At 37.0% G+C, this 57,671-nt stretch carries 63 protein-coding genes and 1 tRNA gene (2 of these 64 running past the window's edge); 58 read left to right on the top strand and 6 right to left on the bottom strand.

All coding sequences use genetic code 11. The annotated features are described in order from the left end of the window. From epsC to AC4HCY_RS13835, 24 genes are all read left to right on the top strand, one after another. Positions 1-188, top strand: partial view of a serine O-acetyltransferase EpsC gene (gene epsC / locus AC4HCY_RS13950; protein ID WP_323432067.1) — the end only. It extends 463 nt beyond the left edge of the window; the window shows 188 of its 651 coding nt (coding positions 464-651); its start codon lies beyond the left edge, outside the window; the stop codon is at positions 186-188. Between the two features lie 70 nt (positions 189-258). Continuing rightward, the gene (pgeF, locus tag AC4HCY_RS13945) at positions 259-1,059 is read left to right on the top strand and encodes a peptidoglycan editing factor PgeF (protein ID WP_323432068.1); all 801 of its coding nucleotides are present in this window, start codon (positions 259-261) and stop codon (positions 1,057-1,059) included. Between the two features lie 12 nt (positions 1,060-1,071). Beyond that, positions 1,072-1,788 carry a response regulator gene (locus AC4HCY_RS13940; RefSeq protein WP_442916689.1) on the top strand — a complete coding sequence of 239 codons (717 nt, stop codon included), beginning with the start codon at positions 1,072-1,074 and terminating at the stop codon, positions 1,786-1,788. Next, positions 1,785-3,542: a HAMP domain-containing sensor histidine kinase gene (locus tag AC4HCY_RS13935; RefSeq protein ID WP_491094434.1), complete on the top strand. Its 1,758-nt coding sequence runs from the start codon at positions 1,785-1,787 to the stop codon at positions 3,540-3,542. The genes AC4HCY_RS13940 and AC4HCY_RS13935 overlap by 4 nt, the downstream gene beginning before the upstream one ends. A 138-nt stretch (positions 3,543-3,680) precedes the next feature. Next, entirely contained in the window at positions 3,681-4,559 is an 879-nt protein-coding gene (locus AC4HCY_RS13930; protein ID WP_323432071.1) for a phosphate ABC transporter substrate-binding protein, read from the top strand. Between the two features lie 248 nt (positions 4,560-4,807). Continuing rightward, positions 4,808-5,656, top strand: coding sequence for a phosphate ABC transporter permease subunit PstC (gene pstC, locus AC4HCY_RS13925; RefSeq protein WP_491094433.1), 849 nt, complete (start codon positions 4,808-4,810; stop codon positions 5,654-5,656). Positions 5,657-5,666: 10 nt separating this feature from the next. Next, on the top strand, positions 5,667-6,512 hold the full coding sequence (gene pstA / locus AC4HCY_RS13920; RefSeq protein WP_323432102.1) for a phosphate ABC transporter permease PstA: 846 nt from the start codon (positions 5,667-5,669) through the stop codon (positions 6,510-6,512). Between the two features lie 6 nt (positions 6,513-6,518). Then, positions 6,519-7,271 carry a phosphate ABC transporter ATP-binding protein PstB gene (pstB, locus tag AC4HCY_RS13915; protein ID WP_491094432.1) on the top strand — a complete coding sequence of 251 codons (753 nt, stop codon included), beginning with the start codon at positions 6,519-6,521 and terminating at the stop codon, positions 7,269-7,271. A 22-nt stretch (positions 7,272-7,293) separates the two neighbouring features. Further along, the gene (gene phoU, locus AC4HCY_RS13910; protein WP_323432074.1) at positions 7,294-7,950 is read left to right on the top strand and encodes a phosphate signaling complex protein PhoU; all 657 of its coding nucleotides are present in this window, start codon (positions 7,294-7,296) and stop codon (positions 7,948-7,950) included. Between the two features lie 126 nt (positions 7,951-8,076). After that, positions 8,077-9,396, top strand: coding sequence for a DUF512 domain-containing protein (locus AC4HCY_RS13905; RefSeq protein WP_323432075.1), 1,320 nt, complete (start codon positions 8,077-8,079; stop codon positions 9,394-9,396). Positions 9,397-9,411: 15 nt separating this feature from the next. Then, complete coding sequence (der, locus tag AC4HCY_RS13900) at positions 9,412-10,731, top strand: ribosome biogenesis GTPase Der (protein WP_491094431.1); 1,320 nt, start codon at positions 9,412-9,414, stop codon at positions 10,729-10,731. 13 nt (positions 10,732-10,744) lie between these two features. Further along, complete coding sequence (plsY, locus tag AC4HCY_RS13895; protein ID WP_323432077.1) at positions 10,745-11,341, top strand: glycerol-3-phosphate 1-O-acyltransferase PlsY; 597 nt, start codon at positions 10,745-10,747, stop codon at positions 11,339-11,341. 13 nt (positions 11,342-11,354) lie between these two features. Next, complete coding sequence (locus tag AC4HCY_RS13890) at positions 11,355-12,389, top strand: NAD(P)H-dependent glycerol-3-phosphate dehydrogenase (RefSeq protein ID WP_323432078.1); 1,035 nt, start codon at positions 11,355-11,357, stop codon at positions 12,387-12,389. A 92-nt stretch (positions 12,390-12,481) separates the two neighbouring features. Next, complete coding sequence (spoIVA, locus tag AC4HCY_RS13885) at positions 12,482-13,960, top strand: stage IV sporulation protein A (protein WP_323432079.1); 1,479 nt, start codon at positions 12,482-12,484, stop codon at positions 13,958-13,960. 161 nt (positions 13,961-14,121) lie between these two features. Beyond that, positions 14,122-15,087: an NAD-dependent epimerase/dehydratase family protein gene (locus tag AC4HCY_RS13880; protein ID WP_323432080.1), complete on the top strand. Its 966-nt coding sequence runs from the start codon at positions 14,122-14,124 to the stop codon at positions 15,085-15,087. A 2-nt stretch (positions 15,088-15,089) separates the two neighbouring features. Beyond that, the gene (locus AC4HCY_RS13875) at positions 15,090-16,154 is read left to right on the top strand and encodes an NAD-dependent epimerase/dehydratase family protein (protein WP_323432081.1); all 1,065 of its coding nucleotides are present in this window, start codon (positions 15,090-15,092) and stop codon (positions 16,152-16,154) included. Positions 16,155-16,181: 27 nt separating this feature from the next. Beyond that, positions 16,182-16,586: a polysaccharide biosynthesis C-terminal domain-containing protein gene (locus AC4HCY_RS13870; protein WP_323432082.1), complete on the top strand. Its 405-nt coding sequence runs from the start codon at positions 16,182-16,184 to the stop codon at positions 16,584-16,586. Between the two features lie 207 nt (positions 16,587-16,793). Further along, complete coding sequence (locus tag AC4HCY_RS13865) at positions 16,794-17,561, top strand: sugar phosphate nucleotidyltransferase (RefSeq protein WP_442916690.1); 768 nt, start codon at positions 16,794-16,796, stop codon at positions 17,559-17,561. Positions 17,562-17,628: 67 nt separating this feature from the next. Beyond that, positions 17,629-18,987 (top strand): UDP-glucose dehydrogenase family protein, encoded by a 1,359-nt coding sequence (locus AC4HCY_RS13860; protein ID WP_323432084.1) that lies wholly within the window; start codon positions 17,629-17,631, stop codon positions 18,985-18,987. Between the two features lie 84 nt (positions 18,988-19,071). After that, positions 19,072-19,971: a hypothetical protein gene (locus AC4HCY_RS13855; RefSeq protein ID WP_323432085.1), complete on the top strand. Its 900-nt coding sequence runs from the start codon at positions 19,072-19,074 to the stop codon at positions 19,969-19,971. A 34-nt stretch (positions 19,972-20,005) separates the two neighbouring features. Beyond that, on the top strand, positions 20,006-20,971 hold the full coding sequence (locus AC4HCY_RS13850) for a putative nucleotide-diphospho-sugar transferase (RefSeq protein ID WP_491094430.1): 966 nt from the start codon (positions 20,006-20,008) through the stop codon (positions 20,969-20,971). 34 nt (positions 20,972-21,005) lie between these two features. Next, a complete protein-coding gene (locus AC4HCY_RS13845; RefSeq protein WP_255225598.1) occupies positions 21,006-21,854 on the top strand; it encodes a hypothetical protein in 849 nt (282 codons plus the stop codon). A gap of 155 nt (positions 21,855-22,009) precedes the next feature. Further along, positions 22,010-22,828 (top strand): EFR1 family ferrodoxin, encoded by an 819-nt coding sequence (locus tag AC4HCY_RS13840; protein WP_255225597.1) that lies wholly within the window; start codon positions 22,010-22,012, stop codon positions 22,826-22,828. Between the two features lie 46 nt (positions 22,829-22,874). After that, positions 22,875-23,543, top strand: a complete 669-nt coding sequence (locus AC4HCY_RS13835; RefSeq protein WP_255225596.1) for a hypothetical protein — start codon at positions 22,875-22,877, stop codon at positions 23,541-23,543. Positions 23,544-24,066: 523 nt separating this feature from the next. On the opposite strand, the gene AC4HCY_RS13830 is transcribed toward AC4HCY_RS13835, so the two are convergent. Then, positions 24,067-25,698 carry a hypothetical protein gene (locus AC4HCY_RS13830; RefSeq protein ID WP_491094428.1) on the bottom strand — a complete coding sequence of 544 codons (1,632 nt, stop codon included), beginning with the start codon at positions 25,696-25,698 and terminating at the stop codon, positions 24,067-24,069. A 305-nt stretch (positions 25,699-26,003) separates the two neighbouring features. Between AC4HCY_RS13830 and AC4HCY_RS13825 the strand changes: the two genes are divergently transcribed. The 3 genes from AC4HCY_RS13825 to AC4HCY_RS13815 are packed head-to-tail and all read left to right on the top strand — an operon-like array spanning position 26,004 to position 28,665. After that, positions 26,004-26,474 carry a DUF6431 domain-containing protein gene (locus tag AC4HCY_RS13825; protein WP_352417795.1) on the top strand — a complete coding sequence of 157 codons (471 nt, stop codon included), beginning with the start codon at positions 26,004-26,006 and terminating at the stop codon, positions 26,472-26,474. Between the two features lie 45 nt (positions 26,475-26,519). Further along, complete coding sequence (locus tag AC4HCY_RS13820) at positions 26,520-27,872, top strand: DDE-type integrase/transposase/recombinase (protein ID WP_352417796.1); 1,353 nt, start codon at positions 26,520-26,522, stop codon at positions 27,870-27,872. After that, positions 27,865-28,665, top strand: a complete 801-nt coding sequence (locus AC4HCY_RS13815; RefSeq protein ID WP_352417797.1) for an ExeA family protein — start codon at positions 27,865-27,867, stop codon at positions 28,663-28,665. The genes AC4HCY_RS13820 and AC4HCY_RS13815 overlap by 8 nt, the downstream gene beginning before the upstream one ends. A 109-nt stretch (positions 28,666-28,774) precedes the next feature. Here the strand turns inward: AC4HCY_RS13815 and AC4HCY_RS13810 are convergent, their stop codons facing one another. Then, on the bottom strand, positions 28,775-29,140 hold the full coding sequence (locus tag AC4HCY_RS13810) for a hypothetical protein (protein WP_491094427.1): 366 nt from the start codon (positions 29,138-29,140) through the stop codon (positions 28,775-28,777). A gap of 198 nt (positions 29,141-29,338) precedes the next feature. Between AC4HCY_RS13810 and AC4HCY_RS13805 the strand changes: the two genes are divergently transcribed. Together AC4HCY_RS13805 and AC4HCY_RS13800 are read left to right on the top strand one after the other, a co-directional pair. Further along, positions 29,339-30,481, top strand: coding sequence for a tyrosine-type recombinase/integrase (locus tag AC4HCY_RS13805; protein WP_491094426.1), 1,143 nt, complete (start codon positions 29,339-29,341; stop codon positions 30,479-30,481). A gap of 365 nt (positions 30,482-30,846) precedes the next feature. Continuing rightward, positions 30,847-31,899: a hypothetical protein gene (locus tag AC4HCY_RS13800; RefSeq protein ID WP_491094425.1), complete on the top strand. Its 1,053-nt coding sequence runs from the start codon at positions 30,847-30,849 to the stop codon at positions 31,897-31,899. A 79-nt stretch (positions 31,900-31,978) separates the two neighbouring features. On the opposite strand, the gene AC4HCY_RS13795 is transcribed toward AC4HCY_RS13800, so the two are convergent. After that, positions 31,979-32,227, bottom strand: coding sequence for a hypothetical protein (locus AC4HCY_RS13795; RefSeq protein WP_491094424.1), 249 nt, complete (start codon positions 32,225-32,227; stop codon positions 31,979-31,981). 160 nt (positions 32,228-32,387) lie between these two features. Here AC4HCY_RS13795 and AC4HCY_RS13790 point away from each other — a divergent pair, with 160 nt between their 5' ends. After that, complete coding sequence (locus tag AC4HCY_RS13790) at positions 32,388-32,732, top strand: helix-turn-helix domain-containing protein (protein WP_491094423.1); 345 nt, start codon at positions 32,388-32,390, stop codon at positions 32,730-32,732. A 118-nt stretch (positions 32,733-32,850) separates the two neighbouring features. On the opposite strand, the gene AC4HCY_RS13785 is transcribed toward AC4HCY_RS13790, so the two are convergent. Beyond that, a complete protein-coding gene (locus AC4HCY_RS13785) occupies positions 32,851-33,489 on the bottom strand; it encodes a JAB domain-containing protein (RefSeq protein WP_491094422.1) in 639 nt (212 codons plus the stop codon). Between the two features lie 294 nt (positions 33,490-33,783). Between AC4HCY_RS13785 and AC4HCY_RS13780 the strand changes: the two genes are divergently transcribed. The 6 genes from AC4HCY_RS13780 (at position 33,784) to AC4HCY_RS13755 (ending at position 38,762) form a co-directional block, all read left to right on the top strand. Further along, complete coding sequence (locus AC4HCY_RS13780; RefSeq protein ID WP_491094421.1) at positions 33,784-34,755, top strand: helix-turn-helix transcriptional regulator; 972 nt, start codon at positions 33,784-33,786, stop codon at positions 34,753-34,755. Between the two features lie 128 nt (positions 34,756-34,883). Beyond that, complete coding sequence (locus AC4HCY_RS13775; protein WP_491094420.1) at positions 34,884-36,275, top strand: MORN repeat-containing protein; 1,392 nt, start codon at positions 34,884-34,886, stop codon at positions 36,273-36,275. Between the two features lie 226 nt (positions 36,276-36,501). Next, a complete protein-coding gene (locus AC4HCY_RS13770; RefSeq protein WP_491094419.1) occupies positions 36,502-36,780 on the top strand; it encodes a hypothetical protein in 279 nt (92 codons plus the stop codon). Then, positions 36,777-37,895 carry a hypothetical protein gene (locus AC4HCY_RS13765; protein WP_491094418.1) on the top strand — a complete coding sequence of 373 codons (1,119 nt, stop codon included), beginning with the start codon at positions 36,777-36,779 and terminating at the stop codon, positions 37,893-37,895. The genes AC4HCY_RS13770 and AC4HCY_RS13765 overlap by 4 nt, the downstream gene beginning before the upstream one ends. Positions 37,896-37,897: 2 nt before the next feature. After that, complete coding sequence (locus AC4HCY_RS13760; RefSeq protein WP_491094417.1) at positions 37,898-38,407, top strand: hypothetical protein; 510 nt, start codon at positions 37,898-37,900, stop codon at positions 38,405-38,407. Further along, complete coding sequence (locus AC4HCY_RS13755; protein WP_491094416.1) at positions 38,397-38,762, top strand: hypothetical protein; 366 nt, start codon at positions 38,397-38,399, stop codon at positions 38,760-38,762. Before AC4HCY_RS13760 ends, AC4HCY_RS13755 begins: the two co-directional genes overlap by 11 nt. A 189-nt stretch (positions 38,763-38,951) precedes the next feature. Here the strand turns inward: AC4HCY_RS13755 and AC4HCY_RS13750 are convergent. Further along, positions 38,952-39,028 (bottom strand) — tRNA-Pro (locus AC4HCY_RS13750). A 191-nt stretch (positions 39,029-39,219) separates the two neighbouring features. Here AC4HCY_RS13750 and AC4HCY_RS13745 point away from each other — a divergent pair. From AC4HCY_RS13745 to AC4HCY_RS13660, 18 genes are all read left to right on the top strand, one after another. Continuing rightward, positions 39,220-40,470: a biotin/lipoyl attachment domain-containing protein gene (locus AC4HCY_RS13745; RefSeq protein WP_255225595.1), complete on the top strand. Its 1,251-nt coding sequence runs from the start codon at positions 39,220-39,222 to the stop codon at positions 40,468-40,470. A 15-nt stretch (positions 40,471-40,485) separates the two neighbouring features. Then, on the top strand, positions 40,486-41,184 hold the full coding sequence (locus AC4HCY_RS13740) for a YggS family pyridoxal phosphate-dependent enzyme (protein ID WP_255225594.1): 699 nt from the start codon (positions 40,486-40,488) through the stop codon (positions 41,182-41,184). A gap of 11 nt (positions 41,185-41,195) precedes the next feature. Beyond that, positions 41,196-41,639 carry a cell division protein SepF gene (locus tag AC4HCY_RS13735; RefSeq protein WP_255225593.1) on the top strand — a complete coding sequence of 148 codons (444 nt, stop codon included), beginning with the start codon at positions 41,196-41,198 and terminating at the stop codon, positions 41,637-41,639. A 20-nt stretch (positions 41,640-41,659) separates the two neighbouring features. Next, on the top strand, positions 41,660-41,935 hold the full coding sequence (locus tag AC4HCY_RS13730) for a YggT family protein (protein WP_303740614.1): 276 nt from the start codon (positions 41,660-41,662) through the stop codon (positions 41,933-41,935). A gap of 5 nt (positions 41,936-41,940) precedes the next feature. Further along, a complete protein-coding gene (locus tag AC4HCY_RS13725) occupies positions 41,941-42,702 on the top strand; it encodes a YlmH family RNA-binding protein (protein ID WP_323432087.1) in 762 nt (253 codons plus the stop codon). A 16-nt stretch (positions 42,703-42,718) separates the two neighbouring features. Continuing rightward, positions 42,719-43,168, top strand: a complete 450-nt coding sequence (locus tag AC4HCY_RS13720; protein ID WP_323432088.1) for a DivIVA domain-containing protein — start codon at positions 42,719-42,721, stop codon at positions 43,166-43,168. An 80-nt stretch (positions 43,169-43,248) separates the two neighbouring features. Beyond that, positions 43,249-44,064 carry a 3-deoxy-7-phosphoheptulonate synthase gene (gene aroF / locus AC4HCY_RS13715; RefSeq protein WP_323432089.1) on the top strand — a complete coding sequence of 272 codons (816 nt, stop codon included), beginning with the start codon at positions 43,249-43,251 and terminating at the stop codon, positions 44,062-44,064. A gap of 97 nt (positions 44,065-44,161) precedes the next feature. Beyond that, positions 44,162-44,425 carry a DUF5665 domain-containing protein gene (locus tag AC4HCY_RS13710; RefSeq protein ID WP_323432090.1) on the top strand — a complete coding sequence of 88 codons (264 nt, stop codon included), beginning with the start codon at positions 44,162-44,164 and terminating at the stop codon, positions 44,423-44,425. A gap of 11 nt (positions 44,426-44,436) precedes the next feature. Continuing rightward, the gene (locus AC4HCY_RS13705) at positions 44,437-45,045 is read left to right on the top strand and encodes a TraR/DksA C4-type zinc finger protein (RefSeq protein ID WP_491094415.1); all 609 of its coding nucleotides are present in this window, start codon (positions 44,437-44,439) and stop codon (positions 45,043-45,045) included. 58 nt (positions 45,046-45,103) lie between these two features. Then, on the top strand, positions 45,104-45,550 hold the full coding sequence (lspA, locus tag AC4HCY_RS13700) for a signal peptidase II (RefSeq protein WP_323432092.1): 447 nt from the start codon (positions 45,104-45,106) through the stop codon (positions 45,548-45,550). Positions 45,551-45,561: 11 nt separating this feature from the next. Further along, on the top strand, positions 45,562-46,479 hold the full coding sequence (locus tag AC4HCY_RS13695) for an RluA family pseudouridine synthase (RefSeq protein ID WP_323432093.1): 918 nt from the start codon (positions 45,562-45,564) through the stop codon (positions 46,477-46,479). A 171-nt stretch (positions 46,480-46,650) separates the two neighbouring features. After that, complete coding sequence (gene pyrR / locus AC4HCY_RS13690) at positions 46,651-47,190, top strand: bifunctional pyr operon transcriptional regulator/uracil phosphoribosyltransferase PyrR (protein WP_323432094.1); 540 nt, start codon at positions 46,651-46,653, stop codon at positions 47,188-47,190. Between the two features lie 42 nt (positions 47,191-47,232). Continuing rightward, positions 47,233-48,534, top strand: a complete 1,302-nt coding sequence (locus tag AC4HCY_RS13685) for a dihydroorotase (protein WP_491094414.1) — start codon at positions 47,233-47,235, stop codon at positions 48,532-48,534. Continuing rightward, positions 48,521-49,453, top strand: coding sequence for an orotidine-5'-phosphate decarboxylase (gene pyrF / locus AC4HCY_RS13680; RefSeq protein ID WP_323432096.1), 933 nt, complete (start codon positions 48,521-48,523; stop codon positions 49,451-49,453). Before AC4HCY_RS13685 ends, pyrF begins: the two co-directional genes overlap by 14 nt. Before the next feature lie 11 nt (positions 49,454-49,464). Continuing rightward, a complete protein-coding gene (locus tag AC4HCY_RS13675) occupies positions 49,465-50,232 on the top strand; it encodes a dihydroorotate dehydrogenase electron transfer subunit (RefSeq protein WP_323432097.1) in 768 nt (255 codons plus the stop codon). Beyond that, positions 50,216-51,130 carry a dihydroorotate dehydrogenase gene (locus AC4HCY_RS13670; protein ID WP_442916691.1) on the top strand — a complete coding sequence of 305 codons (915 nt, stop codon included), beginning with the start codon at positions 50,216-50,218 and terminating at the stop codon, positions 51,128-51,130. The genes AC4HCY_RS13675 and AC4HCY_RS13670 overlap by 17 nt, the downstream gene beginning before the upstream one ends. Next, on the top strand, positions 51,123-51,698 hold the full coding sequence (pyrE, locus tag AC4HCY_RS13665; protein ID WP_323432099.1) for an orotate phosphoribosyltransferase: 576 nt from the start codon (positions 51,123-51,125) through the stop codon (positions 51,696-51,698). Before AC4HCY_RS13670 ends, pyrE begins: the two co-directional genes overlap by 8 nt. A gap of 267 nt (positions 51,699-51,965) precedes the next feature. After that, a complete protein-coding gene (locus tag AC4HCY_RS13660) occupies positions 51,966-53,375 on the top strand; it encodes a sodium-dependent transporter (protein WP_323432100.1) in 1,410 nt (469 codons plus the stop codon). 46 nt (positions 53,376-53,421) lie between these two features. On the opposite strand, the gene AC4HCY_RS13655 is transcribed toward AC4HCY_RS13660, so the two are convergent. Further along, entirely contained in the window at positions 53,422-55,188 is a 1,767-nt protein-coding gene (locus AC4HCY_RS13655) for an Rqc2 family fibronectin-binding protein (protein WP_323430309.1), read from the bottom strand. A 177-nt stretch (positions 55,189-55,365) separates the two neighbouring features. Between AC4HCY_RS13655 and dapF the strand changes: the two genes are divergently transcribed. From dapF to gmk, 4 genes are all read left to right on the top strand, one after another. Beyond that, on the top strand, positions 55,366-56,202 hold the full coding sequence (dapF, locus tag AC4HCY_RS13650; RefSeq protein WP_323430308.1) for a diaminopimelate epimerase: 837 nt from the start codon (positions 55,366-55,368) through the stop codon (positions 56,200-56,202). A gap of 190 nt (positions 56,203-56,392) precedes the next feature. Then, positions 56,393-57,271, top strand: coding sequence for a YicC/YloC family endoribonuclease (locus AC4HCY_RS13645; protein WP_323430307.1), 879 nt, complete (start codon positions 56,393-56,395; stop codon positions 57,269-57,271). Between the two features lie 15 nt (positions 57,272-57,286). Continuing rightward, positions 57,287-57,571, top strand: a complete 285-nt coding sequence (gene remA / locus AC4HCY_RS13640; RefSeq protein WP_255225577.1) for an extracellular matrix/biofilm regulator RemA — start codon at positions 57,287-57,289, stop codon at positions 57,569-57,571. A gap of 23 nt (positions 57,572-57,594) precedes the next feature. Then, positions 57,595-57,671: the start of a guanylate kinase gene (gmk, locus tag AC4HCY_RS13635; RefSeq protein WP_491094413.1), read on the top strand. Its footprint extends 541 nt past the window's final position; 77 of the gene's 618 nt are visible here — the first part of the coding sequence; the start codon lies at positions 57,595-57,597; the stop codon falls past the right edge of the window.

The following is a 57,671-nucleotide window of genomic DNA, read 5'->3' as shown; positions in this document are numbered from 1 at the left end:
CCCCAAATACAACAGCGGTTGGAGTCCCTGCTCATACTACCAAAAAGGATAATGAATTGATAAGAATAGATCTAAATCACACAGATTTGCCGGATCCGGTAGAAACCAGGATCAAGGAATTGGAAGAAAGGATAAAAGGTCTGGAAGAAGCATTAAGATTTTCGGAAGATTTGAAAGAATCTTGTTGATTATTGATGAGGAAAAAGGCTAATATATTATTGAACGATAATATTTGCATGTTGGAGTGAATGATATAGTATGGCTTTTAAAGTTAACAAGATTGGAACATTGATATACCTTACTATCCCTGCCTTTACAGACACAGGGATAGTAAGGCATTGTTTTACTACGAGACAGGGCGGAGCAAGTGAAGGACTGTATGCATCCCTAAATACATCCCCATATAAGAATGAGCCTGCAGAAATAACTAATAAGAACTTGGACATTATATGCAGTGCTATTGGCATAGATTCTAAAAAGCTTGTTATGACAAAGCAAACACACGGCGCTGATGTAAGGGTCGTAAATGAAGGCTCTATACAGAATAAACCTGTCAATGGCTATGATGCCCTAATAACGAATCTGCCAAATATTCCTCTTATAACCTTCTATGCAGATTGCGTGCCTATATTTCTTCTTGACCCTGTCAATAAAGCGATAGGGCTGGTTCATTCGGGCTGGAGGGGTACAACTCTCCATATTGCGGAGAGGACTCTGGAAAAAATGAAAGCTTACTATGGAACGAAGCCGGAGAATTGTCTTGCAGCTATTGGTCCTTCTATAGAAAGAGATTGCTTTGAAATAGGCGAGGATACTGCAGAAATATTTAAGCAAAGTTTTGAAGGCTATGACAGCATTGTCTTCCCGAAGAAAAACGGCAAATACTTGGCAGATTTGTGGAGCGCAAATATGCAAATGCTCATAAAGGCAGGTATGAAGAAGGAGCTCATCACCGAAAGCAAGATGTGCACTAAATGTAATAGCGGTTTATTTTACTCTTACAGGAGAGATAATGGACAAAGCGGGAGTCTCTCAGCTATTATGGAGCTTAATTATTAAAGGAGTGAATTTATCAGCATGAAGGTATTGATTATTGAAGACGATTACAATATACAGGAGCTGCTAAGATATAATCTGGAAAACAGCGGGTATGAGGTTATTGTTGCAGAGGATGGCAACGAGGGTTTTCAAAAGGTGTTGGATAATACGCCGGATGTCATTTTGCTTGATATAATGATACCTGGTGCTGACGGTTTGGAAGTTTGCAAGATGATAAGGGCTAATGAAAAAGTAAAGAAGATACCAATACTTATGGTCACTGCTAAAAGCGAGGAATTGGATAAAATTTTAGGTTTAGAGCTGGGGGCCGATGATTATATAACTAAGCCCTTCAGCATCAAGGAAATTATTGCCCGAATAAGAGCTATTATGAGAAGGCTTAATGAAAGCAAGGATTCTTTGGAAGAAAAAGCGGAGAAAGGCAAAATTAGATTTGGAGACCTGGAAATTGACGAAGAAAAATATGAGGTAAAAAATAACGGTAAAAAGGTAACGCTTACATTAAAAGAATTTGAATTGTTGAAAATGCTGGCAGAAAACCCCGGAAGGGTGATGACAAGAGATTATCTGCTTGATGCCGTATGGGGTTATGAATATGGCGGAGAGACGAGAACGGTAGATGTTCATATAAGGCATCTGAGGCGAAAGCTTTGGGGAGATGAAGGGGAAGGAATGATAAAGACTATAAGAGGCGTAGGATATAAATTTGATGAGCCGGGTGATCTATGATGCAAAAAAAAATTTTTCTCAATCTGTATTATGTGCTCTTGATCGGTATTGTCATCAGCGGCTTATTATCATATACTACCATTGAATCTACATACAATAAAGGTGTTGAAGACAAACTCATATCCAATGCCTATTTGACTGCCGAGATCATTACCCAGAGGATAAACGAACATGGCTATGACAATATTAATGATTATATAAAAAAAATAAAGACCTCTGATGAAATAAGGATCACATTGATTGATACAGATGGCACCGTATTGGCAGACACATATGAGGATCCGTCTAAGATGGAAAATCATAGAGAACGTTCTGAAGTCAAAAAAGCGATAAATGGGATAAGCGCTCTTGAAAAAAGATACAGTGCTACCATAAAGGCTAGCTACTTATATTATGCTTTACCGGTGAAAGTGAATATGGGAAACAGCTATATCGTTAGATTGTCAATGCCGTTGAGAGATATTGAAGCGATCAAAAAGAGGTACTTGGCAAATCTGCTGGTAGCTTTTGGGTTTGGCCTGGCAATAGCTTTGATCATCGGATATAATACGTCAAAGAGAATAACCAGGCCTTTATCCCAGATCACACAAATGTCTGAGGAAATATCTAAAGGGAAATTTGATTTGAAGCTGGCAGTTGAAGGAAAAGACGAGATAACAAAGCTGGCAGGCTCAATAAACAATATGTCAGAGCAGCTTCAATACTATATTAATGGGTTAAACAGAAGAAATGAGGAAATGGAAGCCATACTTAGCAGCGTAATAAATGGAATAATAGCCATAGATAATCATCAAAAAATACTCTTTATAAATAAATATGCAAAAAAATTGTTGGATATTGAGGAAGAGGACTTGAAAGGCCAGCATATCATCTATGTATTGCGGAATCATCAGATCAATCAATATTTAAAAAACTCCATTGAGAATAAGAAGTTTGAAGAGATCGAAGTGATATTAAACTATCCACAAGAAAAAAACATAAAGCTGTATACTAACCCTATCATGGAACATGAAGGGACGGGTACCATCGGCATAATAATAACCTTGCAGGATGTGACTCAGATAAGAAAGCTGGAAAGAATAAAGAGTGAATTTGTTGCAAATGTATCACATGAGCTGAAGACTCCGCTGACTTCTATAAAGGGTTTTATTGAAACCCTTAAGGAAGGCGCTGTAAAGGATGAGAATACGGCTCTTAAATTTTTAAACATTATAGACTACGAAGCAGAGAGGCTTACCAATTTAATTACCGATATACTTGTGCTTTCCGAACTGGAAAACAAAAAAGAAAGAACCGCTCAAGAGAAATTTAGTATTGAAACGTCAATAGGTGAGGCTATTATGATCTTTAAGTCTCAAGCAGAAAAAAAGAATATAAAAATTGAGAAAAACATAGAGGAAGACATAGGCTTTTTATTCGGGTCCAGAGATAAATTTAAACAGATGATAATAAATCTTATCGATAATGCAATAAAGTATTCCGGTGAAAACAGCAAAGTAATGATCGAGGCGCTGGTTGAAGATGATAGGAAAGTTATCTCGATAAAGGATTTTGGAATAGGGATTCCCGAGGAAAGCATACCAAGGATTTTTGAACGCTTCTATAGGGTAGATAAAGCCAGATCAAAGGCAATATATGGAGGCACAGGATTAGGACTTTCGATCGTAAAACATATTGCCATCAGTTTTGGAGCAGAAATTGCAGTAGAAAGCCAGCCTGGAAAAGGCACTAAATTTAAAATAAAATTTCCATAGGTAAAAAAAGAGTCTTGATGACGAGCATCAAGGCTCTTTTTTAATAAATATATTTAACATGGATTTAACAATACCTTTATAGCGGCTTAACATAGCTCTATTATCATTTAATTGTAATAAAGAAGAGGAGGAATAAACTTGAAAAAATCAAATATTAAAGGAATTTTAAGCTTAGTACTTACAGCGGGATTAATATTGGCCGGATGTTCTGGACAACCTGCTCAAAATGAACCAACTCCAGAACAGCCTAAGGAACCGGAAAAACAAAGCATCGTAATAAACGGCTCTACCTCAGTACAGCCTTTGGCTGAAGAACTGTCAAATGCATTTAAATCTAAAAACCCCAATGCAACTATCGATATACAAGGAGGAGGCTCGGGTGTAGGGATCAAATCGGCTGGGGACGGCGTGGTTGATATCGGAATGTCATCCAGAGATTTAAAGCCTGAAGAAAAATCATTGAAAGAATTTAAAATTGCCATCGACGGCATCGCGGTTATAGTACACCCTGAAAATGGCGTAAAGGATTTGACCGTTGATCAGTTGAGAAAAATATACACAGGAGAAATAACAAACTGGAAGGAAGTCGGAGGAAAAGACGCTAAAATCACAGTTGTGACCAGAGAAGAAGGCTCAGGAACCAGAGGAGCATTTATAGAATTGGTAAAGTTGGAAGTGACTGAAGGAGATAAGAAGGTAGACAAAACTTTAGCCTCAGCAATAACCCAAGGTTCTACAGGTGCTGTTATGACTACTGTAGCAGGTGATGCCAATGCGATAGGCTTCGCTTCCTTCGGAAGCGCTAAAGACAAAACTGATATAAAGCTTATAAGTATCGATGGATCTGAATGCAATGAAGAAAACATATCCGCAGGATCTTATAAGATATCAAGACCTTTCTTGATGCTGACCAAGGATGAGCCGGCAGGACTTGCAAAAGCTTTCCTTGACTTCATATTGAGCGCTGAAGGGCAGGGAATTGTTGCTGAAAATAATTATTTGAAAGCTGTTAAATAGTTGATATATTATCAAGATACTTAGCGTAGCTAAGACTCCTGCTTAATTTTAGGCAGGAGTCTTAGTCGTGATTGTTTATCACTGAACTAACCCGCTCTAAGGCCCCCGCCTCTATAGGCGGCGGGTATCAAGAGCAGCTAAGTCCAGTATGGACTCGACTAACATTCAGTGGGGGTTGAACCCCCCTCTGAATGAAGTCTAGTTCAACAAGGAAGCGACTCATATTTTTAAAGAAGGGAAAGAGCCTGATGAGAACTAGTGAGAGAATTATAGAAAAACTACTCCTTATCTGTGCCGGTATAGCAATATTGGGAGTAGCTCTTATAGCCGCATTTATTTTTGCGGAGGGCTGGCCTGTTATCAATAAAACCGGAATTATGAACTTCCTTTGGGGCAGGGCATGGGCGCCCACAAGAGGAGTATATGGTATTTTCCCAATGATACTCGGCTCCATCTATGTTACATTAGGTGCTTTAATCATTGGAGTGCCCATCGGAATAGGCTGCGCTGTTTATTTGGCTGAAATAGCATCACCCAAGCTTTCAGAAATCATAAAACCAGGTATTGAACTTCTGGCGGGAATACCTTCTGTCATATATGGCCTGTACGGGATGACCGTTATAGTGCCTATGATAAGGAAAGTCTTTAATAATCAGGGCTTCAGCATTTTAGCGGGGAGCATAATCCTGGCCATAATGATTCTGCCTACAATAATCAATATATCCAAGGACTCCATAGAAGCAGTGCCCGAGGAATACAAGGAAGGTTCTCTGGCCTTGGGGTCATCACATTGGCAGGCCATTATAAGAGTGATACTTCCGTCAGCGCGATCAGGCATACTATCCGCAGTGATATTGGGTATGGGCAGAGCCATAGGAGAGACCATGGCGGTGATCATGATAACAGGTAACAGCACATTTATCCCTGAGAGCATTTTATCAACCGCAAGGACTTTGACGGGAAATATCGGGATAGAAATGGGTTATGCCAACGGAGAGCATCAGAAGGCATTATTTGCAACAGGCATAGTTCTATTTGTATTTATTATGATTTTAAATCTTATGGCCAATCTCATACCTAAGAAGGTGGGTGAATAATTTGGATGCGATGAATAATATAAATAGTTCCAGAAATAAAGAAAAAATTGCTTTTGCACTGCTGTGGGGATTTTCTGTGATGACGATAATCATTCTGGTGCTTATTTTAGCTAATATAATAATAAATGGAATTTCCCATATCAGCTTGGACTTCTTGCTGGAGGAGCCTAGAAAAATGGGCAAGGCTGGGGGCATATTCTCAGTAATTGTTTCTACCTTTTACATTGTTGCTTTATCTATAGTTTTTGCTGCTCCTCTGGGTGTCGGTGCTTCTGTGTATTTGACCGAATATGCTAAGGAAGGGATTATGCTGAAGATCATCAGATTCGGGACCGAATCTTTGGCAGGAATTCCGTCGATTATATATGGTTTATTTGGCTATTCATTCTTTGTAGTTTATCTGAATCTGAAATATTCAATATTATCAGGTGCCTTGACGCTTACCTTGATGATACTGCCCACAATAGTAAGGACTTCGGAAGAGGCAATAAAAGCAGTGCCTAAATCCTATAGAGAAGGAAGCCTGGCGTTAGGGGCTACAAAGCTTCAAACAATAAGAAAAATAATAATTCCAACGGCCATGCCGGGCATATTGACAGGCTTGATACTGGGTGTGGGAAGGGTTATAGGCGAAAGCGCCGCTGTAATATATACGGCAGGGAGTTCATTGGGTATTCCGGATTCTATTTTTAGGCCAGGAAGGACCCTGTCGGTTCACCTGTATACTTTGGCCTCTGAGGGTTTATCCAGGGAAAACACCTATGCAACAGCGGTAGTGCTTATAATCTTGGTGTTTATAATAAATTTTGTTGCGAACAGATTGATAAAAAATATTTTCATAGCTAAAAGGAGATAAGATTTTATGTCGACTATAAAAATAAAGGTAGAGGACACTAATTTATATTATGGAGATCATCAAGCTTTGAAGGATATAAATATAGATATTTATGAAAAAGCCGTTACGGCTTTGATCGGTCCCTCAGGCTGCGGTAAATCGACTTTTCTTAGATGCCTCAACAGGATGAATGATCTTATCCCAAATGTGAGGAGGGATGGGAAAATAGAGATAGCCGGAACAAATGTGGATAAGTATGATGTTATCCTGCTCAGAAAAAAGGTTGGCATGGTGTTTCAAAAGCCCAATCCATTTCCCATTTCCATATATGAAAATGTAGCCTATGGCCCAAGAATACATGGAGTTAAAAGCAAGCCTGTTTTGGATGATATAGTGGAGAAAAGCTTGAAGGAAGCAGCTCTATGGGATGAAGTAAAGGACAGGCTTAAGAATAATGCAGTCGGCTTATCAGGAGGGCAGCAGCAAAGACTGTGCATAGCAAGAACAATGGCTGTAGAGCCGGAGGTTTTGTTGATGGATGAACCTACCTCGGCCTTGGATCCGGCATCAACCATGAAAATAGAAGACTTGATGGAAAATTTGAAAAAGCAATATACGGTCATTATAGTCACCCATAATATGCAGCAGGCAGGAAGGATATCGGATTATACAGCTTTTTTCCTAAATGGAGAAATTATTGAATATGATAAAACAGAGAATATATTTTACAAACCCAGAGATAAGAGAACAGAGGACTATATAACAGGAAGATTCGGATAAAATTGAACAGGAGGGTATGATAATGACAAGGAATTATTTTGATAATGAATTGCAGGAACTTAAGCTGGACCTTATAAGGATGAGCAGTATAGTTGAAGATGCGCTATCAAACTCCATCAATGCCTTAAAAAAGCAGGACACGGATTTGGCAGAGCAAGTTATTGAGTCAGATGATATTGTAGATAAAATGGAGATAGACATTGAAGACAAATGCTTGAAGCTAATCGCATTACAGCAGCCCATTGCAAAGGATCTGAGAATAATAGCCACTGCGCTCAAGATAATAACTGATTTAGAAAGAATCGCGGATCATGCGGTAGATATAGCCAAAATAACAAAACGGCTGTCAAAGGAAAAATATATAAAGGAGCTCATTGATATACCCAGGATGGCTTATATAGTTACAGGCATGGTAAAGGACAGCATAGATGCCTATGTTAAGCAGGATATAGAAAAGGCCAAAGAGGTATCAAAAAGAGATGACGAGGTGGATGGACTCCATGCTCAGATATTCAGAGAGCTGCTTCTGCTTATGATGGAAGATCCGAGGAAAATAAATCAAAGCACCTATTTTTTATTTATAAGCCAGTATATAGAGCGAATTGCAGACCATGTCACAAATATATGCGAGTGGACCATATACGGAGTCACAGGCGAGCATATCGATTTAAATGAATAAGAAACCTATAAAGGCAGGTTTGTTATATAGAACAAGCCTGTTTTTTATTGGCTAAAATTATGTTGTGCTTAATCTTGCCAATGGTTATAATATATAAATAGTATGGAAAGGCAGGAGGATAAATTTATGTCATGCTGCAAAGTAATCATCCAAGAGGTTTTAGAAGGAAGTATTGCAGATGAGCTTGAAATAGAAAAGGACGACAAGATATTGAGCATAAATGGAGAAGCAGTGGGGGATATTTTGGAGTATAAATATCTCATAAGCGATGAATTTTTGATTCTGGAGATAGAAAAGCCTGACGGAGAGATATGGGAGCTTGAGATAGAAAAGGAATATGATGAGGATCTGGGCTTGTTGTTTGGAGGAATTATAGATGAGCCTAAATCCTGTCACAATAAGTGCATTTTTTGTTTTATCGACCAGCTTCCAAAGGGTATGAGAAAAACTTTATATTTCAAGGATGATGATACGAGATTGTCTTTTCTACAGGGCAACTTCTTAAGCTTGACTAATATAAAGGATAAGGATATCGAAAAGATAATTAAGTTCAGAATAAGCCCCATAAATATTTCGGTTCATACAACAGATATGGAACTCAGAAAGAGGATGCTGAATAATAAAAATGCAGATAAGCTTTTAGAATATATGAGAAGACTAAAAGAAGGCCATATAGAGATGAAGGGCCAGGTGGTCCTATGTCCGGAGATAAACGATGCCCGCCAATTGGAGAAAACCATAGCAGATTTATATGGATTTTATCCGGAATTAAACTGTGTTGCTGTTGTGCCTGTGGGCTTAACACGATATAGAGATGGACTTTTTCCGCTAAAGGAATATAATGAGCATACAGCCCAGGAGGTAATAGATCAAGTAGAGAACCTTCAAGGGAAGTATATGGATAAAATAGGCACCAGATTTGTTTTTCTTTCCGATGAATTCTATATAATAGCAGGCAGGAAAACTCAGCCCTATGAGAATTATGAAGGATTCTCTCAACTCGAGAATGGTGTAGGAATAATAGCCATGTTCAATCATGAGGTTGCGAGCTCTCTGGATAAAATAGAAAACAATGCAGCCATGTCGGCAAGGGGAACCATACTCACCGGAGAATATGCCATGCCGGTGCTGGAGGAAGCTTGCAATAAGATAATGTATAAGCTTCCGGGACTTAAGCTTGATGTCATTGCCATAAGGAATGAGTTTTTCGGACCGTCTGTAAGAGTGTCAGGACTCATAACCGGAGGAGATATAATATCTCAGCTTGAAGGTAAAAATATTTCCGGAAGTGTTTTTATACCTGATAATATGCTGCGAAGCGGAGAAACAGTTTTTTTAGATGATATAACAGTAAAAGATATTGAAGAAAGATTAGGTATTAAAATCATAATATGCAAGCAAGACGGAAGAGATTTAGTTTCTAATATAGTAGAACACTGCAAATGAAATGGAGGTTTTTTTATGTCAAAACCGGTTGTGGCTATTGTAGGCAGGCCTAATGTTGGTAAATCAACGCTTTTTAATAAAATTTCCGGAAAACGTATATCGATAGTTGAAGATATACCCGGTGTTACAAGAGATAGGATATATGCAGAGGCAGAATGGACCGGCAGAACATTTTCACTCATAGATACCGGAGGGATCGAGCCTTTTTCCCAGGATATAATAATGCTTCAGATGAAGAGGCAAGCAGAGGTAGCCATAGAAACTGCGAATGTCATAGTTTTTGTTGTAGATGGACAGGAAGGGATTACTTCCACTGATCAAGAGGTTGCAAATATGCTGAGAAAAACCAGCAAGAAGGTTGTCTTAGCCTGCAACAAGATCGATTCACCAAAATACATGAACAATGTCTATGAATTTTATAATTTGGGATTGGGGGAGCCGATAGGTATATCCGCAGGTCAGGCATTGGGACTGGGAGATTTGCTCGATGAAGTAGTCAGCGGTTTTCCAAAAGCAGATGAGGAGGAGTATGATGATCTTACGATCAAGGTAGCCTTAGTAGGCAGGCCCAATGTAGGAAAATCCTCCATCATTAATAGAATACTTGGGGAGGATAGAGTCATAGTAAGCAATATCCCAGGTACTACAAGAGATGCAATTGACACACCTTTCGAAGCAGGGGGTCAGAAATATGTGCTGATAGACACTGCGGGAATGAGAAAAAAAGGGAAAATAAACGAAGCGATAGAAAGATACAGCGTAATAAGATCATTAACAGCCATAGAGCGATCGGATGTTTCCATATTGGTGATTGATGGAGATACAGGCGTCACAGAGCAAGACAGCAAAATAGCAGGATATATGCATGAGCAAGGAAGAGGAGCAATAATTGTAGTAAACAAATGGGATATAGTAGAAAAAGATGACAAAACCATGAATAAATATAAAGATGATATCATGAAAGCACTTCCTTTCATGAGCTATGCTCCCATAATGTTTGTATCCGCACTGACCGGCCAGAGGGTTACTAAGATACTTGAAATGGTAGATATGGTTTCAAACCAGCATGCTTTGAGAATTCAAACAGGCTTGCTCAATGATGTGATAAGCGAAGCGGTGCTGATGAATCAGCCTAACCTATCCGGCGGAAGGAGACTGAATGTTCTTTATGGCACTCAAGTTTCAGTGAAGCCTCCTACCTTTGCCATATTCGTTAATGATCCCGAGCTTATGCATTTTTCCTATGAAAGGTATCTTGAAAATCAAATACGGAAATCCTTTGGATTCCAAGGGACTCCCCTTAGGTTTTTGATAAGAGGCAAAGATAAAGAATAGGGGGTATGAGAAAATGTCTATAATGATCATAAGCATAATATCCTATTTTCTCGGCAATATTTCTGCATCTTATCTGATTGCAAAGTATAAAGGCGGCATTGATATTAGAAAGCATGGAAGTGGAAATGCAGGCGCCACAAATGTACTTCGTACCTTAGGCGCTAAAGCCGGTTTACTGGCATTTGCAGGTGATGCATTGAAAGGTATATTAGCAGTAATATTAGGAAAGTTGATAGGAGGAGAAGACGGACAGATTGCCGCCGGTATATTTGTTGTAATAGGACATAACTGGCCAATTCTTCTGGGCTTTAAGGGCGGAAAGGGAATTGCTACGACAATAGGTGTAATGATCGCTATAAATCCTTATATTGTTGCAGCCATTGTTCCCATAGGATTAATAATAATATTTATTACAAAGTATGTATCATTGGCTTCAATTTTAGGAATGGCCATTTTTCCAATAACCATGCTCATGACTAAGCAGCCGGTGAAGCTGGTATTATTCAGTTTTTTGCTTTCTGCCATGGCTATATACAGGCATAAGTCCAATATAAAGAAGTTAATTGGCGGTACAGAAGCAAAAATTGGAGATAAAGTTAAGAAATATTAGGAGGCGATGGAGGTTGATTAAAGTTTCCGTTATAGGATCCGGCAGCTGGGGGACGGCTAATGCCATTTCCTTAGCAGGTAAAGGTCTTAGCGTAAAGCTATGGGTGAGGAATAAGGAGCTGTTGGAGACCATAAATGAAAAAAGAGAAAACATTACATACTTGCCTGACGTTCTGCTCCCCGATAGGATCCAAATATCGAACGATTTAGAGTATTGCTGCAGGGAATCAGATATAATCGTTTTAGGCACACCTTCTCATGCGGTGAGAGAGATGGTTCATAATATTCGCAGCTATTTAAATAAAGAGCAAGTAATAGTGAATCTTGCCAAGGGAATAGAAAATGATACCCTTTGCAGAATGTCGGAAGTTATAGAGGAATACCTGCCTGACAACCCGGTTGCCGTTTTATCGGGGCCCAATCATGCAGAAGAAGTTGCAAGGAATATACCTTCTGCAACAGTAGTATCCTCAAAATATAAAAGAGTTGCAGAATTCATCCAGGAAACTTTTATGACCCCAAGATTTAGGGTTTATACTAACCCCGATATTGTCGGCGTCGAATTAGGAGGAGCCTTAAAAAATGTAATAGCTTTAGGCGCGGGCATTTCAGATGGGCTGGGATTTGGGGACAATACCAAAACTGCTCTTATGACAAGAGGCATAGTTGAAATTGCAAGGTTGGGGGTTGCTATGGGGGCACGGCAAAATACATTTAACGGCCTGTCAGGCGCAGGTGATCTGATAGTTACTTGTACAAGCATGCACAGCAGGAATAGGAGAGCCGGAATAGCCATTGGCCAAGGTAAAACCTTGGAAGAGGTATTGAGCTCGACAAAGATGGTAATCGAAGGGGTGAGGACTACAAAATCAGCTTACCAATTATCAAAAAAGATCGGCATTGAGATGCCGATAACCGAAGAAATATATGGAGTCCTGTTCGATGACTATGAAGTAAGAAATTCTGTTATTAATTTAATGACAAGAAATAAAACTCATGAGATGGAAGACTTGCCGGAAATAGAAGCCGTTAATTGGAAAGATGCTTAATAAGCATCTTTTTTTGTAATATTATTATGTACCTGACATATATATATAATGCAATATTTGAAGGTTATAATCCTTTGAGAGGGGGTAAAATCATGGAAGAATTTGATTTATATCGAAATATCGCCGAAAGAACTGAAGGAAGCATATACATAGGCGTGGTCGGCCCGGTGCGTACGGGCAAATCAACTTTTATCAAGAGATTCATGGATTTGCTTGTAATACCGAACATTGAAAATGAATATAAGAGAGATCGGGCTAAGGATGAATTGCCGCAAAGTGCAAACGGAAGGACTATAATGACTACAGAACCTAAATTTGTGCCCAATGAAGCTATTGAATTGACTCTTGAAGGAAATGCAAAATTTAAGGTAAGGCTTGTAGATTGTGTAGGCTATCTGGTAGAAGGTGCTATGGGGCATCTGGAGGAAGGAAACCCTAGGATGGTAAACACTCCATGGTTCGATAATATGATTCCATTTGAAGATGCAGCGGAAATCGGCACAAAAAAGGTGATAAACGAGCACTCAACCATTGGTCTGGTGATCACAACTGATGGGACCATTACAGATCTTCCGAGAAGAAATTATATACAGGCTGAGGAAAGGGTAATAAATGAACTAAAGGAGATAAACAAACCTTTCGTAATCATATTAAACTCTGCAAGGGCAGATAGTCAAGAAGCAGAGGAATTGCGCCAATCATTGGAAGCAAAATATGAAACGCCTGTAATTTTGGTAGATTGCCTTAACATGGAAATCAATGATTTGAACAGTATTCTATCAAAGGTATTATTTGAGTTTCCGGTTAGAGAACTTAATTATCATATGCCGAGATGGATCGATTCTCTCGAAAATGATCATTGGCTGAAAAAGGAAATCATAAGCGGTATAGTAGATAATACTAAAGATATATTCAGGCTGAGGGAAGTAGCTGCGGCAACAGATGCATTGTCAGGATTGGAAAATCTTGAAAATGCCGGCATAAGAGATATGAATCCGGCAAAAGGAACTGTGGACGTGGAGTTTAACCTTAAAGAGGGGCTATTCTATAAAGTCCTGGAAGAAATTTCAGGTTACGGCATAGAGGGAGATTACCAGCTGATTTCTTTGATGCGTGAACTTTCACATTCCAAAAAAGAATATGATAAGGTACGGGATGCAATAAAGGATGTAAAGGAAATAGGTTATGGAGTTGTGGCTCCGTCTGTGGATGAAATCAAGCTGGAAGAGCCTGAAATAGTCAAGCATGGCGGGCGATTCGGAGTCAGGCTTCGTGCCAGCGCACCGTCGCTGCATATAATAAGAACAAATGTTGAAACTGAGGTATCGCCTATAGTGGGGACAGAAAAGCAAAGCGAAGAGTTTGTCAGGTATTTTATGGATGAATTTGAAAGCAATCCGGAAAAAATATGGGAAACCAATGTGTTTGGCAAACCCCTCTATGACATGGTGAAAGACGAACTCCAAAGCAAGCTGTATAAAATGCCTGATGATATACAAGGGAAAATGCAGCTGACCTTAGAGAAGATAGTAAATGACACCAAGGGAAGCATCATTTGCATAATAATATAGGATCAATATTTTTAAAAGCTCGGTTTCGAGCTTTTTTATTATGCATGGGAAGTATGATTTTTATGCTTTTGTGTGAGTAAAGCAGGAACTTTTTATTATAATGATCATACTTTGAATTAAGGCATCAAATGGGCTATGTATATTATTTGGAGGAGTTTCATTTGACAAGATATTTTGATGGAAAAAGAGTATTGATTACAGGAGCAAACGGCTTTCTGGGCTCCCATATTGTAGAAAGAATGATAAGCCAGAATGCGGATTTATCCGTAATTGTCCGTGAGAGCTCCGATCTATGGAGGATTGAAGAGCATATAAAGGGCATAAGGATATTTAATGCTGATATGCAAGATTTTACCGCTATATATGAATGTGTAAAAACAATAAGGCCGGATGTCATCTTTCACATGGCAGCTTATGGTGTCGATTCCAGACAGAAAGATGTCTTTACTGCGATATATTCCAATTTGCTTGGTACCGTAAATATACTGGTTTCAGCAGGCAAGGCTGGCTGCCCAAGGCTTATCAATAGCGGAACAAGCATGCAATATGGCAATAAAGAAGGAAAAGTTGATGAAGATGCAAGTTATAACCCAAACAATATATACGGAAGCACAAAGGCTGCCTCAACAATTATGGCACATCAGCTGGCTGCTGATTTAGGGATAGGCATTGTTACGATAATACCCTTTGGGGTTTTTGGAGAGAAAGAAGGAAGCTATAAATTTTTTCCCCATGTTATCTTGTCGGCACTGAACAATAGGGAGATAAATCTCACTTCCTGCGAGCAATATAGAGATTACTGCTATGTTGAAAACATTATAGATGGGTTTTTAATAGCTGCACAGGCTCAACAAATAAAAAGTGAAATCTTTAATATCGGTAATGGGTTTACTCAGCCATTAAAATATTATGTTGATTTAATCATTAAAGAAGTTAATAGTGCAGCAAAGATAAACTACGGCGTATTAGAACAAAGGAAAAATGACTTATGGAATCCTCTGCCAAATGTAGGGAAGATAAACAGTACCCTTGGATGGAAACCTAAAATATCGATAGAGGATGGTATAAGGAGTACTGTTAGATGGTATAAGGAGAATTACCGTTATTATGAAAAGCGGGGTAGATAAAAGTGGGCATAAATAAAATAATTCTTGAAGACATCATTGCAATAAGTGAAGATGTTAAGGCGGTATCCAAGCTGCTTGAAGGCCAAAAAATGCTTATAACAGGAGGTGGAGGCTTTATAGGAGCATACCTTCTCGACTTTATAGATTATTGCAATAAAAATGTTTTTGATAAACCTGCAAGTGTAATCTGTATAGAAAATTACAAGACCGGGTCACCGGTCAGGATTAAACACCTGGAAGGCAATGAGAACTTCTCATTCTTAGCTGTGGATGTTTCAAAGCCTTTTGAGATTGCCGGGAATATAGATTATGTGATTCATACTGCAAGCATAGCTTCTCCCACTTACTATAGGAAGTATCCTATTGAAACGATAGAAACAAATGTCTGGGGCTTGAAAAATTTACTGGATTTATCCGGAACTAAAAAGGTAAAAAGCATACTTTTCTTTTCAAGCAGTGAAATTTATGGAGATCCTTCACCGGATAATATACCTACAAAAGAAACCTATAACGGTAATGTGTCCTGCATAGGCCCCAGAGCATGTTATGATGAATCCAAGAGGTTGGGCGAAACTCTGTGCATAAATTATTATAAGCAGTATGGATTGCCTGTAAAAATTGTAAGACCCTTTAACATATATGGGCCGGGCTTAAGGCTGGGTGATAAAAGGGTAATACCTGACTTTTTTAATGATGCGATAAATCAGGGCAGGATTGAAGTGTTGAGTGACGGAACTCCAACGAGGAGCTTCTGCTATATAAGTGACGCTGTAAGCGGGTTTATAAAGGTATTGATGTCGGATCATAACGGAGAAGCATTTAATATAGGAAATGATGAAGACGAGATATCAATCTATGAGCTTGCACAAAAAATTGCCGGTATAGTGGGCAATATTACTATCTATCATATTAAGAGCAAAGAGCATGACTACTTGACCGATAATCCTCAAAGACGCTGTCCGGATTTAAGCAAATCGAGGAGTCTTATTGATTACAACCCTCGCATATCGATTGATGAAGGATTGAGCAGGCTTAAGAGGTGGTATATGAACAACTGCAAGATTTGATGAGTAATTTGTAAAGGAAGATTATTTGTGGAAGGCTTCGATTTGATAAGAATAACGCCCTTTGAGGATGAGAGGGGTTATCTAAAAAAGGTTTATAAAAAAGACCTTGCTGAAGAACACAGCCAATTGGAAGAGGCCTATATATTATATAGCTGTAAAGATTCAGTAAGGGGAAATCATTATCATAAGCTGAATATCGAGTACTTCTTTGTGGTTCACGGCACTGTTAAAGTTGCAGTTAAAAATATTAATACGGGCTTTTACGATGAGATTGAAGTAGATGAGAAGGATAACCTTTTAATTGCAGTGCATCCGTTTATAGCTCATGCATTCAAAAATGAGAAGGAAAAAGAGCTTATAATATTAGTTGTTGCTACTAAACAGTATGATCCGGCGGACAATGACACATACAGGTTGGAAATTCTTGAATGATAGCTGGTTAAAGCTTGATAGCTCCAGGCCGCTTATCCCGGTTCTGAAAGAATAGGATGAGCGGCTTTGAATTTCCACACTGAATGAAGTTTCGTTCAATAATGGACATGAGCAATTTGTGTAAAGGACAAGATCAATAACAGTAGCAAAAAAAGTTGGAAAAGCATATTCTGAAGTAGAAGATAGAAGCAGCCGGAGGTGAGTATTATAAAGGTAGTAATACTTTGCGGGGGCAAGGGTACCAGGATAAGGGAGATGACAGAGGATATGCCCAAATCCTTAATAAGCATAGGAGGTTATCCCATTGTCTGGCATATAATGAAGATTTACTACAGTTTTGGGTTCAATGACTTCATTCTTCCAATCGGATATAAAGGGCATCAAATAAAGGAATACTTTTTTCATGACAAATGGAAAAATAGCGATTGCATATTTGATAATACAGGAAGCAAATTTAGTATAAAGCTCCTAAGAGAGCCGGAAAAGTGGAGAATAACATTTATAGATACAGGAGAAGACACCATGACCGGCAGCAGAATAGAAAGAATCCAGCCATACATTGAAGAAGATGAATTCATGCTGACCTATGGCGATGGTATAGCAAACGTTGATATTAATGCCCTGCTGAAATATCATCGAAGCAAGAACAAGATAGCGACTATGACGGGCGTGATATCAAGGAGCCCATACGGTATGCTTCAAGTAAATGACGGAATTGCATATGAGTTTGCCGAAAAGCCTGAAACAGGCCAGATTCAAAATGGCGGATTTTTTGTTATGAATAAAGAAATTTTTAATTATATAAATGATGATGAAGGTAAATGCGTATTCGAAGAAGAACCGCTGGTAAAGCTTGTTAAGGATAGACAGCTGGCAGTATATTTGCATAAAGGCATCTGGGCTTCTATAGACACCTATAAGGATTATGTGAGCATCTGCCAAAATTGGAAAGAGATAAGAAATAAACTGTATTAGCATATAATAAATGATATCTATAATGCAGAGCTATATACTATTAATATTTGCGGGTGATTAATTATATATGAACATATCAATAATTGGTACAGGATATGTGGGGCTGGTAACAGGTGTTTGCTTGGCCTACAAAGGCCATAAGGTGTTCTGCGCAGATAAGCAGCAGCATATAATAGACAGCATAAGCCGGGGCGTATCTCCCATCTACGAGCAACAGCTTGATAGCATGCTGGCACATGTTATAAAAAATAATGATTTAAAAGCTACCACAGATTTAAATCAAGCCGTTATGGAATCTGAAATAACTATAATAGCTGTTGGAACCCCTTATATAGGAGACCAAATAGCTTTGACATATATAAAAGAAGCTGCGCATGAAGTGGGAGCCATTCTGAAAAATAAGAAGGACTATCATGTTGTATGTGTAAAAAGCACAGTAGTACCAACAACCACAGATACTATAGTGTTGCCTATATTAAAGCAGGCTTCGGGCAAAGAACTGGGAGATTTCGGCCTTGTAATGAATCCAGAATTTTTAAAGGAAGGTGAAGCGGTACAGGACTTTTTGAATCCTGATAGGATAATCATAGGCGCTATTGATGAGAAGAGCTATGAAGTTTTTAAAAATATATATCAATATCATTTTGATGCGCCAATAATAAAAGTAAATCCCAGAACGGCAGAAATGATAAAGTATGCCTCGAATTCTCTGCTTGCAACTTTGATATCCTTTTCAAATGAAATTGCTGCGATTTCTGAGGAAGCAGGCGGCATTGATGCTTTAAAGGTTATGGAAAGCGTAGGACTGGATAAACGTTTTACCCCTAAAGTGAGAGGTCAGCTTATCAAACCCGATGCAACGAAGTATTTAAAGCCGGGCCGCGGTTTTGGGGGTAGCTGTTTCCCAAAAGATATAAAGTCATTGATATCCTTTTCCGTCCAAAGAGGTTATGATCCTAAGATACTCAAGTCTGTAATAGCTGTGAATGAATTGCAGATTAAAAGAATATTATGCACCCTAAAGAAGGAACTGTCAGGAATCCAAGATAAGACAATAGCTATCCTTGGGCTGGCTTTCAAGGCAAACACCGATGATGTGAGAGAATCACAGTCCATCAAGCTGATAAGGGAGCTGAAGGAAGCAGGAACAAAGCTTAAATGCTATGATCCGGCAGCAGTGGAAAAGGCAAAGACGGAATTATTGGGCTGTGACGGGGTGGAATTTTTCAATGACTATAGGGAAGCCCTTGAAGGAACTGATGCAGCAATATTGATGACGGATTGGGAGTTCATAACCAGTATACCCTTTAGTGAATACGTAAAATTTATGAAAGCCCCCGCTGTTTTTGATTGCTGCAGGGCATTAGATCATGCTAAGGCTAAGTTTTACGGAGTTAAGTATATAGGTATAGGATTTAGAGAATGAACGAACTAATCATAATAGGCCATAACTCACAAAAGCTGTTTTTCATACCTTATATTAGACTAGAGCAGAAAGGAAGTTAAAAGCATGCATTATTATTGCACAATTGTAAGCAAAGCTTATATCCATAAAGGCTTGATGCTTTACAATTCTATAAAGAAATACGATATGGACTTTAAAATGTTTTTTATATGCATGCAGGATGAGGTTAAAGACTTGCTGGAAAAAATCCTGCAGGAAAAGGCTGTATTAATTTCTATAAAGGCTGTGGAAGCCCAAGATCGCGAGCTTGCTTCTGTAAAGGCAGGAAGAAATGAAAAAGAGTATGCATGGACTTCAAAGGCGTCAATATTTTTATACTTGTTCAATAATTATTCTGAACTGGATCATATCTTATGGCTGGATAGCGATATAATATTCTATTCAAGCCCGGAACCAATATTCAGTGAGTTGGGCTTGTGCTCGGTTTTATTGACCAGAGAGCGATTTAAAGGGAATAATATAAAGCTTAATAATGTTTATGGCATTTACAATACAGGGCTAATGGGCCTAAGAAGAGACCGTAATGCCGTTGGATTTATAAACTGGTATAGGAGGAAATGCATTGAATGGTGTTACGATAAAGTCAAGAAGGGAAAGTGGAGCGATCAGATGCATCTTAATAAAATACATGTAAACCCCGGCTGGATCGGAGTCAGCAAAAATACTGAAATGAATGTAACCCCGTGGAATATTCAAGGATGCATAGTAAAGAAGCTTGCTGATGATATATATGTAGACGGCAAAAAGCTAATATTTTATCATTATAGCGGATTTAAACCTTTGAATGCTGAAGAATTTGAATTATGCAGCTATATTGAGCTGCAAGAAGATGTGGTGAGGTTGCTGTATGTACCTTATGTAAATAGCTATAAACAGATGATCATCTATGTAAATAAATTTAAGAATGACCTTTTTAAGGGCGCAGGCCTTCAAGGATATATATAAAAAAATTATTATAAATCAAATGGAGGCTTAGTGCATGAATGAAACAATCAATAATTATTGCACCATAGTATCAAAGGAATATTTCATAAAGAGCCTGGCGCTTTATGATTCCATATGCAAACATAGCCGTAATGGCTTTCATCTATGGATATGCGCGATGGATAATGCATCTTATGACGTAATGCGAAAAATAAACCTCGCTAATACAACGATTATTGATATAGCGTCTGTAGAAAACAATTTTCTTTTGAATGCGAAAAATAACAGGAGCATAACTGAATATTGCTGGACAGTGAAAGCCAGCTTTATAAAGTTTATAATCAAACACAATAGGGGCATTGATTCAATAATCTATACGGATGCAGATACTTATCTATTTTCAGAACCATCAATGCTTTTTCAGCAATTGGTAAAGAATGATGCTTTGCTCACCTGTCATAACTTTTCGGATAAATTTTTACATCTGAATAAGCAAAAAGGAAAATATAATGCAGGAATAATTGGCTTTAAAAACAGTATCAGGGCTTTGAACATTTTGAATTGGTGGGAGGCAAAATGTGTTGAATGGTGCTATGACCAAGTGATTCCAAATAGATTTGCAGATCAGAAATACTTAGAGGTGATCCCCAGAAAGCATGCTAGGATTTTTATAGCAAAACCCTTGGTCGCAAATGCAGCAATGTGGAATATTGAAAACCGCAAACTTGAGCTCAAAGAGGAAAAAGTTTATCTTGATGAAGATATCCTTATCTTTTTTCATTTCAGCAGTTTTTTTATTATCAGTGAAAGCGAATTAGATTTATGGAAATGGGATTATCCGAAGTTGAATGAAGAAATTAGAGAAATAATTTATAGACCGTATATTAAAAGCATTTTAAAGGGAATGAGCTTGATAAAAAGGCAAGGAGAAGAATTGTCAAAATTTCTGCCGGAAAGCTATAATGTGAATTCAGCAAGCAATTATATGAAGATCGAAGGAAGTAAATCTACACTCATCTAAAAATATATAAATAAGGATTAAAAGGATTAATGAGATGGATACGGCTATTTGTTCACTGACTTCTAAATCAAGGGTTCATCATATTTTAGCATTGTACGAATCTATGATGAAGAGCAATATAAAGGCACAGTTGTTTATTTTTTGTGTAGATAAAGACTCTTATTTTATATTAAAGAAAATGGAGCTCCATGGAACCAATATTATTGATTTCTCTGAACCGGAAGAAGCGGTATTAAAGGGTATAAAGAATGAGAGAAAACAAAACGAATATTGCTGGACGCTTAAGCCCGTTGCATTGCTCTATATTTTTGATAATTATTGCACCATTGATCAAATTATATATGCAGATGGGGATATTTATTTCTTTGCAGATCCCATGGTGTTGATTAAAAGAATAAAAAGATGGTCGGTAATACTAACCACTCATAAGATAAATGAAAAGGCAAACGGAGGATTTGTTTGCTTCAGGAGGGATAAAAACGGACTGGAGGCTCTAAACTGGTGGAAGGAACAATGCATTAGTTGGTGTTATGCATATAATGATAATGGCAATTTCGGAGATCAAGGGCATCTTGATAAGCTAAAAAGGCTTTATAAAAATGTATACTATTTGAAACATCCAGGTATGAATACTGCTCCCTGGAATCAAAAACTATATGATATAAAAGTAATGGACGGCATCATATATATAAATGATTTCAGGCTTATATTCTTTCATTTCAGCGGCTTGAGGATGCTGGACAAGGAAGCTTATACGACTTGTTGGAAGTATGATGCCAAAGGTTTTGTATATGACTATTATATAGAAGTGTTAAGAAAGAAAATCAATGAAATTGAAATGCTAAGTCCAGGCTTTTCTCAATATTTCTTTTCGGATCTGTAGATATATGTTCTAAATCTATACAATTATTTTAGCAAGGCACTATAAGGCTGTTTTTTTGATATAATGAAAAGAACAGCCTTATACAATTTTTGAATATATAAGAACATCTGTATCCTGGCGAAATTGTATTGAAATATTTTGAGGGGAGCGGTTCAATGGAATTTAAAATCAATGCAATGTATTTTAGTGCGACCGGCACAACTAGAAAGGCAGTATGTTGTTTAGCCGATAAAATATCAGAGAAATTACAAAATAGAGCAATGATTAAATATGTTGATTTTACATTACCGCAGGTCAGGAAGGAGTCTATATCTTTTAGCTATGATGAAATAGTTATTATAGGAATTCCTGTTTATGCCGGAAGAGTTCCGAATATATTGTTGAAGTACCTCAAATCAATTGAAGGCAATGGAGCATTGTCTATACCTATGGTGGTGTACGGAAATCGAAATTATGATGATGCTCTCATAGAATTAAAAGATATACTGGAGTCAAAAGGTTTTAATACCGTTGCTTCAGGAGCTTTCATAGGTGAGCATGCTTTTTCTGATATACTTGCTAAAAACAGGCCTGACAGTCAAGATTTAGAGATTATCAATGGATTTGCTGACAAAATAGCATTCAAGCTGGCGAATAAATCCCATGCTGAGAAGCATGATGTTCCAGGGCAAAGGCCCTATAGGCCATATTACATGCCCAGAGACAAAACGGGTCAACCTGTTGATATCAGAAAGGTCACTCCAAAGACAAGCAGCAATTGTACAAGCTGTAAATTGTGCGCTAAGGTTTGCCCCATGGGTTCCATCAGCTTTGATGAAGTATCAAATTTTAAGGGGATTTGTATAAAATGCTGTGCCTGTATAAAGAAGTGTCCAAATCAAGCTAAATATTTTGATGACCCGGATTATCTGCACCATAAGGAGGAATTGGAGATCAACTTTATTTTTAGGCGCGAGCCGGAAGTATTTTTGTAAGATCATTGCTCAGATGAGCATATAATTTTTCTGGGAGGGAATAAGAATGAAGAAAGGTGACTTTTTATGGGGACTTGCCCTATTGATATGGATAGTAGTTTTGGTAGTGCCGGGTACACGTGCGGCATTTATTTCTGCTAGTGATGCACATCCCTACATAGGAGGCTTTATTAAATTTGCTATATTAGCAACTATGGGAGATTTATTGGGAGCAAGAGTTCTAAAAGGAAAATGGATTATCCCGAAGGGCCTTTTTTATAGGGTTATAATATGGGGGATCATTGGACTTATGGTTACATTGGTATTTACGGTATACATGGGAGGTACTGCAGCTGCCCAGGCATCGGGAAGGCTTCCGCTTAAAGGTTCAAATTTAGCACAAGCATTTTTCGGGAGTGCCATTATGAACCTTACATTCGGTCCTATGATGATGGCATTTCACAGATTTACAGATATGTACATCGATGCTGTATACGAGAAAAGCAGGAGTAAAGTTGGACTCAGCGAGCTGGTAGAAAAAAATGACTGGCAATCTCTTGTTCAATTCAGCTGGCTCAAAACTTGCCCTTTTTTCTGGATACCTGCTCATACTGTAGTGTTTCTGCTGCCGGGCCAATATAGAGTCCTGGTTTCAGCATTTTTATCCATCGCTCTTGGCCTGCTGCTGGCAATTGCTAAAAAGGGAAAAACGGAAAAATCAACATCTGCCGCTTAATGCTTTAAAACATAATTGCTTAAATGCTTCAGGTTTTGCTTATTTTAAGTCGGAAACAAACAAGCCTGTAATCATTGCGATTACAGGCTTATAACTTTCAATAATGGTCTGGGTGACAGGAATTGAACCTGCGACCTCTTGAACCCCATTCAAGAAGAGCTAAGAATGAACTCGAAATTATCCTGATAAATCTCTTTCTAAAGTATTGGGAATCAACAGTTTTAACATTATTTGTCGATTTTCATCTCAATTATACTTGAAATCTCTTATTTACCAATCTGCTAGCAAAATGTTAGCAAAAAATAAGCCAATAAAATGCAGTAAACAATATTGCAAAAACTTGTTAAAAGAGCGTGCTAATTATTTAATTCCCACTCTTTTGCAAACTAGATTTTATAATGCTTTAGGGTGATTATTCCCATGATTCCCACACTTCCCGCTCCAATCTAATATGTCTGAAATCTATGAAAAATTTTGACTTGGTTATATAAGTTTATGAAAGTAAAACCATAACCGAAATTTTTTACTCTTTGGCATTCAAGGTTAGGAGTTCTTTCATTTTTTCAAGTCTAAATGCATTTGCATTTTTTGGCTTACCATTTTTTAATACAAGTTTTAGCGTATATCGATTTTCTTCATTATTGGTTTTGAGAATATATTTCTCATTTTTCAATTTTGCCTTAATACTGTTGTCAAACTTTATAACTGGCGTATCCTCTTTCAAATATGTTCTGATGTGTTTATCAACAGTATTAGTAGTAAAACAGATTAATTCTTCACCATCAATTACTTTATACCACCCGATTTGTCCATCCTCAAGCTCTTCCTCAATATTTGAGAATCTATTTCTTTCATTTTTGAAAAGCCCATAGACATTTTTTATAAATTGGTATGTCTTTTCTTCGGCTTCCCTTTTTTCGGCATCAATTTTTTTAATAGTGCTTTCAACGGCAGATTTATCATCTAGCTCCATTCCGAGAAGCGCTCTTTGTGCATCAATATAAAAACTAATGTATTCATCGTTAGTAATAAAATCATATGACAAGCCATATTGAAGATACAGATTATATGTAAGTAGTAACCAAGCATATATTTCAGAATCCCTTTCAGTAAAATCGGCTTTTTTATAGTATATATCTCGAACCAAATGATGGTAATTATGCTTCAATACTTCGAGGAAACTTTTTCTAGTATCATCATCATTGTCATCAATGGTTGCATAATATTCGCATTCCTTATTTTCTAATCGATCTTCTAACCATAAAATAAAATAATAGATTGATACGGTTAAACTATATTCACGTTCTCTGTATTCCAGAATTTTTTCTGCAATTTTATCTTCTGCTGAGACATTCACCTTTAAGTAGAGGTTATGGTTGAGAAGTCGATTTGAAACTAATATTGGTAATGCATTCAAATCCAAAGGCTTTCCGTTTTTATCATTTTGCTTCTTGGTTTTATTTCTGTCACAATAGTACCTTAACAAACTATCTTGAGTATTATTAAAGTCATTTCCTAAAGATTTTATCAGGTCATCAACAATAATCGTTTTATCTTTATTTGATGCCAGTTTCTCCCTTATTTTATTGATGCCCTCTGTAAGATAAATAAAATTCTCGTTTTCGTTTCTACAATTAAACTTAACCTCGAAGGGACAATCTATTTTTAATCCTTTTTCGGGATTCGTATTTGTAGAAAATAGTTCAACCAATTGCATAACATACGATTCCTTACTACCTGAATATTGGAGAATGAAATTAGGTTCGATCTTTATCTCCCGTAATATTTCATTTATTAAAGCTAAAATGCAGTATGAGAATAAAGGAACTGTCAAGTTTTTAGCTGTTATATTTGTAAATTCAATGGAATTCTTATAAAGCATTTTAAGGCTTAAGTTTATACTTGCACCAGAGGTCTTCTTTAGCATATTGCAAATATAGCAATTTTTATTCACTTTATACTTCCAAATAATCTTTTTTGCAGTACCTTTTGTTTTAGATAATACTCTCCAGCCCAAATAAGTTTTAATTTTCTTAGTGTTAAAATTATCGCTATTTACAAAGTACAAGATAATTTCTTTCAGAAATGAGTAGCTAGCAAACAATTCATATTGTTTTGGGTTAACATATTTTGAAATCCATTTGCTATCCTTCAACTCATTTTCTTTCAATATTACTTTAGTGTTTCTGCTAAGCTAAATTGGCTGCTAGTTGCTCAGTGACAATGTCCGGGAGCGGCGAGTTTTGCTCCCTTGTTTTGCCGCAGATAGTTCGTTAGAATACTAGTGAGGATAATTCCATCAACTGGTATTGAGGTGAAATAGAAAGCACCACATTGCGAACTCTCCCCAGCAAGGTAGTTGTCCGTAATGCGGTGCCCCATAAAACATGGTTATAGTAACACATTACGAAACATTTTTCAATGAGAAATTAAATATTTTTCATAAAGAGTAAAGAGCCATTGATCTGTCCTATATGCTCCGGTGAGCTAAAGGTCAGAGATACCAAGTATCGCAAGCTAATATGTACTACTGATGATATTGTTGTAAAGACATATCGATTACGACGATTGCATTGTAAAACCTGCGGCAAGCTTCATACCGAGTTGCCGGACTGCATGCAGCCGTACAAGCATTATGAAGCTGATGCTATTCAAGCTGAGATTGACAGATCTAAAGAAAATCCTAATGCCGATGAAAGTACACTGAAGCGATGGCGTGCTGAGTTTCAAAACCTTAAGGATCATATTGAGGGAACATTGCATGCCTTATGGTCCCGGCATTATGGCGTTAATTATCCTCTTTTCAAGCAGGATTCTTTACTCGATTTTATACGAAAACACGAACCCGGCTGGTTACGCTTTGTCAACAAGGCAATGATCAACAGGGAATTACCGATACACACCCAGTTTGCATTTTGTCCATGGCCATAAAGTATTATGCTCTTCATAGAAAGAAATGAAAGGAGCGGATACTTTATGAAAACACAAGATGCACAAGGTCAAGCGGCTGCCAGGATGATGATTATTATGCCGCTATTAGACGAAAATCTTGATCCCAAAAGTATTGTTGAGCTCAAGAAGAAGCTGGCGGCACAACACGAAATATCCTACCGAACCATCTCCAGATATTATGATGCATATTTAAAGGATGGTTTTGATGGACTTAAACCCAAGCAGATTGCCTCCAAGGAGCACAGCTTGCTTCCAGAGAATTTTCAAGAGATTGTCGATACTGCCATAGAGCTTAGGAGAGAATGCCCTAGCAGATCTGTCAATGATATCATCCGGATTATGGAACTTGAAAACATTGTGCCCCAAGGCAGTGTCAGCCGAAGCACACTTCAGCGGCACCTTCAAAAACGGGGCTTTGGTTCCCACCAGATGAAGATCTATACACAAAAAGGTGTATCAGCAAGACGGTTTCAAAAGTCACAGCGTTGCATGCTTTTCCAAGGAGATATCAAATATGGGCCATATCTATCCATTGGAAAGAATGGTGCAAAAAAGCAGGTGTATCTGTCCGCATTTATCGATGATGCCACCCGATTCATTGTGGCTGCAAAATTCTATGAGCATCAGCAGATTGCAATCATTGAAGATACTTTACGAACTGCCATTATGCAATATGGCAAGCCGGATGCCATCTATGTAGATAACGGCAAGCAATACCGATCAAGCTGGCTTGGGAAAGCTTGCACCCAGTTAGGGATAAAGCTTTTGTTTGCTAAGCCCTATCATCCTGAAGGAAAGGGTAAAATTGAGGCCTTTAACAGGAGAATCGATTCCTTTCTTTCAGAAGTAGCTTTAACGGATGTAAAAACACTGGATGAACTCAACAGATTATTAAAGCTCTGGATTGATGACCATTATCACAAAACACCCCATCATGGGCTTGGCGGCATAACTCCCGAGGTTGCGTTTAAGACAGATAAACGCTCTCTCAAGTTTATTGATATGCGGACTCTTACAGAAGCCTTCCTCCACAGCGAGGAACGTACTGTAGATAAAACCGGTTGCATCAGCTTTGAAGGTAAACGGTATGAAATCGGATTGCAGCTCATCGGCAGAAAAGTTGAAGCTCACTATGATCCGTCTTGGGCTAATGAAATCGAAATCCACCATCCGGATTTTGTCCCCTTCATGGCTAAGGAACAAGTGGTTGGGGAACACTGCGGTACCAGGTCAGGACTTCCTCAACGCATGACTCCGCTTAAGCCTGAGAGTTCGAGATTCCTTGACGGATTAAACAAAGCCAATATATCCGGCCGCACCCGCCAAGATGTTGCTGTTGTATTCAGAAAGAACCGTGAGGTGTCTGACCATGTATGAAGCATTTTTCGAGATGAAGCAGACACCCTTTATCAATAGTATTTCAGTGGATGGACTGTATCTGTCGCCTATGTTAGATGAAACCCTAAGCCGACTTGAGTTTGCAGCAGAAAAACGATTGTTTGCATTGGTCACAGCGGATGTTGGCTGCGGCAAATCCACCGCCATAAGGAAGTTTGCATCTATGTTGTCCAGCGATAAATACCAAGTACTCTATCTGTCTGATTCGAAATTGACACCCAGGTGGTTCTACAAAGGTTTGCTGGATCAACTGGGGGTAGAAGCAAAGTTTTACCGCGGCGATTCCAAACGCCAGCTGCACCAACAACTTGAAATCATACGAGGCGTTCAAGGGAAAAATGTCGTTACAATCGTTGATGAAGCTCATTTGCTGGACAAGGAGACTCTTGAGGAAATACGCTTCCTGATGAACTACAAAATGGACTCTCTAAATCCTATGGCGCTCATCCTTGTTGGCCAGAATGAATTATGGGATAAGCTGAAACTCCAGCGTTATGCCGCTATTCGTCAGCGCATTGATATCAAGTGCGAAATCCCTCAATACGACAGATCCCAGACAGAAGAATACATAGCCGCACATCTTAAATATGCGCAAGGTACATCGGAGATATTTACCGAAAAGGCCATTGATGAAATACATCGATATTCTGCCGGCTCAGCAAGAGCCATCAACAAGGTAGCAACCCATGCACTGATGTTTGCGGCACAGCGTGCCAAGAAGCTTATTGATGATTACATGGTTCGAACTGTTATTGCTGGAGAACTACCGTAGATCATGCCATGGCGGAAGCCATGGCATCCTTTCCGAGTTGCCGCAGCAAATTAAGAGAGCAATTTACGGCGAAAATGGGGAGCAGTTCGTGGGCAAAGGAAGAAATCAACTACACTTTAGTAACGGTTTTTACTTTGTTCTTCAGAGAGTAAAGCTTCAAAACAACATAGTTCTCTTTTTCGTAATATTTATCAACCACAATTCTATATAAAGGGTCAACAAAAAAGCTGCAAATGATCTTTTCTTTAGGTTCCTTCTCATTATTAGTTTTTTCAATTCTATTTGTAAATCCGGTTTCTTTATCGATAGAATATGCCAACCCTTTTTTTTCGTAAGAGGCATTAACCTCATCAATTTTTTTATTAGTGTCGATTAAAAATAATTCCTTTTCTTTTACCATTTTTCCATTATTTATTTGTCTTAATACTTTTTCTTTATCAATTCTATATTTTTGACTTTTCTTATCTTTAGTCATAGCGCACACCTCATTATTTTTTTAAACGCTAACCTATATTTTTATAATAGTGCATTTTCGGGAAAATGCTTAGCTGGAACGGCTTATAAGATAACTATATATTATAAATTTGAAAAAAGAAAGCCTTAGTTTACAAGGATAGATACTGTTCTATTCCTTTTTTATTTAACTGGAAATGCAAAATATGGAGGTGTTTTAATGAAAGGCAGCCTAAAAAAGCGTGGTTTATACTGGTACGCAATTGTAGACATTAAAGATGAAAATGAAAAGAGAAAGCAAAAATGGATTAATACCAAATGTGAGAAAAAGCCAGATGCGGAGAAGCAGCTTAGAGAAATTCTTTCAAAACTCGATAATAATAAATTTATACTACCAAGCAAGATTAAGTTTACGGAGTTTTTACAGGATTGGCTTGATAACGTAATAAAAAACAGTGTAGAATACACTACTTGGCAAGGTTATAAGATTTATATCGAAAAGCATATTATTCCTTTTTACCAAAAACAAGTGAGGGATATACTGTTAAAGGATTTACAATCTATACATATTCAAAAGTATTATGAGTTCAAATATAAGGGGAACAAGTTGAATAATGAAGCAGGTTTATCAGCTAACTCTTTAAGAAAGCATCATGCGAATATTAAGAAAGCACTTGATTATGCAGTGCAGATTAATCTGATTCCAGATAATCCTGCTGAAAAAGTTATTTTGCCTAAGAAGGAAAAATTTTATGGAAGCTATTACACCGCCGAACAGCTAGAGAAGCTTTTCCAAGCATGTTCAGGCACGCCGATTGAATCTGCTGTTTATATAGCTGCTAATTATGGTCTTAGACGTGGTGAAATACTCGGTTTAAAGTGGGATGCTATTGATTTTAATGAGAGGACAATGACTATAAGGGAGACACGTGTAAAAATAAGTGATGAAGTAATAACAAAGAAACCAAAAAGTGAAAGTAGTCGCCGGACTTTGCCGCTATTTAGCAAAATGGAGATTTTTCTTAAGAAACTGAAAAGCAAGCAGAATGAAAATAAGCTGAAGACAGGAAGCGGTTATTGTAAGGACGGTTTTGTTTGCTGTTGGGATGATGGAACACCTATAAGTCCAGACTATCTGAATCATAAGTTCAAAAAAGTACTGGAAGATAACGATTTACCTCATATAAGATTCCATGATCTTCGTCATAGTACGGCAAGTTTATTGCTAAAAAACGGTGTAGACTTAAAAAGCATACAAATGTGGCTAGGGCATAGCGATATAGGTACAACTGCAAATATATATAGCCATATAGACATGGAAATGAAGCAAAAAGCTGCTGAAAAAATCAATAATGTATTATAAGCAAATCCTGTTAGGTTCCTTAGCAGGTTTTTTTATGCCTAAAAATGCGAGTTCAATAATCAAGATATGCAAGATTAAATTCAGACTGTTATGAGCTTAATGCTAAATGCTATCGGTGGTAGTAAAAACGTGTATTCTGAAAGCAAATACCGATAGCATTATTTTTTATTAAGCAAAGAACAGATTTTTAAATTGAAAAGCTTTAAGCCTTTAGAATCAGGGAGGATCAAATATATGTATATGAATATATCTTAACTACTAAATAGATATTTGTGACTTAACTACAAAGTAAGCATGCTTAATAGTTAAGAAATGATAGCCCGAAAATGCGTATGGAAGAAAAGAGTTTGAGAGGAGATATTTTTATGTTTCATACTATACTAATAACTTATGAACTTACTGCAAGAGAGTACAGCAGTGTATTTAAAGCGTTTCAAGAATATTCCTCTGGCAAGAAGTTCTACAGGCTTAAAAAAACAAATACTTATATATGCGAAGCTTCAAAGGATAAAGGAGTAATTTGGTATCTTAAGTCAAACGATACGAACTCAGATTATCGATATTATGCTATAGAGGCCAAAATAAACCCTAAAATTATCATAGGTAAAAAAGATTATGTTTCTGTAGCCAGTTATGATGATGTGAAAGAAATGATGATTGAGTTTAATAAGCTATCCAAGAATATATATGAATTGCTACCGAAGTTTTCACAGTACAAGATTCAAAGAGTTGATTACTGTATAAATATTGATGTTGGTGGTTTTAAGGCTGCTCCAGATAAAATAATGGAGCTAATAAAAAGGTCAGATAAGCCATCAATACTTGACTTATGGACGGAATATGATAAGAAAAGCAAGAGGAAAAAGCCAGAGAAACATAGCTATTATCTAATCAATGATTCAATTCATATTAATTGCTATTATAAATTCAAAGAGTTGGAAGAGGAATTCCCTGAATGTCCTAATATCGAAGATTCAAAGAATATCATTCGTTTCGAAGTTCAATGCCTGTCACAAAAGCTCTCAAAGATCAAGAAGAAGTTTAAGATAAAAGAGGATGAGGATGAAAAGCTGCTACTACCGGATATATGCGAATATATTATCAGGTCATATTATAGAAAAACTATTGGATTTGGTGATTATAAAACGCTAAAGAAAGCAAAAGAACTTGTTAATAAAAGCAGTTATACCGAAATCAAAAAGAAAAAAATGATTAAAGCCCTCGAACTTATAAACAAAAAAAGAAGTATTTGGAAAGCCAGAAAGTCTTCAAAATCAAAAGGTGAAATTTCAGATTTCAACAAATCCTTGATAAAATTAATGAAACTGGATATTAATCCGGTTACAATCCCAAAAGGGTGGAATATCAGTTCAATTCCGAATTTGATAAAAGAGATTGATCTTGAATTCAATGAATAAATACTATTATTCGCAATATTACATGATTGTTTTGTAAATCCCCATTTAAACACCAAAATGGGGATTTACAGCAATTGCTTTATTCACCTGTGAAATCTTTTACACCATCTGTCATAAATCCTGCTCCAATAGCCGTTATTGCTGTTTCCGTCATAGTTATAGCAGTTGTACCGGACGAAACGACTGTAGAAGTTGAAGCAAGTCCGCTTACAACTGCTACTGCACCAACGGTAGCAGCTATTTCAGCTACAGCCGCTACAGCAATTGGTGCTGCAATAATACATCCAGTTCCGATAGCCACTTTTTTAATTCCATCCCAGAAATTCATAATGCCCTCCGTATTGATTATGATTTTTTATAAGCTTTTCCCTATAAATACTAATTGAAAAAGGAATTACGATAAACGCCTAAAGACGTCATTTCATTAATGCCTTAAGCATATTGTTTTAAGACTTCAAGAAGTCTATGTTTTTCATAGAGGTGAAATTATGAGCGATATTGGGAAGTTAGTAGGAGAGCGGATACGGATATTAAGACAAGCTAAGGGGCTGAGCCAAGAACAGCTTGCATTAAGAGCCGAACTAAATACTTCATTTCTTGGGCAGGTTGAGAGGGGCGAAAAGAATCCTACCATCATAACTTTGGAGAAAATTGTTAAAGCATTGAATATTACTTTTGAAGAATTCTTTTCCTTCAAATATGATTCATTTAAGACACTAGATATCAATGTTATTGATAAAATATCTCTACATCTAGAGGGTAGAACTATAAAAGAGCAAGAAGCAGTGCTTGAAATTTTAAGACAGGTTTTAAAACTGAAGGATGGAGAATAATTCGGCAAGCTATATGGGCAGAGCTTGCCGTTACTTTTATATATCCAAAAATTCTGTTTTATATGTCTAAACCAGTAACATAGCAAAATTTATCACCCTCATTACTTTTGAATTTCGATTAGTTGTGTAGTAATCCTTTTTCTGCAAAACTGGTAAATGCATCGTTTGCAACAATGATATGATCTATGACGTTTACAGATATTGTTTCTAATGCATGTTTGATTTTTCTGGTTATGTCCAGATCACACTTAGAGGGTTCTTGACTGCCTCCCGGATGATTATGTGCTAGAATTACGGAATTTGCATTATTATCCAATACAAGTTTAATAATCTCTCTAGGATATACGGGAGCTTCATTAATAGTACCGTGAGATACAATTTCAGTTTTAATAAGTCTGTTTTGTGAATTCAGGAAAGCAATTGCGAAAACTTCATTTTTCATGAACGATAGTTTCTTTAGGAAGTACTCACCTGCTTTATTGGAGCTGGATATTTGAGTTTTTTCTTTATATGAAGAGAGGTTCAAACGTTTAGAAAAGTCATATAGAAGTTCCAGCTTCCTTTTCTGTATTTGAGAAAGGTTCATTGTATTTACATATTTTATAAGTTCTGGAAGGTTGTAAACTTCAAGAGATTTTTTTAATGTTACAAGCGGAATGCCTGTAAGCAAGCTTAATGTCTCTTCATCCATAAGCGAATCAATACCATATTGTTCAATCCTTTCTTTTATTAGCGTTTTGTAGAAGTTATCCATCATAGTGCACCACCTATTACATAAAAATATATCTATCATGCACTTGCATGATAGATACTCACAAATATAATATATATTTATCAAATCTAGGCTTACAGAAAGTTGGTTTATCCCTTCACGTCGAATAGTGGCGAAACTTGCGCAGGATTATTTGCAGGAAGAGATAGAAATGTATCGAACTTCATCATTGTATATTTTTTTATTTTAAGTCATAGAAATTTTGCACCATGGACAGTATGTATCCATGGTGATGATTTATAATTAGAACAACAATTGCAATTGTGAGGATTAATGTATATGGATAAGTATGGTAAGAATAATCGTCTGCTTATTATATTTGAAAAGCTCAATCGAGGTGAAATTGTAAAAAAGAAGGAGCTTGCTTGCCTCTTCAATGTTGACGAGAAAACTATTCAGAGGGACTTAAGCGATATTCGCAGCTATACTCTTTTACATGGAGATAGCATTGGCATAGCAAATATCGAGTATGTACCTCAAAAAAAAGGTTATTGTATGTTACGGAAAGGGAATGGCTACTTAAAAAATAATGAGATTCTTGCTATGACAAAGATACTAATTGATAGTAGAGCTTTTTGCAAAGAAGAGATGGTTGATTTGATAGATACCTTATTAGCACAAGCAAGTCCTGAACAGAGGAAACAGATAAAAGAAATAGTTGGAAACGAGTTGTTACATTTTGTCCCAATAAAACATAATAAACACTTGTTGAATACGTTATGGGATATTAGCGGTTTCATTAGAGGCAGAGATGTAATAGAAGTAAACTATGTAAAAATGTCAGGTGAAGAAATAGTACGCAATTTAAGACCGGTCTCAATCATTTTCTCAGAATTCTATTTTTACTTAATTGCCTATTTTGATAGTGAAGAATCTGAAATACCGATTGTTTATCGTATTGATCGTATAAAACAATATTGCCAAGTTCAAAAAAAATTTAACATTCCAGAAAAGAACCGATTTGAAGCTGGTGAATTTAGAAAAAGAGTTCAATTTATGTATCCTGGTTCGTTGCTACATATCAAATTTGAATACTGGGGAGATTCTATTGAGGCTGTTATAGACAGGTTGCCAACAGCAAGAGCTATTGCCGTTGAAGAGAATAGATACTTGATTGAAGCTGATGTGTTTGGTAAAGGAATTATTATGTGGCTTCTCAGTCAAGGAAGTAAAATCAAGGTTCTTTATCCTGATGATCTTGTAAACGAGGTAGCTGAAGAGATAAGGAAAATGGTAGGATTATATGTTTAGTCATTTGTTATAATTGCTATAGGAGTGTATACCATAGATGCTATAGGCATTGCATAAAGCATGGGAATCTATTACAATGTAAACAGAGTTTAATTGTTATGAATAGAAAGTGAAAGGAAGGTATTCTAATGAGAATATTAAAAGGAATAATTTCAGCCATATTAGTTTTATCATTATTGATACCAACACTTGTAACTGCTGATAGTATTGATGCACAAATTGCCGAACTTGATACCAAAATAAAAAAAGCACAGGCTGAATATAACAACTTGGAGCAAAAATATAGCAATATCGCTTCAAAATATGTTGCTTACTGGATACAAGGAGATATTTATTCTAAGCAGCCGGATTTTATAGTAGCTGGAAAATCTGCCGGCGATGGATTTACAACATTAGAGAAGGGATACTTTCATATAACAAATCCAGACAGCAAAGGTATATTGCTTAATAAATATGATGGAATTCACTATTTAATTAAAACGTCAATATACAACGGTACTAAAGTATATGTTATGGGAGCAGCACCTAAAGATCTTCAAATAGCTAAAACAGCTAAGGTTAATGCCAAATCTAAACTTGAAGATCTCATTGCACAGAAAAAAGTGCTTACTGACAAAAAGGAAGGGATAATGACAATAAAATATGATAATGGAACTTACTATGGGAAGACAGAAGGTGGAGAACCGAACGGATATGGGAAATATACCTGGAATATAGGTACTATTTATGAAGGGGATTGGATAGATGGACAAATTACAGGTAAGGGAAAATTCCTTTATTCAGATGGAGATGTTTATATAGGTGGCGTTAATAACGGTAAGTATGAAGGGGTGGGTGAATTAAGACAAGGTTATACTCCCGCAGGTATGTATAACCCAAAAGCTTATTATGAATTAACTGCTATAGGTGAATTCCATGACGGTTTGTTGAACGGAAAAGTAAAATTATATGATAGCTCAGGAAACATCACTTTTGAAGGTGTATACAAAATGGGTGAGCGAATTGAAGAAACTCAGGGCGCTGAAACCTATAAAAAGTGGTATGAAAAAACCGAATACACAGAAAAGATATCTGATACACAAAGCAGATATATAGATGACTATGCTGGTTTCAAAATTGTTTACCCATCATCATGGGGGAAGCCGGTTATAAAAGAAATTCCAGAAATCAGTTTAAATGAAGTTACTACTTTCTACAAAAGCAAAAATGTATTTCTTTACTCATATAAAGACAGAGTTGAAAACTATAACGGTTCATATGTAGACTACTTAAAAACCATAGCACATAACATAGAAAATAGAGAAAAACTCAATATACCTAATGCTTATGAATCATATAAAATAACTACAAAAATAGGAAGTGGAAACGAGTTAACAATTACCCTAGTTGCTTTTCAAGAAAATGAAGTAAGCCGAATTGAATTGCATGTATATGATACAAGCAGCCAAGAGGCTAAAGAAATTATGGCATTATTCAACGAAATGATAGGTGCATTTGAGCTTATACCTGGGGTAGGATAAATGCATATTTAAAACAGCGATACTCAGTAAAATTTTTTCTGATTAGAAAAAGACATAAGGAATAGACATTTCGAATGCTATTCCTTATGTCTTGTGAATTAAGTTGATACGTATCGTATTTCCTACATAAATTGAAGTTTTAAAGGCGATTTTAAGATATAAAAATTATATCGAAAGCATTTAATAGGATTGCACAATAGAAGTAAAGATATAGGGGGTGAAAATAATGAGAATAAGGGTTCAAAAACAAATCGCTGATCTATATAGAAAGAACAAATTAAGTTTTGAAGTCTCATTAGATTGGGTAATTGGTTATATACATAAAGACTATAGTAGACAGGTTACTCAAAATATATTGTATCAGCAAACCACTGAATATACATTTGAGGAGATGTCTGAGGGTATTATTGAACAAATACAGAAAAAATTCAATGTCGATAATAATATGGATGAGATTATTAATTTTTTATGTTTAATGGCATTTCTGCTTGGGGGTGATGAATGATGGATAATATTCTATATCTTAATAAGAAAGCTATTAATGACTCTTCATATGCAGAACTTTATGAAAGTTCATTGAAGCAAATTGATAAATTGAACGGTGAATTAGTAAATGCAAATATTGATTTGAATAATTTAACAAACATAAAATTTGATAAAATATCTTCAAATTTAGATGGGTATGATTATTTATTTTCAATAATTTTTGGTATTTTAGGTGCCACAATATCCTCAAGTAAGAGCATTGAAGAGTTTTGCAATCAGATTCATAATCATTCAAGCGGAAAGAAAATGAATAACTCCAATACCTTACAAGCTTTTATTGGTGATATACTAAAACACAAGGGCGATAGTATAGATAAAGTCAGTGGAAGTTTTATTAACAGAAATGGTCAAATGGCTGATATAGGAATACATCGCTTGCTTTGGGGGCATGATATTTTATCCTTGAATAAAGATAACCCATTCTACCTATTAGTTAAACAACATGGTATTTTGCAAGGAGTACTTCAAGTTTTTCGGCATTTGATCGCGGATACATTTTCAACACAAGGGTTACCATTGCCAGGTCATTCTTATTTTGATTACATTAAAGATAATGGAAAGACAAGTAATTTACTATCAAAACTATCAACGGATATGGTTAATAATGATAAAATTGAATCAAATAAAAATTTCCAGCATTTATTTACTATTCGTGCACAAGATGTTGCTTCACAGGGGCTTGTGTGGGCTTCAAGCAAAGCATATTTTTATGCTAGAGGAATAGAAGATTCTACTAGGATGAGACAATATAAGGTATTATCTTATGGAACAAACTTTTTTGCTCATGCTATTATTGGGACAATAAGACAAAATGGAATACCATATATAAATTGGCCTGCATTATCGGGAGTTATAAAAGAAATAGCAGGATTGTATATTGATAGCTATAAGGAAATAAAGCAACTTGAATTAATCACAAATTCAATAGTTGATGAGAATATAAAAATAGAGAGACAAGTCTTTAATACTGGTACAAGCTTAATCACTTATAATAGCTCAGATGGATATATTAATGAGTTAGTTTCACAAGATAGGATTTTCAATAATTTAGTAGATATTTTTGAGGAGGAGTAAATATGCCCATACCATTTTTACTAGGAGCACTTTTAGCTAGTGGTGGTTTCTTAGGAGGAGCACTTTCAAAACAACCAGAGATTAATCGACTTAAAGCTCAAGTTAGAAAGTTACAGTCCGAAATAAGTAGATTGCAATATACTATAAAAGAACAGGATCGACAGATTAGAGAACTGAAAATAAGATATAATACTTTAAAAGCATATCACTTTTCAGAACGAAGACGACAAAAAGAAAAGACAAAAGGGGCTGTTATGTTCCAATATTGCTTTAAAGAATATATGGATCTTCTAATTGCTCAAGCGCATAATTCAAATTATGAATTAAAGGATGAAGAAAAGGTGTTTTTTAATTCATTTGAAAGAATGATTAACAATCAAGAAGCGACAGTTAAAGAAAAGGTATTTATTAGAGAGTATATTAGATACAAATATCAATATCAAATTGATAACATGATTGAGTATAACTCCGAGAACATAATTGAAAAGGTGGAGAGCATAAATGTGGCTTAAAATAATATTTGGATACTTACTGATGTTGTTAAAATATATTGTATCAATGGGTATTATTTTATTTTTAATTGGTTTATTTTATAAACCTGCCGATTTAATGTTTAATGCCTTTTTAAAATTACTTTTACATGGTAAATTTGACGCAATTATGGGATTAAGTAAAGTATCTAAAGGAGTATGTGTTTTCTTGGTATTAGTGATAGTAAAAGGTGCTTTTGATGATTTAGTCAGTGAAGTAATACCATCAATTGTAATAGCTAGAGAAAACAAAAGAATAAATAAAAGTTATAAGAAATCAAAAAGTGAATTTGAAGGTTTTGATGAAATGCTAAAGACTGTTCAAAGGGGATTATAAAAACTTACTATTCTTGATGGTAATAGTGGGAAACTGAGAACGTGAAAAAATTGAACAATTTTTTATCTATTTTGAAACAAAAATTAGCAAAATGTTAGCAAAGTAGTACTTTTTAACACATTATAAAGAATTACAAAAAACAAACAAGCCAGCAATCGATTGCGATTACTGGCTTTAATTATCTTTTGATGGTCTGGGTGACAGGAATTGAACCTGCGACCTCTTGAACCCCATTCAAGCGCGCTACCAAGCTGCGCCACACCCAGATGAAAACCACATATAAAAATATATCATACACTTGCTTAAATTTCAAGACATATTTCAAAAACTATTTTTATTTAGTATTATGGGATTAAATTTATTATTTAATTTTTTTTTGAAGGATATAAAAATAAAATGGAGAAATATATTAGGAGGTTATGTGAACCATTACATTAAGCCTATAGGAGTAATAAAAATGAAAAAAAGAAAGAAAGTTTCTTCACTTTATATTTTTCCCGCATTATTTTTAGTCATTATTGCGTCTTATATTTTTAGATATGTTTTTTTGAATATTGATACTGAGATCATAAAATATGGTGGGATGGATAATTCCTTTGATGCTAAAGGGCTTATAATAAGAAATGAGTGGACTTATAATTTTACAGGAGACGCTGAGGTAAAATACAAGGTAAAGGAAGGAGAAAGGGTGCCTTTTGGCAAGAAGCTTGCAGAGATAGTGAAAGGTGAAGAGCTTCAAGATGATTTGCAGGTCAGAATCAATAAATTAAATGAGCGTATCAAGGAAATAGAAAACAGCAATAATGAGAATAAGCTTTTTCAAAAAGATGATGAAAAGCTGAATAGCAGCATAGCTGAAAAAGTTGATTACATAAAAAAACTATCTGATGAAGGTGATTTAGAGAAAATATCAGAGGTTAAAAGCGAGTTATCATCAGATTTATATAAAAAATCTTTGATATCCGGGGAAAATAGTTTTTCAGGGAGAAACTTAGAGCAATTGAACAAAGAAAAAAACCAGTTAGAAGAATTGTATAACAATAATATGGATACAATAATTGCCAACAGTACCGGAATAGTGAGTTTTAGTTTAGATGGTTTAGAGCAGAACCTAAATCCAGGGAATATATCTAAATTCAGTATTGAAGATATCAAGAGCCTGATCAATTCTTTGGTAAGTGTAAAAAATAAAGATGAAAAGCTTAAAGGATTGAAGGTTATAGACAACTTTACCTGGTTTTTATGTACGGTTGTTGAAGAAAAACAGCTTAATGGTTTAAAAGAAGGCAGCAAAGTTAAGCTTGATTTTAAGGATTATCAAAATGGACCCGTAAGAGCAAAGGTTAAATATATATCAGAATCGACTGATGGAGAAGTATTGGTTTCTTTCGAGATTACCGACAGCATTAAAAGCTTTTATAATACAAGACTGACTGATGTCAGAGTTATTACTCACGAGTATGAAGGCTTTTTAGTAAGTGAGAAATGTATTGTAGAGCTGGAAAAGCAGAAGGGTGTTTATATTATGAAAGAAGGAATGGTAAGGTTTGTAGCTGTTGATGTCATATCTGTTGAAAATGGCTTTGCTCTTATAAAAAATGCAGAAAATAAAGAAGGAGCCATAACGCAAAGCAGCGGTGTCATAAAAATATTTGATGAGGTTGTAAAAAGTACTAATAAAGTCAGGCCAAATCAAAGGGTCTTATGAGAAGGAGGAGCATAGTTGAATTCGATCAGTGAAAACATTGAAATAATAAAAAATGAAATAAAAGAAATTTGCAATAAAAAAGGGATGAATTATGATGAAATAACTTTGATAGCAGTGACAAAGACCATTGGCATCATGAGAATAAAGGAAGCTATAGCATCAGGTATAAATGATATCGGTGAAAATAAAGTTCAGGAAATAATGGACAAGTACGAAGATTTAAAGGAACTTTCCAATTTTCACTTAATTGGGCATTTACAATCAAATAAGGTAAAATATATAATAGATAAAGTGAAGCTTATTCATTCTGTTGACAGCTTGAGTCTGATGGATGAAATAAACAAAAGGGCGAAGAAGGCTGAAACCATCGCCAATATATTGATACAGATAAATGTAGCCCGCGAAGATACTAAGTTTGGTATCGGCATAGAAGAGCTTGACAGCTATATTGAATATGCTTCAAAGCTGGATAGCATAAGGGTACAGGGATTAATGACCATCGCACCGTATTTTGAAGATGCCGAGGAGGCAAGATCTATATTTAGAAACCTTAAAAGCAAATATGATGAACTATCTAAGCGGGATTACGGCAATATTGAGATGAAGTTCCTATCTATGGGCATGACAAATGATTACAAGATAGCTTTAGAAGAAGGCTCTAATATGATCAGAGTAGGCACAGGAATATTTGGAAAACGAATTTATAATTTATAGGAGGTTTACATATGGCAGGAAAGATAATGAGCAAGGTTTTATATTTTATGGGAATTGGAGAAAACGCCGAAGAAATGGAAGAAGCAGAGAATGTCGTTCAAAAACCTGTTTTGGAGCCTGTCAGAAAAAGCAATATCGTGAATATGCCGACAGGTGGGGGGCAGATGAAATTAGTCCTTATTGAACCTACCAATTATGATGATGTACAGGATATATGCGATAATTTGAAGAACAAAAAGCCGATAGTTATAAACTTTGAGAATCTTGACAAAGACATAGCCAGAAGAATGGTGGATTTTGTAAGCGGCGCGGTATATGCTATTGATGGAACCATACAGAAAGTATCTAATGGTATTGTCATTGCAGCCCCATCAAATGTAGATATAATGGGGAGCATCGGAGATATTGGTGAAGAGGGCTTTGATTTTGAAAAATTCATGGATTGGTTAAAATAGAGGATTGTGAGTGATATTGTTTGAAGCAGATACTTATTTGGTCAGTGGGCAAGTTTTTTAGCATAATTTATATTCTCATGTTTATAAGAATAGCATTATCATGGATAAGGGTAAGTCCATATAATAAAGCAGTAAATATTATTTATCAGCTTACGGATCCCTTGTTAGATCCTTTTCAAAGGATGATAGACAGGCTTGGGATAAACACTGGAATGATAGATTTTTCGCCGTTGATTGCTTATTTGGTTTTTAATTTTCTAGAAACCTTGATAATAAAAATACTCTGGAAGTTATAGCGCATATGGAAAATATAAAATCAAAGCATGACGAACAACTGTTTATAAAAAGGCTGGAAGACCTGGTGCAAAGCTCCGGCAGAAAAATGGCTCAAAGCTTTACTGACTTTTTGGATCCAAAGCAGCAAATCATAATAAACGATTATTTTAGAAATGATAAAACTATTTCAATAGATTTTTATGGAGGGTATAAAGAAGCTGAGAGGAAAATCTGCGGGATATATTGCGAGGGTGCTAAGCTTGATAAAGATGAGTACCCTATCGCCATACTCCATCTTTCATGGAAATCCCATAGGAGAATTAATCATAGGGATATACTGGGTTCTCTGATAGGTGCCGGCATAAGAAGAGAAAAGATTGGGGATATTATACAGAATAATGATGAAGCTTTTGTATTCGTTCATAGAGATATTGCCGGTTACCTGGCAAATAATTTGGAAAGGGTTGGAAGCGCAAGTATAGATATTGAATATTGCGACCACCTGCCTGAGCTTGAGCAGGAACAAAAAAGCACTTCGGCGGTTGTTGCTTCTTTGAGATTGGATTGCCTCCTGGCTGCAGGCTTTGGAGTATCCAGGACAACAGCTGCAGAAGCGATTAAAAGCTCTAAGGTATTTGTAAACTGGAGACCTGAAGGAGGCCCTTCAAAAGAAGTAAGGGTCGGAGACGTAATATCATGGAGAGGTAAAGGCCGGGTTAAGCTGGATAATGTTATAGGAACAACGAAAAAGGATAGAATCAAAGTTAATATAATTAAGTATATATGAACGGGAGGTTATTTGCATGATGACTCCTATGGACATACGCAATAAGGAGTTCAAGAAGGGCTTTAGAGGTTACAGCGAGGAGGAAGTAGATATATTCATTGATAAAGTGGTCAATGATTATGAAAAGCTTTATAGAGAAAACAGCGAATTGAAGGATAAGCTCAACTCTATCAATGAAAGGCTTGAAAGCTATTCGGAGATTGAAAAGACCCTGAAGAACACCTTGATAATTGCACAAAAAACTTCAGAGGATATAATTGCTAATGCCAGGAAGGAAGCAGAGATAATAATAAGGGAATCAGATGAAAACAAAAGAAAGATTATTGATGATGCAAATCAGAATGTAATTAAAGTTAACAAGGAATATGAAGAAATGAGAAAGCAGCTTCAAATTTTCAAGACCCGATACAAGACTTTTTTAGAATCTGAATTAAATAATCTGGATTCCTATTTTAAAGAGATATAGACTATGCTCTTTCATCCTGAAGAGGTTGAGAGAGTTTTTGTTTGGGAGTTATGCTCATGGAACACGCGGGAGGACATATTATGGAGTTAAAGCGCATAAAGAAAAATTGTAATAGAAAGCAAGTAAAAGCAGGCAGTGCGATTTTTGGAAATGGAAATTTTGCTGTTATAGCGGGCCCTTGTGCTATTGAAGGCAGAGAAATGCTGATAGATACGGCAAAGCATCTCAAGCTGAAAAACACCTCCATGCTGAGGGGCGGGGCTTTCAAGCCAAGGACCTCTCCGTACAGCTTCCAAGGCTTAGAAGTCGAAGGGCTTAAATATATGAAAGAAGCGTCGGAGCTTACTGGAATGCCGGTAGTGACAGAAATCATGGATCCCAGGGATATAGATAAGATTTATCCGTATACAGATATGTTTCAGATAGGTTCCAGGAACATGCAGAATTTTGCTTTGCTTAAAGAAGTAGGCAAGTATGATAAGCCTGTATTATTGAAGAGGGGACTGGCAGCGACTATTGAGGACTTTCTTTTTGCAGCAGAGTATATTGCTGTGGAGGGAAATAGTGATATTGTGCTCTGTGAACGAGGCATAAGGGGCTTCGATAGTTATACAAGGAATACTCTTGACATATCTGCTGTTCCTCTTCTCAAAGAATTGAGCATGCTCCCTGTCATTATAGACCCCAGTCATGGCACAGGATTGAGGAGTCTTATCCTTCCCATGACCTTGGCAGGCTTAGCTGCCGGTGCTGACGGAGTGATGATTGAGGTTCATCCATGTCCCAGCCAGGCGTTATCAGATGGAGAACAATCCCTGGATTTTAATGATTTCGATAGATTAATGGAGAAGCTGCTCGAGGTAGAAAGCTGCTTTAAGGATATAAGGGAGCGCTAATGTCGATTGCTGAACAATAACATGATGTATATGCACATCATGTTATTGTTTTTTAAAAGAAAGATTTTGGGGAATAATACTTTTTGGAGGAATAAAAATGAAAGAAGAAAGAGTTGAGCAAATTGCTCTTGCGCTGGAAAAAGCAAAATTGGGCGAGTACGTTGATATGATGTCAAAGCCCAGAAGGCTGCTGTTTATGAATTTTGTCGCCGGGTTGGCGCGGGGATTCGGAATGGCCGTAGGCTTTACCTTATTGGGTGCCCTTGCCTTATATTTTTTGCGTATGGTTGTAATGCTTAATTTACCCTTTATAGGGGGGTTTATCGCTGAAATAGTCAAGATTGTACAAGATCATTTATAGGAGGCACGATTATGGACAAGAGTAAGATCAAAGACTTAGAAAAGAAGCTTATCGATATAAAAAAGGGGAGGGAGAAATCGCTTGCAGAGGAGCATCTGGGGCTGGGGGAATCCATTGAGGATAATACCAGCGAATTATCTTCTTATGATAACCATCCTGGAGATATAGGCACAGAAACCTTTGAAGCCGAAAAAAATTTTTCTTTTAGAAATAATGATAAATTTGTTATCGGTGAGGCCAATGATGCATTGAAAAAGATTGAAGACGGTTCTTACGGATTCTGTGAGCATTGCGGAGAAGAGATTGCAGAAGAAAGGCTTGATATCCTGCCATATGCAAGGCTGTGTATTTCTTGCGAGAATGAATTCAAGTTCAAAACAGATGATGAGGAAAAGGGCAGGCCTATTGAGGAACAGATACTGACGCCGCCTTTCGGCAGGTCTTTCAAGGATAATTCACTGGAGGATAGTGTCATGTTTGACGGAGAAGATGCCTGGCAGGATGTAAATGTTTACAATGATGTAACCTCTGACAACCCCTTTTCTAAAGATGACAGCATGGGGTATGTGGAGGATGTAGAGTCCATAAGCAACGAACAATATAAAAAACAGCTGGAATAAAAATCGCATTTTTTGCCGGCTTGTGCTATAATCTTTTTTGAATAAAGGGGGTATGTTTTTGTATTCTATCATTATTATCGGAGTAATAATTGCTTTAGACCAATTTATAAAGATCAAAGTTATTGAAGAAATAATGCCACATTCAAGTTTAGAGGTTATTAAAAACTTATTTTACATAACATATGTTGAGAACCGCGGAATCTCTTTTGGGTTATTTAAAGGCAACAGAACAATCTTCATTATATTGATATTGATTATTTCTCTAGTTTTATGCTTTTACATTTTTAAGCTGAATAGAAGGTATATAGGCATTACAATATGCTTAGCTTTGATTGTGGGCGGTGCTATTGGAAATCTTATAGACAGGATAAGGCTGGGATATGTGGTTGATTATATCCACTTCACATTTTTCCCGCCAGTATTTAATTTGGCGGATTCGGCTATCGTATGCGGTGCCATAATATTGAGTTGTTTATTAATATTTAACAAAAACATCACTTTATAGAGAGGTTTTTTATGGATACCATAAATTTAGATGCACTGGATATAGACAAAGATAAAAGGCTGGATGTGTTTTTGACCGAGAGAGTAGAGGGCCATTCAAGAACTTATATAAAAAAGTTGATAGAAGATGGGTTGGTTCTTGTTGGAGAAAAAACTAAGAAAGCAAATTATAAGTTGAATGTAGGAGATACTGTATCGATCATACTGCCGGACCCTGTTAATTTAGAAGTAAAAGCTGAAGATATCGATATTGATGTGATATATGAAGATGATGATTTATTGGTTATAAACAAGCCTCAGGGTATGGTAGTTCACCCTGCCCATGGAAATTACAGCGGCACTCTGGTAAACGGCCTTTTGAGCAGATGTGAGGGACTATCCGGCATCAACGGAGTGATAAGACCGGGAATAGTTCATAGGATTGATAAGGATACATCGGGAGTGATAGTAGTAGCTAAGACAAATGAAGCCCATATGGATTTATCACGACAACTGAAAGAACATTCCATCAACAGAAAGTATATTGCGTTGCTTGAGGGCAGACTGAAAGAGGATAGAGGAATCGTTGATGCCCCTATAGGCCGTGACCCAAAGGACAGGAAGAGGATGGCTGTTGTAAGCAAAAATGGAAAGAGGGCGGTCACTCATTATAAGGCAATAGAATTTTTTCAGGCTAATACATTGGTAGAAGCAAGCTTAGAAACCGGCAGGACCCACCAGATAAGAGTGCATATGGCATATTTAGGCCATCCTGTAGTAGGGGATCTGGTTTACGGATATAAAAAGCAAAGATTTAAGCTGAAGGGTCAAATGCTTCACGCTAAGATATTAGGCTTTATGCATCCCAGGAGCGGTGAATACGTGGAATTTAGTGCTCCGCTTCCTGAATACTTTGTTAATATTTTAGAAAAACTAAAACATAATATCTAGACAATAGCACTGACCTATGGTAACATGATAAAAACATCCTTTAATCTGGTCCTGTGAGGCAAGAAAGGTAACGATAGTGCTTTGTATACCTATGTCTGCCCTTGGGCAGACTTTTTTAGTTTATCCCTTGACCACCAAGGAATACCTCATATAAAAGAAGGAGGTGAGAATATGATCATTAAGAATGAATTGATGGATGAAAAAGCAATAAACAGAGCTTTGACCAGAATAGCTCATGAAATAGTAGAAAAAAACAAAGGCGTAGACAATATATGCTTTTTAGGGATTAAAACAAGGGGATTGCCCTTGGCATCGAGGTTGGCAAACAAGATTTTATCTATAGAGGGTCAGGCGGTCAGCTTTGCAGAGATCGATGTGACAAATTACAGGGATGATTTAGAAAGCAAAAGAGTAGAGTTAAAATCAGATATCATGGCTATAAATTTAGATTTAAAGGATAAAAAGGTGGTTTTGGTAGATGACGTTTTATTTACAGGAAGAACAGTCAGAGCTGCTATGGATGCCATAATGGATTATGGGAGGCCTGTGTCTATTCAATTAGCCGTATTGGTAGATAGAGGTCATAGAGAGCTTCCAATAAGAGCGGATTATGTTGGGAAAAATCTTCCTACCTCAAGAAGTGAGGAAGTTATTGTGAATTTAAATGAGATAGATGGACGAGATATTGTTTTACTGGTAGAAAATGAGTAGTTTATTGACTGCTCTATTTTTTTGAAAGCTTGGAGGTAAGACATGGAAATATTGATGAAGAATTGTATGCTGGCAGACGGTGTAAACGATTACTGCGGATTGTTTGATGTTTTAATACAGCATGGGAGGATAACCCGAATAGATAAGGATATCATCGCACTTGAAGCAGAAAGAAGCATAGATCTGAGAGGAAATGCAGTCGTGCCCGGCTTTATTGATATGCATTGTCATCTTAGGGAGCCGGGTTATGAATATAAGGAAACTGTTGAGAGCGGCAGCAGGGCTGCAGCCAGGGGAGGATATACGACGATTTGCTGCATGCCAAATACAAAACCGGTTATAGATAATATAAACGCGCTTAAAGCATTGAGGGATATAATTGATAAGAGCAGTAAGATAGAGGTCATACCTATAGGGGCACTGACTTTAGGACAGAAAGGTCATGAACTATGTGATCTCCAGGCAATGAGCGATGAAGGTATCAGCTTATTCTCAGATGATGGATGTCCCGTGATGAATAATTCTATAATGCTTCAAGGCTTGAGGCAATCTTTAAAGAAGAAATTTCTTATAATAGATCATTGCGAAGACATTGACTTAGCCGGAGACGGGGTAATAAATGAAGGCGAAGCCTGTACAAGACTGGGCTTAAAAGGGATACCTGCTTTGGCGGAGGAATTGCAGGTGATGAGGGATGCAGTGCTGTCGCAGCATACAGGTGCTGGAATACACATTGCCCACATAAGCACGGAAGGTTCCCTTAATATTATTAGAAAAGCAAAGCAAAATGGAATTAAATTGAGCTGTGAAGTCACACCTCACCATTTATCACTATCTGAAGAAGATATATTGACTCACGATACCAGTTTTAAGGTAAATCCACCATTGAGAAGATTTCAGGACGTCTTAGCCCTAAGAGAGGGATTAAAGGATGGTACTATAGATGTTATTGCAACGGATCATGCGCCGCACAGCCTATCTGATAAGCCGGGTGATTTTATTAAAGCAGCCAACGGGATTTCAGGAATCGAACTGGCTTTTTCTGTATGCTACACATATCTGGTAAAGACTGGGATATTGAGTTTGAATGAGCTGATCAGCAAAATGAGCTATAAACCGTCTGAACTTTTGAATCTTGGGAAAGGTAGAGTAGCTGAGGGCAGCATTGCAGATTTAGTGGTTATCGATTTAGATACTGAGTTCATTGCAGATAGAGAGAAGCTTATATCAAAGGGGAAAAACACTCCATACCATGGCAGAAAATTATGGGGAGAGACATTGTTGACCATATCAAAGGGTAGAATAGCATATGAGAAGGAAGGTTATTTAGATGTTTACAGATAAATTGATAGAAAGAATAATAGAGATGAAAAATCACTGTATAGTGGGAATAGATCCCCATTACAATATAATCCCCGATTATTTAAAGAGTCAATATTTGAAGGATGAAGAGGAAGATGCAGAAAATTTGGCAGAGCTGCTTTATACATTCAGCAAAGAGATAATAGATCATATATATGATATTGTGCCGGCGGTAAAACCTCAGATAGCCTTTTTTGAAAGATACGGCTCGTCAGGGTTAAGGGCTTTCGAAAGGGTATGCAGTTATGCTAAAAGAAAAGGGCTTTTTATTATAGCTGATGTAAAAAGGGGCGATATAGGAAGCACATGTGAGGCCTATTCACATTATTATTTAGGTGAAGGCTCAAGCTCTCTGGCCTGCGATGCAATAACAGTAAATCCCTATCTGGGAAGAGATTCAATCGATCCTTTTATAGAAAAATGCATAAATGGCGATAAGGGAATATTTATACTTGTGAAAACTTCTAATAAATCATCAGTAGATATACAGGATTTGACTTGTGATGGCAAAAGGATATATGAACATGCAGCCGAAATGGTTGTTTCGCTGGGAGAAGGTCATGAAGGCGCAAGAGGGTATAATCCGATAGGAGCAGTTGTCGGAGGTACTTTCAGGGAAGAAGGAGAAAAGTTGAGAAGCGTCATGAAGACCAATTATTTTCTCGTTCCCGGGTATGGTGCTCAAGGCGGTTCGGCATCAGATCTGCCGGGGTATTTTAATGAAGACGGACTGGGTTCAATTATTAATTCATCAAGGGGTATAATAGGAGCTTATTTGTTGGATAAGTATAGAAGGGCCTATAATGAAAAATCTTATGGTAAGGCAGCCAGGAAAGCAGCTTTGGATATGAGAGATGAAATCAACAGCCACTTGGAAAAAAACGATAAAGTGGCTTGGTAGGAGGCATATGAATGGAACGTGAAATATGCTCAATAGTATCTAATGACAGAGTGGCAAAAGATATATATAAATTAGTGATCAGTTCAAAAAGTATAATTAAGGAGGCATCAGCAGGTCAATTCCTTCACATAAAACCTTCTTTGAATTATGATCCTTTGCTGAGAAGGCCGATAAGCATCTGTAAAGCAGATTTGGCAAAAGGTCATATAGTGCTGTTATATAGAGTTTGCGGCAAAGGGACAAGGCTGTTTGGAGAGCTTAGGGAAGGCGATTGCTTGGATATTATGGGCCCCTTGGGCAAAGGCTTTCCTATATTAAAAGATAAAAAAGCCGCCGTTATAGGTGGAGGCATCGGAATAGCACCGCTATTGGAGCTTTGCCAAAACCTTAATTCTCCTGATATATATATGGGCTTTAGGGATGAGGTGTACTTTGTTGATGAATTTATAAAGCATTCGGATGCGTTTTTCCTCTACACGGAAGATGGAAGCAGGGGAAGCAAAGGATATCCCATAGAGGCTCTTGCAAGAAATATAAGCAGCTATGAAGTGGTTTATGCCTGCGGACCAAAGATGATGCTGAGTAAAGTAAAGGAGCTATGTGAAACAAATTCTGTTGAATGCTATCTTTCGATGGAGGAACGAATGGGATGCGGTGTAGGAGCTTGCCTGGTATGCGCTTGTGAAAGCAGTGAGGAAAGTTATTACAAAAAGGTATGCGTAGACGGACCGGTATTTAATAGCAGAGAGGTGAAGTTTGATGATCGATATGAGCGTTGATATAGGCGGACTGAGATTAAAAAATCCGGTGCTGGTTTCGTCTGGTACCTTTGGTTTTGGAAGGGAATATTCGAAATTTTATGATCTGAACTCTTTGGGGGGCATAGCGGTAAAAGGAATAACCTTGAAGCCCAGAAAAGGCAATAAGCCTCCGAGGATAGCAGAAACAGCTGCCGGCATATTAAATAGTGTGGGACTGGAGAATCCAGGCTTATATGGCTTCATGGAAAAGGAGCTGCCATTTCTGAAAAGGTACAAAGTGCCTATTATAGCTAATATATCAGGAAATACCGTAGAAGAATATTCTATAATGGCACAGGAATTGTACAATAGCGTTGATGCCATTGAGCTTAACGTGTCCTGTCCTAATGTCAGAGAAGGAGGCATTGCATTTGGAACAAAACCGGAATTGATATACCAGGTTACAAATGCGGTAAAAAAACGCATCGGAATTCCTTTGATCGTCAAGCTTTCTCCCAATGTGACGGATATTTCAGAAATGGCATTAGTCGCTGAAGGAGCGGGAGCGGATTGCATATCTTTGATCAATACAATGATAGGGATGAAAATAGACATAGAAAATAAGAGACCATATTTTGACAATGTTGTTGCCGGTTTATCAGGTCCGGCGGTCAAGCCTGTTGCATTAAGAATGGTATGGCAAGCTGCTGAAAAGGTTAATATCCCTATAATCGGCATGGGCGGCATAAGCACATGGAGAGATGCAATAGAATTTATTATGGCCGGAGCGGCTGCTATATCAATAGGCACTGCAAACTTCTATAATCCTTATGCTCCTATAGAAGTGCTTGATGGTATACGAAATTATATGGAATATAGTGGATTAAATAGGATCGAAGAAATTAAAATAAACAGAGGAGTGAAAAATTATGAATAATCATGAAATAAATGAAATACTTATTAAATGTGGGGTACTTTTAGAAGGACATTTCCTTTTGACCTCCGGAAAGCATAGCAACAAATACTTACAATGTGCAAGGCTATTTCAATTTCCTGAGCAAAGTGAATCTATTTCCCGAGTGCTTGCGGAAAAAATGAAAAAGTATGATGCGGATATGGTGGTCGGACCTGCTATAGGAGGCATAATTCTTGCTTATGAGGTGGCAAGGCAGCTGGGATTAAAGGCTTTATTTGCCGAAAGAGAAAATGGAGTTATGACACTCAGGAGAGGCTTTGAAATAGAGAAAGGAAAGAAAGTAATAGTCGTCGAGGATGTAGTTACTACCGGTGGGTCTGTAAAGGAAGTCATAAAACTTGTGGAGGATTTGGGGGGCATAGTAGCTGCTGTCGGTTCCGTGATCGATAGAAGCGGTGAAAGAGCAGAGTTTAACAGACCCTTTGATTCTGTTTTAAAGATGGATGTGGATACTTATGATGCCGAAAATTGTCCGTTATGCAAGCTGGGCTCCACGCCTTACAAACCGGGAAGCAGGAAATTTAAATAATAAGTTAAATAAATAACAAATGTTGAAATTTGGCAGAGAATCGTATATAATTTCAAACAATATATCTTTTTTTGAATATTCACAAAAGAAATATTTATACAGATTTTTTACATATCCGACTGTATTCTGAAAAATAAAAATATTTTGACATATAGCAGGTGTTTTACTTGTTTATGTAGAATAAATAAAAAAATATTTAAAAAAGGGGGGGATATATGGAAAAAAATGCTTAAATTCTCTCATGGAAAAAGAAAGGAAGGTGTAATGATGGAACAGAAAGAGAGAGAAAGTTGGGGATCTCGGATTGGCTTTATTATGGCAGCAGCAGGTTCTGCTATAGGTCTTGGTAACATTTGGAGATTCCCTTACCTGACCGGCATGAACGGTGGTGGCGCATTTATTGTTATTTATTTAGCCTGTGTTTTCTTCATTGGTCTCAGCATTATGCTTGCTGAACTTACCGTAGGCAGAAGGACTCACCTTGCAGCGGTAGGAGCTTATAAGACTAACAGCAAAAGCTGGACTTTTGCTGGAGTGCTGGGAGTTCTTAGTGGATTTATGATCATGGGTTTCTATCCGGTAGTCGGTGGATGGTCTATGGCTTATATAGTAAAATCCTTTACCGGTCTACTCTCAAATCCTGCGGCAGTTGGGGATGCATTTGGTGCTTTTATTGGAGACCCTATTCAGCCATTGATTTGGACGGTTCTTTATATGCTGATCAACGTTTATATCGTTGCAAGAGGAGTTACCAAAGGAATTGAAACGGCAGGAAAGATATTAATGCCGATGCTTTTTGGATTGCTTATAATAATTATTATTAAAGGCCTTACTTTGACAGGCTCAAGCTCAGGACTTTCATTCTTGTTTGTACCTGATTGGTCTGTAGTAAACGGCAATACTTTCTTAGCCGCGTTGGGGCAGGCGTTCTTCTCGCTGAGCCTAGGCATGGGATGTATGATCACTTATGGAAGCTATCTGAATAAACAAGAAAAGCTTCCGCAAAATGCTTTGATTGTAGTTACAATGGATACTTGTGCTGCTATTCTGGCAGGCCTTGCTTTATTCCCTGCACTATTTGCATTTGGATTGGAGCCTACAGCAGGCCCCGGTTTGGTTTTTGTAGTGGCACCTCAGATATTTGCGGGAATGGGCGGCTTCGGAATGATTTTCTCAGCTTTCTTCTTTTTAGCATTGATGATTGCAGCTCTTACCTCATCAGTGTCTTTATTAGAAGTGGTTGTTGCATATTTAATGGATGAAAGAAAAATGTCAAGAAAATCTGCTGTTTATGGTACTTCTGTAGTTATGCTTATATTATGTGTGCTTTCCTCACTATCTCTGGGAGTCATGTCAAAGGCCACTGTACTTGGGGTTGGAGCTTTTGATTTCTTTGATATCCTGACTGACAAGATATTCCTGGCAATTGGCGGAATGCTGTTGGCGATATTTGCAGGTTGGTTCTTGAAGAAAGAAGATCTCAGAGACGAACTTACAAATGGAGGAACACTAAAATTTGGGCTGTTTGAGGCATGGTATATTATGATCAAATATGTAATTCCGGTTTTGATAGGCATAGTTGCATTTGTAGGAATTACATCAATAGCTCAAAAAGGCTTAATGATATTTGGACTTCTGGTAATTGTTGTGCTTGCAGCGTTCTCTAAAAAGCTTTAGTATATTTATGTATAATAAAAGGATCTGGTTTATGGACCAGATCCTTTTATTTTCTCATACGGCTTATTTTCCCTTCATCAGGAGTTATATAAATTGTTTTGTAGCTTTCATATATCACTTTGCCGGGTTTGGCACCGGAAGGTTTTTTAACGTTCTTTTTCCAGGTGTAGTCCACAGGTACATTGGAGGACAACTTGCCTTTGCTGAAATAAGCAGCCAGATTTGCTGCTTCAGACAATGTATTGTCATCAACAGCTTTCCCATCCGTTTTTATTATGACGTGGGAGCCGGGGATATCCTTTGTGTGGAACCAGAGGTCATTTGCTGATGCAAATTTTAATGTAAGATAATCATTTTGCGTATTGTTTTTACCTACATATATATCAAAGCCGGATGAAGAAATAAAATGCATTGGCTTTGAAACTTTCTGGGAGGCTTTAACGGTTTTCTTGTTTTCCTTCCCTCTCCTAATGTAGCCTCCTTCTGCTAATTCCATCCTGATTTCATTTATCTCCTGTTCTTCTAAGCTTCTGTTTAAACTATCCTGTATGCTTTCAAGGTATACTATTTCCTCCAAAACCTGTTCTACCTGGTTTGAAAGGAACTTTAGAGCAACCTTCGACTTATTATATTGCTTATAATATTTTTGAGCATTGCTTGCTGGAGATAAACGAGGATCCAAGGCTATTTCTATTTTTTCCTCCTGCTCGCTGAAGAAGTTGGGCAGGATTGCTTTTTCTTCCCCTTTATTGATTCTATAAAGGTTGGCCATTATAATATCCCCACAAAGCCGGTGATATTCAGCGTTTCTTGCTTCTGTGAGCTCTTTTTCCAAAACACTGAGCTTTCTTTCATCTCTTTCCAGCTTTATTTTTACTATTCTGCTGAGATCGCCGGTTTTTTGCTTTGTTCTGTCAATTTTATCTTTTTGAATATAAAAGGCTTCGATAGTTTTGCTGATGCTATCCATATAAGTTTTTTTAAAATCATTATATATGCTTAATTCAATAGCTGAAAAGTCTATATTTTTTGAATCATCCATTATAATATTGGGCTTATAATCCTTGGATTTTATTTGCTCTATTAACCTGTGAAACTCGCTGAAGAGACACAGAAGCTGCTCCTTATTCAGAATCTTTATATCCAGATCGGATTCAATCCCTGCTCTGAAGCATATTTCTTGCGCAGCTATAGGACTTATTCCATAAAAGGCTTTCACAAGATATTTATCTGCTTTGATGCTTGCAGACAGAGAATGGATACCTGATAAAAATTCGCTTTCGCAGATCATAAGCGGGTCTTTCTTATTATCAGAGGGCGGATATACATACTTAAAGCCCGGCATAATCGTTCTTATGCTGCTCATATCATTGCTCACTCTTCTTATGCTGTCGATTATGTTCATGCCTTGGCTATCAATAAATATAATATTGCTGTGGCGTCCCATTACTTCTGCTATGATAGACTTTTCAATGCTGTATCCCATCTCGTCGATGCAGTCGAAGGTTATTTCAATCACCCGCTCCAGGCTCGGCTGCTTGATGGTGATTATGCGGCTACCTGTAAGGTGCTTTCTAAGAAGCATGCAGAAGGCAGGTGCATTCATTGGATTGCTTTTATTATCTTCGGTAAGATGTATCTTGGGATACACAGGACTGGCCGAGATAAGCAATCTATAATTTGATTTATTATTTCTGATGTTAAATGTTATTTCATCTTTTTCAGGTTGATATATTTTTTCTACCCTGCCATTTAGGATAGCAGTATTTAATTCTGATACTATAGAGCTTACGGTTATACCATCAAAGGGCATATCATTACCTCCCGGAATATATACAAATTTCTTGTAAAGCTAATAAGATTATAACATGAATAATTGAGCTTGCACCAAATTTATTATTTCACGATACAAGAAAAATAAAAGTTACATATATGTTATAAAAACAGCTATGTGCTATAATACGAATAAGAGATAGGCAGGAGGGTAATTATGATAGATTTTTATAAATATCACGGACTTGGAAATGACTTTATAATCATTGACAACAGGGAGGGAAAATTGAAATTTGAAAAAGATATCATAAGAGCATTGTGTCATAGGAATTTTGGCATTGGTGCAGATGGTATTTTATTGGCAGAGAATAGCAAAGGCTGCGATGTGAAAATGATAATATATAATTCAGACGGCAGCAGTGCTCAAATGTGCGGCAATGCAACAAGGTGCTTTGCCAAATATTTATATGAGAAGGGCATAATCAAGAAAAAAACAATACATATTGAAACTCTTGCTGGAGAGATAATAACAGAAATTCGAACAGAAAATGATAAGGTAACGAAAATTAAAGTTGATATGGGAAAGCCGGCATTTGATCCTAAGGCTATTCCATGCAATATAGAATGCGAAACGGTAAAAAATATAAAATTAAAAATTGGCTCTGCAGCATATGATATCACTGCAATGCTTATGGGAGTTCCCCATGCTGTCATATTTAAGGATGAACTGGCAGATAGCGACATCATCAAAGAAGGGAAACAAATAGAAGAGAGCCCCTTTTTCCCTCTTAAAACCAATGTGAATTTTGTAAAAATACTCAGCAGAAGTGAGATAATTTTAAGAACTTGGGAAAGGGGAGCAGGTTACACTCAGGCTTGCGGCACAGGCGCGTGTGCCAGTGTAGCTGCAGGCGTTGTTAATGATCTGCTTGACAACAGGGTATTGGTTCATTTAAGGGGCGGAGATTTAATTATTCAATGGGATGGACAGAATAATATATATATGGAAGGTACAGCCAAGGAGGTATTTTCAGGCAAGCTTACAAAGTCTTAGTCCCGGAGCATAAGGTGAATTGCTCCACAGGAGCAAGAGAGGATGCCCTGGGGCATTTGCAATCGTTATCAGTTAATACAACAGATAAAATCTGTAGAATCTTCCTATTGTGTTTTTGGATAAAATTATATAAAATTATATAGAACTTAATGAACTGGCAGTTTCTTTAAAACTATCTGGAAGGATGGATATGATGGTAAAAAGTATGACAGGGTTTGGGCGGGGAGAGTATGGCGAAGATAATATAAGCTTTACTGTTGATGTCAGAACCGTAAATCATAGATATAGCGATTTCTCTATAAGGATGCCCAAAATTGTATCAGGTTTGGAAGAGAAGGTTAGAGAATATGCAGCCTCTAAGATAGGCAGAGGAAAAGTTGATATCTTTATCAATTATGATTCCTTTGGGCAGGATGTAGAAATAAAGCTTGACACTAATTTGACCAGATCTTATATAGAGTGTTTAAATGCAATAAAAGACGAATTCAATATTAAAGACGATATTAATCTTTCTTTGTTAACCAGGTTCTCAGACATTATTAAAGTAGAAAAGGTTGAGAAAGAGGAAGATGAGCTCTGGAGAATTTTGAAGGCGGCTTTAGAAAAAGCCTTTGAAGGTTTGTCTCAGATGAAAGAGAGAGAGGGACAGAGACTCTTTACGGATATTAAAGGCAAGTTGCGATATATAAAGGAGATAGTTGATGAAATAGATGCGAAAGACGAAGGCTTGGTCTATGCATATATGGATAAGCTCCGGGAAAGAATATTGGAATTGAGTAAAGGTATACCTCTTGATGAAAGCAGATTTATGACGGAAGTGGCATTAATGGCAGATAAGAGCAGTATAGATGAAGAAATAGTAAGGATGAGAAGTCACATATCAGAGTTTGAAAAAACAATGGATTCCAGAGGTACTATCGGGAAAAAACTTGACTTTATAATTCAAGAAATGAACAGAGAGGTAAACACAATAGGTTCAAAGGGCGCTGAGATAGACATAATCAATAATGTGGTGAACTTAAAAACCGAAATAGAAAAAATTAGGGAACAGATACAAAACATAGAATAATTAGGAGGATTTAGAATGAGCATTAAACTTATCAATATAGGGTTTGGCAACATTGTATCGGCAAATAGGCTAGTAGCTATAGTAAGCCCTGAATCTGCGCCTATAAAGAGAATAGTGCAAGAAGCGAGGGATAGGGGGATGCTGATAGACGCAACCTATGGCAGACGCACAAGAGCGGTGATCATTACCGATAGCGATCATATCATATTATCAGCAGTACAGCCCGAAACAGTAGCCCACCGGCTGGTAGACAAGGTTGAATCGGAGGAAGAGGAAGAAGAAGAGCCGGTTGAAGAATAAGTATTGTGTAAGGTGAGGCATCTATGGTAAATAATAAAGGATTGCTAATTGTGATTTCCGGTCCCTCGGCTGTTGGGAAGGGTACGATTTGCAAGGAGCT

This window comes from Lutispora sp. QWL-02, assembly GCF_058315355.1.
Note: the sequence above shows the minus strand (reverse complement) of the source record. Positions and strands in the feature narration are given on the sequence as shown.

What these genes read in the sequence shown, in the direction of transcription:
- pgeF (WP_323432068.1), top strand. Translation starts at nt 259, where the DNA reads ATGGCTTTTAAAGTTAACAAGATTGGAACATTGATATACCTTACTATC.
- AC4HCY_RS13935 (WP_491094434.1), top strand. Translation starts at nt 1,785, where the DNA reads ATGATGCAAAAAAAAATTTTTCTCAATCTGTATTATGTGCTCTTGATC.
- pstC (WP_491094433.1), top strand. Translation starts at nt 4,808, where the DNA reads ATGAGAACTAGTGAGAGAATTATAGAAAAACTACTCCTTATCTGTGCC.
- pstA (WP_323432102.1), top strand. Translation starts at nt 5,667, where the DNA reads ATGAATAATATAAATAGTTCCAGAAATAAAGAAAAAATTGCTTTTGCA.
- pstB (WP_491094432.1), top strand. Translation starts at nt 6,519, where the DNA reads ATGTCGACTATAAAAATAAAGGTAGAGGACACTAATTTATATTATGGA.
- phoU (WP_323432074.1), top strand. Translation starts at nt 7,294, where the DNA reads ATGACAAGGAATTATTTTGATAATGAATTGCAGGAACTTAAGCTGGAC.
- AC4HCY_RS13905 (WP_323432075.1), top strand. Translation starts at nt 8,077, where the DNA reads ATGTCATGCTGCAAAGTAATCATCCAAGAGGTTTTAGAAGGAAGTATT.
- der (WP_491094431.1), top strand. Translation starts at nt 9,412, where the DNA reads ATGTCAAAACCGGTTGTGGCTATTGTAGGCAGGCCTAATGTTGGTAAA.
- plsY (WP_323432077.1), top strand. Translation starts at nt 10,745, where the DNA reads ATGTCTATAATGATCATAAGCATAATATCCTATTTTCTCGGCAATATT.
- spoIVA (WP_323432079.1), top strand. Translation starts at nt 12,482, where the DNA reads ATGGAAGAATTTGATTTATATCGAAATATCGCCGAAAGAACTGAAGGA.
- AC4HCY_RS13860 (WP_323432084.1), top strand. Translation starts at nt 17,629, where the DNA reads ATGAACATATCAATAATTGGTACAGGATATGTGGGGCTGGTAACAGGT.
- AC4HCY_RS13855 (WP_323432085.1), top strand. Translation starts at nt 19,072, where the DNA reads ATGCATTATTATTGCACAATTGTAAGCAAAGCTTATATCCATAAAGGC.
- AC4HCY_RS13850 (WP_491094430.1), top strand. Translation starts at nt 20,006, where the DNA reads ATGAATGAAACAATCAATAATTATTGCACCATAGTATCAAAGGAATAT.
- AC4HCY_RS13845 (WP_255225598.1), top strand. Translation starts at nt 21,006, where the DNA reads ATGGATACGGCTATTTGTTCACTGACTTCTAAATCAAGGGTTCATCAT.
- AC4HCY_RS13840 (WP_255225597.1), top strand. Translation starts at nt 22,010, where the DNA reads ATGGAATTTAAAATCAATGCAATGTATTTTAGTGCGACCGGCACAACT.
- AC4HCY_RS13835 (WP_255225596.1), top strand. Translation starts at nt 22,875, where the DNA reads ATGAAGAAAGGTGACTTTTTATGGGGACTTGCCCTATTGATATGGATA.
- AC4HCY_RS13820 (WP_352417796.1), top strand. Translation starts at nt 26,520, where the DNA reads ATGAAAACACAAGATGCACAAGGTCAAGCGGCTGCCAGGATGATGATT.
- AC4HCY_RS13815 (WP_352417797.1), top strand. Translation starts at nt 27,865, where the DNA reads ATGTATGAAGCATTTTTCGAGATGAAGCAGACACCCTTTATCAATAGT.
- AC4HCY_RS13810 (WP_491094427.1), bottom strand. Translation starts at nt 29,140, where the DNA reads ATGACTAAAGATAAGAAAAGTCAAAAATATAGAATTGATAAAGAAAAA.
- AC4HCY_RS13805 (WP_491094426.1), top strand. Translation starts at nt 29,339, where the DNA reads ATGAAAGGCAGCCTAAAAAAGCGTGGTTTATACTGGTACGCAATTGTA.
- AC4HCY_RS13800 (WP_491094425.1), top strand. Translation starts at nt 30,847, where the DNA reads ATGTTTCATACTATACTAATAACTTATGAACTTACTGCAAGAGAGTAC.
- AC4HCY_RS13795 (WP_491094424.1), bottom strand. Translation starts at nt 32,227, where the DNA reads ATGAATTTCTGGGATGGAATTAAAAAAGTGGCTATCGGAACTGGATGT.
- AC4HCY_RS13790 (WP_491094423.1), top strand. Translation starts at nt 32,388, where the DNA reads ATGAGCGATATTGGGAAGTTAGTAGGAGAGCGGATACGGATATTAAGA.
- AC4HCY_RS13785 (WP_491094422.1), bottom strand. Translation starts at nt 33,489, where the DNA reads ATGATGGATAACTTCTACAAAACGCTAATAAAAGAAAGGATTGAACAA.
- AC4HCY_RS13780 (WP_491094421.1), top strand. Translation starts at nt 33,784, where the DNA reads ATGGATAAGTATGGTAAGAATAATCGTCTGCTTATTATATTTGAAAAG.
- AC4HCY_RS13775 (WP_491094420.1), top strand. Translation starts at nt 34,884, where the DNA reads ATGAGAATATTAAAAGGAATAATTTCAGCCATATTAGTTTTATCATTA.
- AC4HCY_RS13770 (WP_491094419.1), top strand. Translation starts at nt 36,502, where the DNA reads ATGAGAATAAGGGTTCAAAAACAAATCGCTGATCTATATAGAAAGAAC.
- AC4HCY_RS13765 (WP_491094418.1), top strand. Translation starts at nt 36,777, where the DNA reads ATGATGGATAATATTCTATATCTTAATAAGAAAGCTATTAATGACTCT.
- AC4HCY_RS13760 (WP_491094417.1), top strand. Translation starts at nt 37,898, where the DNA reads ATGCCCATACCATTTTTACTAGGAGCACTTTTAGCTAGTGGTGGTTTC.
- AC4HCY_RS13755 (WP_491094416.1), top strand. Translation starts at nt 38,397, where the DNA reads ATGTGGCTTAAAATAATATTTGGATACTTACTGATGTTGTTAAAATAT.
- AC4HCY_RS13745 (WP_255225595.1), top strand. Translation starts at nt 39,220, where the DNA reads ATGAAAAAAAGAAAGAAAGTTTCTTCACTTTATATTTTTCCCGCATTA.
- AC4HCY_RS13735 (WP_255225593.1), top strand. Translation starts at nt 41,196, where the DNA reads ATGGCAGGAAAGATAATGAGCAAGGTTTTATATTTTATGGGAATTGGA.
- AC4HCY_RS13725 (WP_323432087.1), top strand. Translation starts at nt 41,941, where the DNA reads ATGGAAAATATAAAATCAAAGCATGACGAACAACTGTTTATAAAAAGG.
- AC4HCY_RS13720 (WP_323432088.1), top strand. Translation starts at nt 42,719, where the DNA reads ATGATGACTCCTATGGACATACGCAATAAGGAGTTCAAGAAGGGCTTT.
- aroF (WP_323432089.1), top strand. Translation starts at nt 43,249, where the DNA reads ATGGAGTTAAAGCGCATAAAGAAAAATTGTAATAGAAAGCAAGTAAAA.
- AC4HCY_RS13710 (WP_323432090.1), top strand. Translation starts at nt 44,162, where the DNA reads ATGAAAGAAGAAAGAGTTGAGCAAATTGCTCTTGCGCTGGAAAAAGCA.
- AC4HCY_RS13705 (WP_491094415.1), top strand. Translation starts at nt 44,437, where the DNA reads ATGGACAAGAGTAAGATCAAAGACTTAGAAAAGAAGCTTATCGATATA.
- AC4HCY_RS13695 (WP_323432093.1), top strand. Translation starts at nt 45,562, where the DNA reads ATGGATACCATAAATTTAGATGCACTGGATATAGACAAAGATAAAAGG.
- pyrR (WP_323432094.1), top strand. Translation starts at nt 46,651, where the DNA reads ATGATCATTAAGAATGAATTGATGGATGAAAAAGCAATAAACAGAGCT.
- AC4HCY_RS13685 (WP_491094414.1), top strand. Translation starts at nt 47,233, where the DNA reads ATGGAAATATTGATGAAGAATTGTATGCTGGCAGACGGTGTAAACGAT.
- pyrF (WP_323432096.1), top strand. Translation starts at nt 48,521, where the DNA reads ATGTTTACAGATAAATTGATAGAAAGAATAATAGAGATGAAAAATCAC.
- AC4HCY_RS13675 (WP_323432097.1), top strand. Translation starts at nt 49,465, where the DNA reads ATGGAACGTGAAATATGCTCAATAGTATCTAATGACAGAGTGGCAAAA.
- pyrE (WP_323432099.1), top strand. Translation starts at nt 51,123, where the DNA reads ATGAATAATCATGAAATAAATGAAATACTTATTAAATGTGGGGTACTT.
- AC4HCY_RS13660 (WP_323432100.1), top strand. Translation starts at nt 51,966, where the DNA reads ATGGAACAGAAAGAGAGAGAAAGTTGGGGATCTCGGATTGGCTTTATT.
- AC4HCY_RS13655 (WP_323430309.1), bottom strand. Translation starts at nt 55,188, where the DNA reads ATGCCCTTTGATGGTATAACCGTAAGCTCTATAGTATCAGAATTAAAT.
- dapF (WP_323430308.1), top strand. Translation starts at nt 55,366, where the DNA reads ATGATAGATTTTTATAAATATCACGGACTTGGAAATGACTTTATAATC.
- AC4HCY_RS13645 (WP_323430307.1), top strand. Translation starts at nt 56,393, where the DNA reads ATGATGGTAAAAAGTATGACAGGGTTTGGGCGGGGAGAGTATGGCGAA.
- remA (WP_255225577.1), top strand. Translation starts at nt 57,287, where the DNA reads ATGAGCATTAAACTTATCAATATAGGGTTTGGCAACATTGTATCGGCA.